The following is a 57,671-nucleotide window of genomic DNA, read 5'->3' as shown; positions in this document are numbered from 1 at the left end:
ACTCTTATTTCATATTCCCAATTCTAATCTCAATGTCCTGAACTCCAAACCAGGCGGTCAGATTGATTTCTTTCCCACACTGCTTAATCTCATCGGGATCGTAGAAAAGAGCGGAATACTGTTCGGTCGAGATCTTCTTAATTCGTCGTCGGGATTTGCCGCATTCACTCATTATGTTCCCGAAGGCTCATTCATCGACAATAACAGGATTTTCATAATGTCCAGCGACGGAATTCTCGATAACAGTGAAGCAATTGAGAGAAGAACGGGTAAAATGATCACCCCGTACAGCTGCCTGGACGGTTACAAAGATTCTATACAGCAGATACAGGCTTCGAAATATTTGATACTAAATAACTCTATTTCAAATCTAATGGGTGTTAGCAACGAAAGAGATAATTGATTCTGAAAGGTTAAACCCAAGTAATCTTTACATTCAGGTTATGTAGCCAGATATTCCAGCACTAGGTCAGCTTCAAAACAATTCTCATCAGAATTCAATATGCTCCGTGCAGGTTTTCTCTGGTCATTCTATCCTGACTTTCCTTTCGAGTCTGACTATTCCTTGAGACCAGTTCCTACAAGGCTTTTCACAAAGAGATTCTGCAAAAGAAAGAAGACTACAAGGGTCGGAATCACCGCTACCATCGTACCGGCCATAATGATTCCCCAGTTGTTCGCCGACTCAGCATCGATAAGCATCTTGACTCCGATCTGCACTGTTTTCATCTTGTCTTCCATCGTAACTATCAGCGGCCAGAGATAAATGTTCCATGAATAAACAAAGTTTATGATCGCGGAGCCTGCAATAATCGATTTTGAAAGAGGCAAGAGGATTTTTAGAAAGTATTTGATTGGTCCGGCTCCATCAATTCTTGCCGCATCCTCAAGAGAAAGGGGGATAGTCATGAATTGCTGTCTCATTAAGAAAGTGTTTGTTGCACTCGCCATGAAAGGTATGGTGAGGGCCCAGTATGTATTCACCCATCCAAATTTATTCATTAAGGAGAACAAGGGGACGATCATTATCGTCTCCGCAGGCAAGAATAGAGTTGCAAAGAGAAACCCGAAGGCGAGCCCTCTTCCTGCAAATCTGAAGTTCGAAAAGGCATATCCCGCAAGTGTTCCAGTAACGAGTTTCCCAAGAGTAATCGCAAGCGATACAATTGCACTGTTCAGAAGTAAACGCGCAAAAGGAACTGTCTTGAAAGCATCGAAGTAATTCTGGATGTGAAAGGCCGTAGGGAAAAACTTCGGTGGAAATGAAAAGACGCTTTGAGGCGGCTGAAGGCTCATGGTTATGGCCAAAATAACGGGCATAATGAATATGAAAGATACTGTGATCAATATTATCTCTATGATTATTGTATTAACTAACTTCCTAGTGGACTTCTTCATGACTACACCTCATTGATAGTGAACTCGTCTTTCCGCAACGGTGAAGTAGACTATTGTGACTACGACCATTATCATGAACATTATTACGCTTTGCGCCGAGGCGGGTCCTCTTTTCTGATAAGTGAATGCGTCAAGATAAAGCCTATATATCATATTTGTCGTGTAACCTCCAGGACCGCCCTTCGTCATTACATCGACTATTGCAAACGACGTGAACATCGTGCTGACAATGTTCATAATGACCAAATAGAATGTTATTGGTGAAACTAAAGGAAATATGATTCTCCAGGTCTTTTTCATGACCCCTGCTCCATCAAGAGTCGCTGCTTCAAGAAGGTCTCCCGAGACGTTCTGAATACTTGCAATATAGAAGATCATATTGAAAGGCAAGATCTTCCACACTGTCGCAAAGATCAACGCGTAGAACGCGTAAGGCTTTGACGTTAACCATTCAACCTGAAGTCCGAATAGTTTCATGAATACATAGTTTACGTGGCCAACAACCGGGTTCAAAAGGAAGGTCCAAAGGGTGCCGGCTATCGCCGGCGAAATAGCATAGGGCGCGAAGAGAAAGGTCCTGTAAAGTTTCGTTCCTGGAACGTTCTGAGTGAGGAGCATAGCGATTATGAAACCAAGGAAAATTGATAATGTAACAGAAAGCCCGACATAGATGACAGTTAGTTTCACTGAGGAAATGTACTGCTCATTGTTGAAAAGGTTTATGTAATTCTGGATTCCCACAAATGTCGTTTTGTTACCAAAAGTAGATACCCTGTAGAGACTCATTCTAAATGCTTCTACTGCGGGATAATAAATGAATAAAACGATAATCAGAAAGGTAGGTACCAGCAGAAGGTATGGTAACCACTTTCGCATTCTACACCTCCAGCATCAAGCGGAGCGGGCTGATCGCCCGCTCCGACCAATAAAAGAGCATTAGTAATTGGCTTCGTTATAGTCGCGAATTGCTTGAGTTGCTCCATCTTCAGCGTACTTCAGCGCCTCGGAAGGAGTCATTTCTTTAGCGATCATCTTTTCAATCGCGGTTGTTACCACGGTTCTTATCTCAGGGAATGCTCCAGTTATTGCTCCGTTAGTGTTGTAACTCTGGACTGAAAGCAAAAGTTGTAAAAGCGCTGTCAGGTGATCGGGGTAATCACCGTAATACCCGCTGGCAACGAGTTTCTCAACGGAATCCTTTCTAACCGGGAAGTATCCAGTAGCTTTGTGCCATTCAATCTGCTGCTCGGTGCTAGCCATGAACTTGATAAACTCCCAGGCAGCCTTGGTTTCTTCGTCTGGATGGCCATCGATCAGCCACAGACTTCCACCGCCTATGATAGCTCCTCCAGCTTTCGAATCAGAGGGTCTTGGCAAAAAGACACTACCAAGCTCAAAACCATTCGTCTCGGCGGATTCCATCATCAGGGCAACATCCGAAGTGGAAGTCATCAACATTGCCGCTTTTTGCGAAATAAACAGGTTTCTTGCAGCGGTCCAGTCTTCAAACTTCGTGTTTATCATTGTACCTTCCTGCGACATGGTATTCCACCACTCGAAGATCGCCAGACCTTCAGGAGTATTGAAGACTGCCTTCGTGGGTCTTCCGGTTCTGCCATTGTTCTGATCAATTAGCGGGGCGTCCTGTGCCGCCAGTAGTTGCTCAAAGAACCATGAATTAAGAGATACGGTAAATCCTGCCTGCTCCACGTTTCCAGCCGAGTCCTTTATGGTCAGCTTCCTGGCCACTTCGATGAAATCTTCAAAAGTAGTCGGAGGATCATGCGGATCTAGACCGGCCTTTTCAAAGAGCGACTTGTTGTAGAAAACGATTGCGTTTGATGAATTGAACGGCATCGAATAGAGTTTGCCATTTACCCGGTAATAGTTGAGAACCTGTGGCATGAACTTTCCGATATCAAATGTCGGGTCGGCCTCCATCATCTCTTCAATGGGGATTGCAACTTCGCCGTCGATCATCATCTGAGTTCCGATTTCGAATACCTGAACCACGTGAGGAGCTGTCCCAGCCTGCACAGCTGCGATCATTTTGTTAAGAGTATCTCTGTAGCTTCCGGTGTACTGAACTTCGACTTCAATGTCGGGGTGTAACTCCATGAACGCATCTGCCTGCGACTGCAGGAAATCGATTCTCCACCCACCCATTGCATGCCAGAACTGGATAGTAGTTGCTGAGAGAATAAGTGAGAACATCAAAACGACCGAAACAAGAAGAAACTTTTTCAAAAGAATCACCTCCATAAATTGGGATAGAATCTAGAGCTGAAGCAACTTCTCAGTTACACAAAGAAAAAAACCGCCCCCGAAAAAGGTAGGCAGTTTTCTCTTCGTCAGTACCACCGTATTTTCATTGTACAATAAAGCTTACAAAAAACAAAACAAATAGTCATACTAATTATTCTTTGTTCCTTACGCGATAATCGAGAAGGAGCTCGTCAATCTCTTCAATCTTTCCGCTTTCTGCCTTCCAGAAGTCCTGTGACATTGTCTTGTTCAACTCTTCAACAGACCTTCCCTGTTGCTCAACCCAAGTATAGTACTTTAGGTTGTGCCATCTCAATCTATTATCCATAGTCCCCTCGAATATCCAGTCTGTCTTTGCACCAAGAACATATGATTCAAATCTGTGCCTGGCTTCATCCCTGGTGAGTTCACCATAGGTTTTGGACATGTTTTCCATCACAGAGTGGTAGCGGTCGATGTTATCAGTCGCAATAGTCACGATGTTGTCTTTGTTGCTCATTTTGTAGTACTTCGCCATCTTTATCGCACCGACAATGTTCGCTACTCCTGAAATACCAAAAATGTCGGCCATTGTATCGACATCATCTGCTTTAAGAAACTCTTTCAGGAACTTCTTACCTTCTTCGTCCGTCATTACCTGAAGAAGTTTCTTACACTCGATATCGTCAAGCGCAACAACTGCATCGTTGTTCATTACATTGTGAATCCATGTGACGTGTTTATCCCCGATCCCCTGAATGTCGTGACCTCCATAACCGTTAAGTGATAGAGTCGGACATTGCACAGGTTCTCCAGCAACGATTTTAACTTCGGGATACACTTCCTTTATTCTGTCCCCACATGCAATAGTTCCTGCCGAACCCACCGTTGCCACTACTGCCGAAACTCTTCCGTTGCCAAGCCCGAGTTCGTCCATCATTTCCAGAATCGTATTTCCAGTTACGTAGTAATGAAATCTATAATTACCGAGCTCATCGAACTGATTGAGCACCCGTACTTTTTCCGGATTAGCCGCTTTAAGTTCCTTCGCCTTATCGTAGATTTCTTTCACGTTTGACTCGCACCCTGGAGTTGCGAATACTCTAGCTCCGTACTCTTTAATGATGTTGAATCTCTCCGCCGACATTTCTTCGGGAAGAATAACCACAGAGTCAAACTTCATTCTACAGCCGACCCATGCACCACCGATTCCATAGTTGCCAGTAGATGGCCAAACCAGAGTATGGTAAGTAGGATCCACTTCTCCTCTCAACACTTTTTCCATCAAAATCGAATACGTTGCTCCTACCTTGTGACTTCCAGTTGGGAAGTCTTTCCCATACAGTACAACGATATTCGCATCTACTCCAGTGAACTCCTTTGGAAGAACAAAATAGTAGATCCTGTTATCGATATCTCTCCAGGAAATGTTGTAAAGGTTTATCGGATCCAGGGGATCTTCCTTTCTCATCTTCCATGCAATCTCTCTGGTTTTTCTATCGATCTTCTCTGGATGCAACATTTCCTCGAATGTTGGACCGAGTACGAACTTACCCATGCTAATCCTCCTTGTTTACCAACAACTATTCTTGTAAAGACGACCCATTTTCTAAGAGCTGAAGCACATATTCTGGGGTAACCGGAATCCTTCTAACACGCTTTCCTATTGCCATAGAAATAGCATTGGCAACTGCGCCGGGTACCGGCATCAGCGAAGGCTCTCCTATCCCCTTCGCACCGTAAGGACCTTCTGGAAAGGGATCCTCCACAACATCAATGACCAGTTCTTTTGGAAGTTCGTGGACAGTCGGAATAATGTAAGTGTTGAAATTATCGGAGATGATCTTTCCGTCCTTTTGCTTCATGTCCTCGAATATTGCGTATCCCATCCCCTGCGCAAAACCGCCTTGAATTTGGCCAACCACTCCTTCAGGATTGACCGATCTACCGACGTCATGGGCTGTGAAAGCTTTGATAACTTTGCTGTAGCCTGTCGCCAGATCGACCTCGACCTGAACGACCTGGCTTGCATATGAGTAGGTGACGTACGCCTCCCCGATTCCGTTGTCCATATCGAATTTCAGTTTAGGCGTCTCATACCAGCCTGTTTCGAAAAGTTTCACATTTTTCTTGTAGGCATGTTCGACTACTTCATCGAATGACAACTTATTTTCATTTTCGCCATAAACACAACCATCTTCAAATCTCACAGATGAGAGTCGGCAACCAGTGAGTTCACAGAACACAGAGGCCAATCTCTCCCGCAGAGAAGCACAGGCGCTTTTCACCGCGTTTCCGGAGTAAATGGTAGTTCTCGATGCTACTGTAGGCCCGCTGTCCGGAACGAAGGCGGTATCAGGTTGATGAACAACAATCTTGTCCATACTCTGCCCCAGTTCTTCCGCCGCGATAATTGAGATCACCGTCTTGGCTCCCTGACCCATTTCCGTCCCACCAATTCTCACTTCGACAGAACCATCCCTGTCTATCAGCACGTGTGCGCCGGATTTGTCGAGAGCCTGACCTCCTGCACCGAGGCTGACCCCATAGAAGATGTGAGAGAGACCAACCCCTCTTTTGACTTCTTCACTAGACTTATTGAATTCCTCCGTCTCTTTCACAAGTTCCTTCCATTTCGAAGCCTTCTTAACTCTTGAAAGCGTCTCCGGAGCACCAACGCTATTAACTAACAGATGATCGGTAGAGGTCCTAGAACCCGGTCTAAGAGTGTTAATTTCTCTGAACTCCATTGGGTCGAATCCCATCTGGACAGCAATATCATCCAACATGCTCTCAACCGCAAAGAGAACTTGAGGAGAACCGAAACCTCTGAAGGCTCCCGGAGGAACTTTGTTTGTATACACTGCGTACACATCGACGTCAACATTTTCTATTTCGTAAGCTCCGGCCGCATGAACAAGCGTTCTGAAGATAACTATCGGAGTAAGGGTTGCATACGCTCCCATATCCATGTATGCCTCTATCGTCATCGCTTTGATTTTCTTTCCTTCAAGGGCAACTTTGTAGTGAGATTTTATGGGATGACGCTTCGAAGTTGTCTGGATGTCTATTTCTCTTGAATAAATCAGTTTCGCCGGCCTTCGAAGGTTATTGGCTACTATGGCTGCATATGAAGCGACATAAGAAGGAATGTCCTCTTTTCCTCCAAATGCACCGCCGGTTTCGGTTTGGATAACTCTTACTCGGCTCATAGGAATGCCCAGGACATTCGACACGGCCCCTTGCACATAGTAAGGACATTGCATTGTTCCGTAAACAGTGAACCCGTAGTCAATGTCGGGCACCACTATTACTCCCTGGGTCTCCATATAAGCCTGCTCCTGATAATGGGCGTAGAAATCTCCTTCGAATATATGTTCTGAATTCTCAAAGTACTTCGAGGCATTCCCTTTACGTATTCTTCTTGAAACGCCTACGTTGGACTTACCATGAATAACGATTTCATCCTTAATTGCCTCTTCTATTGTTAGAACCGGCTTAAGCTCTTCGATCTCAACATTCACAAGATCGGCAGCTTCTTCGGCTATCTTCTTGCTGCTTGCAGCGACTACAGCCACTACATCACCGTAGAATCTAACTCTTTCGCCCTCTTTGACTAGACAAGGCATGTCTTTTATCACATCGCCAAGCTGGTTCTCTCCGGGAACGTCTCTCCAGGTGAAAACACCCTCGACACCGGGAATCTTTTTTGCGGAAGAAGCATCAATACTCTTCAGAACTCCGTGTGCTTTCTTTGCAATAACAAGAGCGCAGTTTACCTGTCTATCAAAAGACACATCTGCTGCGAACTTTGCTCTGCCACTCACCTTCTCGCGAGCGTCGACTCTGTTGATTTTTTTGCCGACCACCTTCTCGTGTCTTTCAGGCATCTTCACCCTCCTCAACGAATAGCGTGACGAAATCATTTTTTTCAACGTCGACAAGGCCGAGATTCGTCAGCTTCAGCTTGGGGATAACTGAAAGCTGCACAAAAGAAAGCGTCATGAAGAGATCGGGTAAAGTGCTACCCATAATCTTTGTAGCTTCTTTCAATTCTGTTAATCTTTCTGCGACTTCCCTACTGGTAAGATCCGACATCAGGCCTGCAATTTTCAAAGGAAGCTCGGATGTTATCTTACCGTCAACGACGGAAACCAACCCTCCACCCATTTCTATCACTCTGTTTGCCGCACAGACCATATCGGAATCATTCACTCCCAATACACCAAGATTGTGCGAATCATGTCCAACAGAAGTTGCTACTGCCCCCTTCTTTAGCCCGGAGCCCTTTGCAAACGCAACTGACATAGACTTACCTTCGCAATAGCGACAGACGGAGGCCAGTTTCAAGACGTCACTATCGACATCGCTGACAACACATCCATTCTCAATTTTTGCGTCAGCTATTGTGCCACCGGTGAGTACCTCGCTTCCAAGAAGCTCTATTACTCTGATTTTTCTTCCCTCAGCCTTAACTCTTAAGTCATCCTCACAAATCTTCTGGCACTTGAATGTATTCGTCCTTTCCTGTGGAAAACTCTTTGAGATGACATCAGTGACCAGTCTTCCATCTCTTGCTACTATTCTAGAATCTTTGAAAACGATTCTCGGATTGAAGGACTCTAGATTGTCCACTACTACGAGGTCGGCCTTGTACCCGGGAGCAATAGCACCCATCGATCTCAAATTGTAATGTCTTGCAGTGTTTATCGTGGCTGCTCTTATGGCGATTATTGGATCTATACCGTGCTCTATGGCCTTCCGAATATTGTAGTCTATATGGCCCTCTCTGATAATGTCGTCGGGATGCTTGTCGTCGGTACAAAATGATACGAAGGGATAAGTCTTCTCGTTTATTAGAGGGAGAAGAGCAACGAGATTTCGCTCTACACTTCCCTCTCTGATAAGTATCTGCATACCTCTGGAAAGTTTTTCTCTCGCTTCCTCAACGTAGGTGCACTCATGTTCCGACCTTACAAAAGCACATATGTAGGCATTTAGAGGCTTACCCAAAACTCCAGGAATGTGACCGTCTATCTTTTTGTACTTGTGTCGAATCAACTCAATCTTCGCTATTGAATCCCGATCACCGTTTATGACATCCGGGAAGTTCATCACTTCACCCAGTCCAAGAACTCTGTTCTGGAATTTCTCCACAAAACCTATCATATCCATTACGCTGATCCTTGCCCCCGACGTTTCCATGGCTGATGCGGGGACGGCGGAGGGGATCATGATGTAGAGATTCACAGGAACTCCCTCTGTGGACTTGATCATGTATTCTATCCCGGAAAGACCCATTACATTTGCAATTTCATGAGGATCGGCTATCGCTGTGGTTGTGCCTCTTGCTAGGATTGTCTTCGAAAACTCGACCGGTGAAACCATGGATGATTCGATGTGAAGGTGAGCATCGATAAGACCTGGGACCACATAAGAACCTTCAAGATCTATGACCTCGAGTCCATCTTCGTAGTCACCGATTCCAGCAATGCGCTTCTTGAAAAGAGCTAGGTTTGCCTCTTCTATCTCCCCGCTGAAAACGTTCACGATCTTGCAGTTCTTAAGAAGAACATCTGCCGGTCTGTCGCCACGTGCGACCGGTATTATGTCGATGATATTCGTTCCAATCGCCCCCCTTCAAGGACTTTTAAGCTACGAAAGCAAGACCCCCGAGGTGCAGGGGTCTTGTAATCACTCGAAAATGCTTGTTGCGCTTCTCATGTTGACTTCTTGCGAAAGCTTATCCATGAATTCCTGCAAAGCAATTGAACCCAGATCCTTCTCACTTCTCAGCCTTACCGATATGGTCCCGTCTTCTTTCTCTCTGTCTCCAACGATGATCATATAAGGTACTTTCATCAGCTGAGCCTCACGGATCTTGTAGTTAGTTGACTTCTGGCGATCATCGACTTCAACCCTGAAACCTCTGGACTTTAATTCGGCCGCAACCGATTCCGCATATTCTGCATGCCTGTCGGCTATTGGGATCACTGAAACCTGGGTAGGAGCAAGCCAAGCGGGAAAAGCTCCGGCAAAATGCTCAATCAAAATACCCATGAACCTCTCAACGGAGCCGAATATCGCCCTGTGAATCATGACGGGCTGATACTCTTCGTTATCGGGTCCAACATACTTGATCCCAAAACGCTCGGGCATCATGAAATCAAGCTGAATTGTAGCACACTGCCATTCCCTACCAAGCGAATCCTTTATATGATAATCGATCTTAGGACCATAGAAAGCTCCATCACCTTCATTTACCTTAAACTCCATTTTCTTTGCTAAAAGTGAATCTTCAAGTGCCTTTGTGGCGATATCCCACAGCTCGACTTCGCCCATGTAATCTTCGGGTCTCGTCGAAAGCTCTGCTCTATACTCGAAGTTGAATGGGGAGTATATTTTCTGAACGAAATCGATTACTCCCATTATCTCCTGTTGAATCTGCTCACGTGTACAGAATATGTGAGCATCATCCTGAACAAATCCTCTGACTCTGAACAACCCGTGCAAGACACCGGATCTCTCATATCTATGTACCTTTCCGAATTCAAACAGTTTCATCGGAAGATCACGATAGCTTACCGATGAGGACTTGTATACGATTATGTGCCCGGGGCAATTCATTGGTTTGACAGCGAACTGCTGATCTTCTTTCTCCGTGAAATACATGTTGTCCCTGTAATGATCCCAGTGACCAGATGTTCTCCAAAGCGCATCAGACATAATCTGAGGGGTGCTAACTTCCCTGTAACCATCTTCAACATGCTTCTCTCTCGAAAACTGAAGCAGTTGATTAAGCATCTCCGTTCCTTTAGGCAAAAAAACAGGCATACCCGGAGCATATTCGTAATTGATTGTGAAGAGACCAAGCGCCGGGCCAAGCTTCCTGTGATCTCTCTTCTTCGCCTCTTCTATCATCCTCAGATAGTCTTCGAGATCACTCTTTTTTGCGAAGGCAGTGCCGTAAACCCTCTGAAGCATCTTGTTGTTCTCGTCGCCCCTCCAGTACGCACCGGAAACGGATGTAAGCTTGAAATACTTTACCTTACCAGTCGAAGAAACGTGAGGACCCCTGCAGAGGTCAACAAATTCGCCCTGTTTGTAGAAAGTAACCTTTTCAGCACCGGTGTCCTTAACCAGATCCTCGATCAGCTGGACTTTATAAGGCTGATCTTCTCTCTTCATAAGTTCAATGGCTTCTGATACAGGCAGTTCGAATCTCTCAACCGGGAGATCTTCCTTAATTATCTTGCTCATCTCCGATTCAATCTTCGGTAAATCCTCTTCTGTGATTCTCGTCTCGCCAAGATCTATGTCGTAATAAAACCCATTTTCTATGGTTGGCCCGATTGCTAGCTTGACTTTCTCCTTGCCATACAATCTCATTATCGCCTGGGCTAGTATATGGGACATAGTGTGTCTGAAGAAACGAGATGACTCGGGATCTTTGTCCAAGACAAGCTTGACCGAAGCGTCTTTTTCGATAGGCCGTTCAAGATCCCAAAGTTCTTCGTCGACAATCGCTCCAAAAGCACGTCTTGCAAGTCCCTCGGAAATACCCTTTGCAATCTCCGCCGGTGTTATCCCTGATTCGTATTCCTTTATCGAACCATCGGGCAGTTTTATCGAAATTGCCATTTTATCCTCCTGATTACGGTATAATCGCTACAGCCTCGATTTCTACCGGCGCGTTTTTTGGCAGGTTGGAGACCTCTACTACGGCTCTGGCAGGTTTGTGACCCTTAAAGTAAGTAGCGTAGATCTCATTTAGAATCGAAAACTTACCCATATCCCTTACGTAAACGTTGACCTTTACGATATTATCTGGGCTCGACCCGCCGGCGGCGACTACCGAGAATAAGTTATCAAGTGACTGTTTACAAGCTTCTTCAAAATCCGTCACCATTTCGCCAGTCAACGGGTTGAGGGGAATCTGTCCAGAAACAAAGAGAAAACCTCCCGCCGCAACTGCCTGAGAATAAGGACCAACTGCTGCCGGCGCCTTGTCAGTATTGATAACCCTCAACACAGTAACACCTCCCATTTCCGTTAATTATATCACTTGAGAATGGATGAAGTCGCGCGATATGCACTTAACGGAAATCGTTTATCGAGAAGAAAACATGTAGAATCTATAAGTGTATGGTGGAAGAAATACTTGCAAGAAGGGCATTAACAAAGTCTAATATTCCATTAACAGATTTCACTATCAATCCTTACGTTGGATGCAGCGTCGGATGCATATACTGCTTTGCAAAATTCATAGGCTCTTTCAAGGACTACGGAGGAGTATGGGGAAGAGATGTGAGAGTCAGAAAAAACCTCACATCTCTTCTGAAAAGAGAAATTATCAGACATCCCAAGCGGCCAGTTTTTCTCAGTACAACCTGCGATCCTTATCAGCAACTCGAAAAGAGATACGAAATCACAAGAGCAATACTGAGAATTCTCGTCTCTCACAGGGTTCCCGTCTACTTGATGACGAAATCCGCTTTGATAAGGAGAGACCTCGACTTGCTCCAGACCGCGGAAGGCGAAGCGAAAGTTTTAGTAACGATAACAACGGATAGAGAAGATGTGAGGAAGGTTCTTGAACCGGGTTCTTCTTCCTTTGAAGAGAGACTCGAGACAATCGATCTCTTAAGAGATAACGGAATTCAGACGGGAGCCTTTGTAGGACCTGTTCTTCCTATGAACGCGACAAGAGTTGCACTTGAACTATCAAAAAGAGTCGAAGAAGTCCATCTGGATCCTCTGAACTACTCCTTTCAGGTAAAGAATATCTTCTTGAAATTCGGCTGGCAATCCTGGCTTGAGAAATATACATTTCAAGAGGTTGAAAAAGAATTCAGAAAACACCTTCACCTGATCTAGCTAGAAAACAAATCCTGCCGCTATGTAAGGGAAGAAACTCATCGATTCGAGAGAAGGTGTGAAATCGAGATTTACTCCACCTTCAAGAAAGAGGCCAGAATCCGATAGGCCTAAACCAGCTCTAACTCTCGCTGGGACGTCCCATCCTTCGATACTTCCTCCGACTAGATCTATTAAACCCTTTAACTGAACTCCCAAACCGGCCTTCATGTAAAGAACGGTTATCGGAAGTTTCAGGTTCAAGCCTGCATAACTTAACATGGGATCGGCAAGCTCAAGTCTTCTTTCTGAAGGCCAAATCTGCGCAATCGGCAGATCGATAGATAACGGACCAACACTGGCTAGAAGAGAAAGCCGCGCACAACTTAGGCTCGTCTCATCTGACTGGGTTATATCAGCACCCACGCCCAGATCGATTTCCACGGCAACCAATAGAGAAAATGTGATGACGAAAAGGAAAAGACAAACCATTTGAACTGCTCTCACAAACAACACCCCCAGAAACCTTCAGTGCAAAGCCCAGTTTCGAAAACAATTATAACCCATGGATGCAAAGGCAAAGAAAGAAGTCGGTCTCTCCAATGGTAATAACATCAAGGATAATCGTCATTGAACACAGTGGCTCACACATGACCCGTAAGCAAAACAGTCTGTGCAAATAACGTTCCACACTTGTCCTGAAGAATGCCTTATTGTTGCGAGAAGTCAAAGTAGAGAAAGATAATCTAGAATAATTCAATTCATTTGATCCTCAAGGGCTATGATCGAGTTAAGATATCGACTCAAGGAATGCTATACTTTGCATAATGTATAACGCATCACGTTAATCGTTTATTAATCTTTCTTCTAAAAGAACGGGGCGGAATTATTACTGTCCCGCACATGGAGGTGTTTTGGATGAGGCTAAACAGGTTACTCGTAGTCGCGATTGTCTTGCTAATCGGGGTTGCGGCGCTGGGTTCAACGATTAAGGTTGCTCTTGTGGCGCCATTCACAGGACTGGGTTCTATTCTTGGTGACTACATCAAAATGGGCGCGCAGTTGGCACTCGAAGAGATCAATGCCGCTGGAGGAATCAATGGCGACATGCTCGAAATGGTTGTGTATGACGATGCGGCAAATCCGAGCACGGCCGCAAATGTTATCAGGAGAGCACTTTTCCAGGATAAGGTAGTGGCTGTCTTTGGACCGAACATGAGCAGTTCAGTCATTGGTGTTCATCAACTAGCACAGCAGGCGAAGGTTCCAATGCTTGTCGGAGCGACTTCCCCTTCATTCAGATATTCGGTGATTCCCAACGACTTTCTCTTCAGACTCAGAGCCGACGACAAAGTCAAAGTCATTCAGCTCGTAAAATATGCAGTAGAAGAGTTGGGCATTGAGAAGCCCGGAGTTATCTATGGCTCGACTGACTATTGTCTCGCTGCTCTCGATGTTGCTAAAGAGGAGTTCCCCAAGTATGGAATCGAAATAGTCGCAATGGAGCAGATCAAGGAAGGCGACAAGGATGCAACTGGTCAGCTTCTGAAACTAAAGAACGCCGGGTTCGATGGATTGATAGGACTTACACACGAATCTGAGGCTGCTGTAACAGTAAATCAACTCAGACAGTTGCAGATCGATGTCCCCATAATTGGGTTCTCTGCATGGGGCGTTCCTGCGTTCACAGATCTAGCACCGGAAGCAGCGATTGGTGTATACTCCGTTCAGGGATTCAATCCAATAGATCCCGATCCTGCAGTTCAAGCATTTGTTGAAGCCTATAAGGCCAGATGGGATGGCAAGGAACCAAGCGACCCTGGACAGGCTTACTATGACGGAATGTACCTTCTGGCAGATGCACTCAAGAATGTTGGAACAGACGGTACTAAGCTTGCTGAATACCTTGCGAATGAAGCGAACATCGTTGGTGTTCAGGGCGAACTCAAGTGCGACGAACACCACAACTTCACAAACGTCTGTCTAATCTCCCAGTTCGACGGAAAAGACTGGCAGATAATCACTAAGTTGTACTAAGCCTCTTTGCGGGAGGGGGCGTCCTGCCTACCTCCCGTTTACTTCCCTATAAGGAGTGTGAGTGATGCTTCAAGACATTCTCCAAAACATAGTTTCGGGGGCTTCGATCGGTGCCACATATGGACTCGTAGGACTCGGCGTGGTTTTCCTCTGGCTGACGATCTCAAGAATAAACTTCGCCAACATCTCGTCAGCGATGTTGGGAGCCTATCTGTTCTACAGTTTCTACACTCAGCTGAACCTGGGTTTTTTCATCTCTTTCGTTTTGTCTATTGCCATCATAGGGCTATATGGACTGGGGCTCAGAATATTCATTTATGAGCCAATCAGAAAGAGGGGCGGTGGGCGTCTCGAATTCGTCGTTGCCACACTTATGCTGTGCACTTTTTGGCTCAACTTTATAATTGTCACTTATGGGGCTCTACCAAAACCCTTCCCGCCGGTATTCGGAGGAAGCAACGACTTCATTTCACTCGGTGGCATAAGAATTCCCTCTCTCTACTTGAACATCTATCTTGTAATTGCAATTCTTATGGTTTTCATCTATTTTATACTTAACAAAACGCTTATTGGAAAATCATTCCGTGCAGCTGCTCAAAATAGAGAAGCGGCAGCTCTCATGGGAATCGACGTGAAGGTAACGACCTCTCTCTCCTTCATTCTGGCGACAGTCGTCGTGGGAATTGCCGGAATACTCCTTGCGCCTATTTACTTTGTCTCTCTTGAACTTGGAGGAGGTTCTATAGGGGTCAAAGGTTTTGCGTCGGCAGTACTGGGCGGATTGACAAACCCTTATGGAACGATACTCGGAGGAATATCTCTTGGTTTACTCGAAAACTTCTCGACCCTCTATATCTCTTCAACATATAGAGACGTAATTTCCTTCTCGGTTCTTGTAGCCGTTCTGATACTGAAACCTTCCGGGATATTCAACTGGAAGAGAAAGAAGATATAGGGGGCACAAGATGAAGAAGACGATTTTCGTAATAGGAGCAATTCTACTAATAATACTGTTCCCACTTTTTGTGAAGAACTCGTACCATCTTTACCTTATGAACAGAGCGTTAATTCATGCGATTCTTGCCACTGGATTAGTTTTTCTCACAGGGTTCGCTGGTCAAATCTCACTGGGGCAGGCCGGTTTCTATGCCATTGGTGCCTACTCCTCCGCTTATTTCACGGTCAAGCTTGGGATGCCGATCGTTGTTGGCATAATTGCCGGTATAGTGATTAGCGTTATTGCTGGATTCCTGTTGAGTATTCCATCATTCAAACTCAAGGCCTTTTTCTTATCTCTTGTAACCATTGCATTTGGCCAGATAGTCTGGATGCTGGTAATAAACTTAACGCCAATCACAGGTGGTCCTTACGGATTCTTTGGAATTCCATTCTATTCGTTTGGGGGCGTGATGCTATCCTTTGGGCAGGTCTTTTGGCTATTTGGAGGGTTATTGCTCCTTTCAGTTTTCATTATGTTCCGCATAAAACACTCGCACTTTGGTAGAGCTATGCTGGCTATGAATGATGATGACGTTGCTACCGAGACTTGTGGAATATCTACGAAAAAGCTCAAGATCGCAGCTTTTGGCTTTTCTGCAGGATTAGCAGGACTGGCGGGAGCACTGTATGCTCATCTAGCCGGTTTTCTCTCACCCGAACCATTCACCTTTTTTGAATCCTCAAATTTCGTCGCCATGGCCGTCGTGGGCGGTCTTAGACATATGAGTGGTGGAGTTGTTGGCGGAATAGGTCTTACGCTTCTTCCCGAGTTTCTGAGATTTGGAGGCTGGGAAAATTACTATCTAATGGTCACTTCTCTAATAGTGATTGTCATCGTAATATTTATGCCTATGGGACTTGGCCCTATCCTAGAAAGCTTATTCAGAAAGGTTTTCAGGGTAAAGAGAAACAACACAAAGACGTTGTAAGGTGGGGTGAAAATGGACATTCTCAGAACTGAAAATATGACCAAGAGATTCGGAGGAGTTGTGGCTAACAATGATCTGTCAATAGGGATTCCCGAAGGCGAGATCACAGCCTTAATCGGTCCCAACGGCTCGGGCAAAACAACGTTCATTAATGTTGTAACGGGAGTACACCCTATCACAAGTGGAAAGGTATATTTCAAGGATCAGGACATAACGGGGATGGAAATAAACAGGATTAGCAGGTTGGGTATTGCAAGAACCTTCCAGAAGATTCGACTCTTCGAGAATCTCTCAGTGATTGAGAACGTACTTGTCGCCAGAAAGTCTTTCTATAAATCCGGCCCTTTGAGCGTAGTTCTAGGAACTCCGAGTTTCAGAAAGGAAGAAAAAGAGAACAGAGAAAAGGCCATGGAACTTTTGGAGCTCGTGGGTCTTGAGGATAATGCTTATGATTCCCCGAAGGGTATGGCATATGGATTACGGCGTTGTCTAGAGATTGCAAGAGCTTTAGCTCTGGAACCTCAGCTGATTTTCCTCGACGAGCCTGCTGCAGGAATGACTAGAGATGAGTTCAAAGTGATAATGAACCTGATGATGATTCTCAAAGAGAAAGGTATAACGATTCTGCTCGTGGAACACACTATGGACTTCATCAAGGCTGTGGCTGACTGGGTATATGTTCTGAACTTTGGCCAGATAATCGCCAAAGGTACGTTTGATGTAATAGAAAAAGATCCGCTTGTTCTCAAAGCTTATCTGGGGGAGGATTGATTATGACTTTGCTTGAAACGAGAGACCTATCTGTCTCCTACAATGAAGTTCCTGCTCTCAGAAGAGTATCTATAAAGGTGATGAAAGGAGAAGTTGTTTCCGTGCTAGGCCCAAACGGAGCGGGAAAGACAACTCTCTTGAAGAGCATCTCTGGACTGGTCGGTTCTGAACCCGGCAGCAAAATTCTGCTGAACGGCGAGGAGATCCAGCATCTTGCTCCCCACAAGATTACTAGACTTGGAGTTATTCACGTTCCGGAAGGAAGACAGGTTTTCGCGGAGCTCTCCGTGCAAGAGAACCTAGAAGTCGCCGCCACCAGAATCGGGCTTTCTAAGGCTCGCCCAAACATTGAGAGAGTTTACGAACTCTTTTCCGAGCTCAAATCTAGAAAGAACCAGATGGCAGGTACTCTTTCCGGAGGAGAGCAGCAAATGCTTGCTATAGGAAGAGCGATCGTGTCCGATCCGGTAATTATGATGATCGACGAACCATCGATGGGTCTCGCGCCGGTAATCGTCAAAAGAATATTCGAGACCCTGAAGAAATTTGTCAAGGATACTGGCCTTACGATGCTGATAGTCGAACAGAACGCAAAGCTTTCACTTCCAATGAGCGACAGAGTCTACATAGTTTCTCAAGGTCAAATAAAACTTGAAGGCTCGGTTGACGAAGTGAAAAGCGACGAGCGAATCCGCGAAATGTACTTTGGTGGCAAGTAAGATGGAGTTTTCCTTAGATTACAGAGAAGGGAGAAGAGTCAAGTTGGAAGTGCCCGCGGGTCAAGTAATACTTCCCGCGATTTCCGCTGAGCCGGCTGAAGCCGGAAGCTCCTTAACCGAATCGATTTCAATGCCGATCGGCACTGCACCACTTACTAGTCTCGCGGAGTCAGCAAAAAGTATCGTGTTTATTGTGGAAGACCACACGAGGCATTCACCCGTACTGGAAACTCTGGACCTTCTAAGAAAACTCTTCGAAAGTCGCGGAATTTCGTGGGACAAAGTTTCTCTCCTTATCGCTACCGGAACCCACAGGCAGATGAAACCCGAAGAGCTTCAAGAAAAGTTCGGAGTATTCTCTTCAGATACAAGAATCGTTCAGCATAAAGCCGAAGAGACTGCCAAGATGAAAGATTTCGGGGAGTTTCTTGAGGTACCGATTCAAGTAAATGAAGCTATAGAGGCCGACCTCACAGTTGGAATAGGTTCCATTGTTCCTCACAGATTCTCCGGTTGGTCGGGAGGGGCAAAGATAGTCCTTCCGGGAGTCGCCTCATATGAAAGTGTCTTCAAATCTCACAGAATGGCAATATTGAAAAGCAAGGCAGACGTGGGAGTATTTGAAAATGAATTCAGAGAGCTGATAGACGAAACCGGAAGTCGAGTGGGGCTTGATTTCATTATAAATTTCTACTACGATATTAACGGATCAACTGCCGGGACCGTTGCGGGGAACCACGTGCTAGCCCTCAGAAAAGGGGTAGAGCTCGCGAGAAAGCAGCTTCTTCGGCAGTATCGCGAAAGGACAGATGTTACGGTCATTTCTTCCTTTCCTTCTGTAACTGATTTCTGGCAATGCGGCAAGGCTCTGTACACGTCGGACTTGATTACCAAAGATGGTGGGGATATCGTTATGGTTTCTTCACTTGACGAGGGTTTTGGAGACCATCCACTTTTCGCTTCTCTCTTAAAACTTGAGGAAAATGAAATTCTAGAGAAACTCGATATGATAACCACCGAAGATCCCCTCGCTTATGTAGCGGCTTACGCCGTAAGAAAAGTACTGCAGAAGAAGAAGGTTCACATTGTCAGCGACACAAAGTTTGCTGAGGAATTTGATGAGCTAGGATTACGTGTCAATCCAGATATTCAATCTGTAGTTGACCGATTGATTTGTCCTGGTAAGAGTGTTTCTGTCCTTCAGAACTCACTCGTGCTGCCAGAGATAACTACTGAGGAGGTATAGCATGAAACCAAAAGACCTTGAGTACATGAAATTGAACGGAACGCCATACTTCGACGATTCCCGTTGGGTCTGCCCTCTAAACTACGAAAACAAAATAAGGGGAAAAGACGCAAAAGACAGTATCTACATACACGATGTCACTCTCAGAGACGGTGAACAGACCTGTGGCCTTACATGGAACGAGGATCAGAGGGTAAGAATAGGGGTTGCACTTAACGAACTAGGTGTCAAATCCATAGAGGTGGGAATGCCGATTGTATCGGATGAGAACAAGAGAGCAATAAGAAGGCTAGTCGATATGAAGCTCGACTCAGAGATCGTTCCCTTTGCAAGGTCTTTGAAAAAAGACATAGACGAGTCTCTTGATTGTGGCGCTACCCGGGTGGTTATTGAGCACGCAGTTAATCCTTATGACAATGAACTCGTGTATGGAGTCTCCCCCGAAAAGCTCGTGGACAGAGTAGTTTCGGCAATACTTTACGCAAAGGAACAGGGCATGAAGCCTACTTTCATGGGATGGGATGCAACAAGATCTTCATTCGACTACGTTCTTAAGATATTCACAGAAGTGGCTAAGCAGGCGAAGCCGGAAAGTATGGTCTTCGTAGACAGTTTTGGTGTCGCCTCGCCATTTGCAATCGAATTCATCTTCACTGAACTTAGAAAGGCTATTCCCAACATTCCCTTTGAATTCCACGTACACAACGAATTTGGCCTTGCAATGGGATCTGTTTTCGCCGCAGTGAGGGCAGGCGTATCGGGCATTCATAGCTCAATAAACGGCCTTGGCGAAAGAACCGGAAACGTGGCCACCGAGGAAGTGGCTGCCGGTCTTAAGCTGCTAATGGGCATAGATACCGGTATTGATCTCTCGAAAATCGGCTACACTTCAAGACTGGTTGAGGACATCTCGAAAATTCAGGTCGCAAACAACAAACCCGTCGTAGGCAAGCGCCTTTTCTGGGTTGAATCAGGCATTGTAGTCGATGCAATAGACAAGTTGAATAAAGCAGGAATAAACGCAGCAATGACTCCGTACCTCCCTTCGCTGGTCGGTATGGGAGAAATACAGGTCAAACTTGGTGCCTTCAGCGGCCAGGCAAGCATAAAATACTGGCTGAAGAGACTCGGAATAGAGGCTAATGAAGATCAAATTGAAGAGCTGACGGAAATCGTTCGAAAAGAAGGCCGCATTAGAAACACAGTTCTTGAGATCGATGAATTCAAGAGGATAGTGGGAGACTTCATGAAATGAGCCTGATTCTAGTAATAAATCCGGGATCCACATCAACAAAGGTTGCGGTCTTCAGGGATACTGAAGAAGTATTCAAAAAGACTATTCCACTTGATGACGACATGCTTGATCTTCCTCTCTTTCCCGATCAGTATACAATAAGGAAGCGACAGATTGTAAAGGAACTTGATTTAAACGGGGTGAGACCTTCCGATTTAGCCGCCGTCGCAGCACGGGGCGGTCGGCTGAAACCTCTCGAGTCAGGCGTATATAGGGTTAATAAAGAGATGGTTGATGATGCCAGGCGCGGACTCCAGGGAATGCACCCGGCAAACACAGCAGTAGTCATAGCATCAGAAATGGCCGAGGAGTTTGGAATCCAGGCGTTCACTGTCGACCCGATAAGTGTTGATGAACTGGCCGAGTGGGCGAGATACACGGGAATAAACGAAATAAGAAGAAATTCACTTTCGCACGCGCTGAACATGAAGGCTGTCGCGAGAAAAGCAGCGACAAAACTGGGCAAGAATTATGAAGATGCCAAGCTTATAGTTGCTCATCTTGGAGGCGGATCCTCGGTGAGCGCTCATTCGAATGGGAGGATGGTAGATCTCTATAATAGCGATAAAGAGGGACCCTTTTCTGTGGAAAGAGCCGGCGCATTGCCCTCCCATGAACTGGCGGAGTTTGCTCGAGAGCGGGACGACTATCTGGACTACCTAACTCACCGGGGAGGACTATTCTCTCACTATGGAATGCGCGACGTCGAAAGTATAGCAAGAAGGGTAATGAAAGAAGAAATCGACAGTGCCCCTCTCGAAGCATATATCTATAATATCGCCAAGTATTCTTACAGCCTTTTAGCAGTTTTTGATGGATTTCCAGATGCTCTTGCCTTGACAGGCGGCGTGGTGAAATGTGATTACGTAAGGGAGAGGCTTCTTTCCAAACTCAAGGGGTTCAGAGTTCTTCTCTTCCCTGGCGAATACGAGATGGAAAGCCTTGCCGAAGGAGCCCACAGAGTTATTAGCGGATCTGAAGATGCCCTGGATTACTGAGGTGAAAGAGATGGTTAGTTCCCTTTCCGTTTTTACGCGTAAAGTAAAAGATCTAGACAAAAAAATAAGGATACTCTGCGTTCAACCACATGATAAATCAACCATTGAAGCAATAAGGTCGATCGCCGAATCGAACAGCAAGATCGAAGTGACTATGTACGGTAGTTTCGAAAAGATAAGTGAGATTACACCAGCAGAATTCTTGAAGGAGGTTCAAATAGTTGAAGGTGAGATGGAAGAGGAAAACGTCTCACGAGCGGCAGCCTCGGTAAATGGGAAAACGCCAGCCGTCTTGATGAAGGGAAACATCAATACGGCGGTGTTTCTAAGAACTTTATTCAGGAGCGAAAATGTAAAGATTGCCGGTAGGTTGATAAGCCATGTATCCTGTATGGAGATTCCGGACCACCCAAAACTACTCTTCATAACGGATGGAACGGTAAACGTAGCTCCTGATCTGAGAGAAAAAGCTGAGATACTTCGAAACGCGGCAGGTTTTGCGAGATCGATAGGCCTGAAGTGTCCTAAGATTGCAGTGATTGGTATCAACGAGAGAATATCGGTAACTAATAGAGATCTCATTGAAGCGGCCGTACTTTCGAAAATGGCCGAGAGGGGCGAGTTTGGAGAATGTCTTGTGGACGGACCAATGCCTCTCGATACGGCTCTGAAAAAGGAGGCGGCCCTAAATAAGGGGATCCAGTCGGAAGTGGGAGGGGATGCCGATATTCTAGTCTGTTCAAATCTCGAATCGGCGGCAAATCTTATAAAGGGACTTGCCCATCTGGGCAAGTCGAGAACTGCTGGTCTACTTATTGGAACGGGATTTCCAGTCGTTCTCACTTCGAGAAGCGACGACGAATTTGCGAAAATGGCGTCTCTTTCTATAGCAATTGTCAGCGCAGCGGGATGAGGTGAGCTTTGTGGCAGTGAGTTTTATGGTAGCCAATGACGATATTCCGGCCGGCGCAAAGGTTACCGGCCTGACGGGGAGGCTTGAAGAAACGATTCCGGCGTTAGTCGAAGCCGGGTTCAGATTCTTTGAACTTATGATTGCCGATCCAGGCAAAGTAGAGATAGAGAAGGTCAAACGTCTGGAGAGGGAGCACTCCGCAAAATGTATATTTCTTTGCACCGGGGAAATGGCAGGAACGGCCGGTCTCTATCTGAATCATATCGATATCAATGAGAGAAGAAGAGCTGTCAATTCATTCATGTCGGCGGCGAGAAAGGCTTATGAACTGGGCGTAGATCTAAATATCGGGAGACTGAGAGGTGTTATATGGTCGGATGGCCTTCAGAAGTCCCTAGACCGGCTGGCCGAGTCTCTTACAGAGATCGATACTTTCGTTAAGAATGAACTCGAAGGGCTTTCAGTTCTAATTGAACCTCTCCGGAAGGTGGTCTGCCCGATTCTGAACAACTGTCAAGAAGCCGCCGATTTCTTCGAGACGAGAGGGCTTAGCAGTTATGGTATTCTCGTCGATTCAGACCATTTTAATGAAGAGGTGGACTCTTCATTTGTGAGCTCTAATATTGGATTAGTGAAACACGTCCACCTTGCCGATTCCAATCACAAACCTCTTGGCCAAGGAACGATAGATTTTCACAAATTCCTCAACTTGTTGACACAGTCCGGATATAGAAGAAACTTCAGTGTAGAGGTCTTCTGTGATGAAGATCAGATCGAAACCCTGAATGACACCAGAATCTTTTTGAGAGAGTTGTCTCTTCTCAAGGAGGGATCGTTTTGAATAGATCGGCAGACACAAACCATTTTCATGGAATCCAATACCAACTTTACAGATCGATCAGAAACAGCATAGTAGAGCTGGAAATTCCCCCAGGTTCGAGGCTTACGATAGATCGGCTGAAGAGAATCTACGGGGTTTCTTCAACTCCAGTCAGGGGGGCTCTCCACAAACTAAAGGAAGACGGTTTGGTAGCACCTGGAATTGCAAAGAGTTTCTACGTTAAGGAGATTCTTGAAGAGGATGTGAGGAAGCTCTTCCCAATAAGATTTGTGCTGGAGAAGCTTGCGTTGAGTGAATCGATCTTTCGCATCGATAGGGAAACGATATCTAACCTAATAGTGAGAATGCGGAAGCATCTTGCGGAACCGGAAGAGACAAAGAATAACGTCCCATATGACATAGATTATAGGTTGCACAGAGAGATTTTGAGCAACTGCAACAATGAATACCTGATTGAAATGATGTCCAAAATCTCGATTCTCATTACGAGAATGCGTAACGTTATAAAGTACTATCTTCTTGAACAGCAGAAGGATTGGATCATCTGCGAAATGGAGGAACACTTCAAGATCGCTCAAGGAATTCTCGAGGGAGACCTGGAAAAGGCCTCGAACGCACTGGAAACTCATCTGATACATTCAATGGGTATGATTTGTTCTATTCTAGGATCAAACAACGTTGAATATACTGCTAGAGGAAGCTTTGTTGAATTGGAGGATTAACGATGAAACAGGCCATCATGCTATCCGTTAACGACAATGTCGCTACGGTGCTCGAGAAAGTCGCTAAAGGCGAAGAGATCGAGATGAAGGGCACCTCTCAAGTGGGAACGATAGTTGCAAAGGAGGAAATTCCTTTCGGGCACAAAATAGCCGTTAGAGACATCAGAAAGAAAGAGAGAATAATCAAATACGACAACAAAATAGGTGTAGCAACTGCAGATATAGCTACTGGTCAGCATGTTCACATCCAGAATGTTGCTAGTGAAAGAACCGAGATCAAAGAGGGAGGTGAACGGGCTTAAGCCGAAACCATGGAGACTTTCAAGGGGTACCTAAGAAGTGATGGAAGTGCAGGGGTCAGGAACCACGTTTTAGTTCTGCCAAGTGTTCTCTGCTCGGCAAATGTTGCAAGAAGAATTTCGTCCGCGGTTCCCGGATCGGTTGTGGCAAGCCATAACCAAGGCTGCGCACAACTTGGCGACGATTTCAAACAGACCAGAAGGACATTGATAAATACTGCTCTGAACCCGAACATAGCCGCCGTTCTCGTAGTTGGGCTAGGATGTGAGAGAGTCTCTCCTCACGAGCTTAGAGACATAATTCAAGATCATGGTAAACCTGCCGAGGTAATCATGATCCAGGACTATGGAACCGTTGAAGCAATAGAAAGAGGAATAGCGATTGTAAAGGATATGGTGAAGGAAGCTTCCAAAATCGAACGCAAAGAAGTTTCACTGTCATCGCTTGTATTGGGAATGGAATGCGGGGGGTCTGACTTCTCGTCAGGTCTTTCTGCCAATCCGGTAGTAGGTCAGGTAGCCGACTTTTTGGCGAAAAAGAAAGGAAGGGTAATACTATCTGAAACCACTGAACTGGTAGGCGCGGAGCACTTGCTCTTCGAAAGAATGTCTGATGAGTCCATGAAGCAGCGGTTCACCAAAATGCTCCAGAGAATGATTGACGAAAGTCTCAAGAACAGTCGCGATGTAGTTGACAAAGAGAACGTTCCTAACAACATCTCTCCCGGAAATGTCAGGGGAGGTTTGACTACTCTCGAAGAAAAGTCTCTCGGAGCCATGATAAAGGGAGGTAAAGTCCCCATTGTTGGTGTAAAAGAGTATGGTGAGGTAATTGATGCTGAACCCGGTCTTTATCTTATGGATACTCCAGGATATGACGTTGAATCCGTTACTGGTATGGTGGCGGGCGGAGCAACAGTCGTGCTCTTCACAACAGGGCAGGGGACCCCTACCGGCCACGCGATAGCCCCGGTCATAAAGATTACTGGAAACCGTCAGACTGCAAAAAAGATGAGTGACAATATCGACTTCGACTGCAGCGCGATCATCTATGGGGAAGAGACTCTGGAAGAGAGTGGAAGGAAGTTGTTCGATCTTGTATTAAGGATTGCAAACGGTGAACTGACAAAAGCAGAGGTTCTGGGGCAGGATGATTACTCGATCTGGAATGTGGGAATCAAATTATGAAATTGAGCGATAAAGAACTCGAAAAGCTTCTGCTAGAGCTTTGCAGCGCAAATACAACAAATCCTCCTGGAAACGAAGATCGAGCCGTTGAGATTCTTCAGAGAGTGCTTGTAGACAGGAACGTTCATATTGAGATACAGAAAGTCGCAGAGAATCGCTCAAATCTTGTCGCAAGACTTCAAAGAGACCCGGCCTTACCTTACCTTCTCCTGTCAGGTCACATGGACGTAGTACCGGCTGGATCAAACTGGGACTCGGATCCCTTCAAACCGAAACTTGTGGACGGCAAGTTGTTTGCGAGGGGTTCAGCAGACATGAAGGGCGGGTTAAGCGCCCTAACTGCAGCTCTAATAGATCTTTCGGAAGACAGCGATTTTTCTTGGAATGTTGCGCTCATTGCGACCTGTGATGAAGAAGTCGGCTGCTCAGGGATACGCCATTTTCTCGAGCATCAAACCTTTGACGTTTCAGGCGTAATCATTGGTGAGCCTACCTCCTTGAGACTTGCGACAGGTGAAAAAGGGGCGATATGGCTTAAACTGAAATTCAGAGGCAAATCAGCGCACGGTTCGCAACCGCAAAACGGAATCAACGCAGTTACAAAGCTTTTCAGTGCCTACACTGAGCTTTCTCAGGTTCTCGGGAAAATAGAAGGGCTTACTGAGAGCCTGAACATCATTCGAGGTGGATCGAAAGAAAATACCGTTCCCGATGAGGCCGAATGTGTTATCGACATTCGTTTTGCAGAGAACACAGATTCTGCAGAAATCATCGCTCTGGTAGATTCCGTTCTAAGCAAATACAATCAATCAGAGAGAATTATATTGCTCAACAGGGAGTCTTTCTCCTCTTCCGGCAATCTCACCGAATCTGTTAAAGAAGTGCTTAAAGAGAAGGCTATGAACGCAGAAGAGCTCACGATGACCTATTTTACTGATGGCGCCTTTACTGCATCGCAAGGGATTGAGACGGTAATACTAGGTCCCGGAAGTCCCTCAATGGCACACAGGTCGAACGAATATGTGGAACTTGAAGAAGTTCATATGGCCCGTAGGCTGTATTCAAAAATAGCAAGGAACTACTTTGAAAGGACTAGATAATTATGGGTAAACCCGTAGCATATGAAAACCTCAGGAGGCTCTGCGAAGAGATTCTTCTTTCCGAGAATTTCGGCATAGAGGCCGCTCATGAAATAGTGGACGTTTTGTTGGAAGCTGATTTGCGTGGCATTCCTTCACACGGTGTCGCAAGACTTGGTAGATACATAAAGGAAAGAGATAGCGGAAATATTCTGCTAGATTCCAAGCCATCGATAGTACATGATACTCCGGTTTCGGCCACAGTTGACGGTAATGGCGGTCCAGGACAATGTGTTTCCAACTACGCGATGGATCTTGCAATAAGAAAAGGGAAAGAATCGATGATTGGTCTTGTTTCAGTTAGAAACTCGAATCACTATGGCATCTCAGCCTATTATTCCGAAAAAGCGCTTTCAAAAAAGATGATAGGAATAGCGATGACCAACAGCTACCCTCTCGTAGTTCCGACCTTCGGGAAGGAGGCCGTTCTAGGCACAAATCCCTTTTCAGTAGCAATTCCTGGGCTGAAAAAGAATTTTATACTGGATATGGCTACTAGCGTTGTGACCAGGGGAAAATTAGAGGTTTACGATAGGCTTGGAAGAGATATTCCAAATGGCTGGGCAGTGGATGAAACAGGTAGAAACACAACCTCTCCCAGAAGGGTTTTGAACAACTTCAACAGTCGAAACCCCGGAGGTATTCTTCCTTTGGGAGGATCCGAAGAGGATTTTGGTGGTCACAAGGGCTATGGTATGGCCCTTCTCGTCGATCTCTTGTCTGCCGGTCTCTCTTTGGGTAGATGGAGTGCCGAAACTTATTCCGGCTCTCAAGCAGGTGTCTCTCACTTCTTCGGATGCTTCAGCCTGGAGCTCTTTGGTGATCGATCTTCCCTTATAGAACATCTCGAACACATAGTGGATGGGGTCGTTTCAAGCAAGAAGGCCGACGGTCATAACAAAATCTACTACCACGGAGAGAAAGAGGCTATGGCAAGAGAGAGAGCTGTGACTTCGGGCATAGATTTAGACCAGAAGACAAGGGACTCACTTGTCTCACTTGCGAAAAAACACTCTCTATCTATTCCCGTTGAGTTACTGGACTAGAACGAGATTTCAGAGCTGCTTAAATTCTAGAACACCAATACAAATACTAGCAAGGGTCTGAACGGAAGACGCTTGGTGAGACTGTAAGCGGAGATTATTCCGGCGAAATCGGCTATCAGGTCTCCGTACTCCGCCGTACCTTTCCCGGAAAACCAATCCCAGATTTCCTTTCCCACCCCGAGAGAGGCGGAGAAAACAAAACCGCCTATGTCACCCAAGAAGTAACTTGAAAGGCCATAGGCGGAATAACTTACAGAATAATGAATAAATTTGTCGTAACCCGTTACCGCTAAAGAAACGATAGAAAAAAGTAGAACAAAGACGACCAAAATAAACTCTCTCAAATAAGTATCTTTAGCCCCTGATCAGAACTCGTATAGCACTCCAAGTCCTACTGAGAAGAACTCGGGAAGTGGCCAGTAATCTCCACCCGGGAAATCACCTTCCTGTCGGGTCTGGTAATCCTTCACTCTATAGCCCCTTGCAAATCCGTTTAGGATGACCTTATCCGAAATCGGTGTCATAACCTGGAATCCGCCACCGATTGCAAGATGCGGCGCTCCGAGATCAAGAATTCCGATCTCCCAACTCTGTTCTCCGAAGTTGGAATCCTGGACGGAACCCACACTTACAAGCAACCTCGCCTTGAGATTGAGTGTCTCGAAGATCTGGAAATAAATGTCGGCGTTGAAAAGCCCTATCTTATTGCTTGGATACCTGATTGCAGCCTGAGCACTCAGCATGGCCCCAATCTTATCAGTAAACGGAAGCTGAAGAGAGAGATCAAAGGCACCGGCACCCCATCTCTCGGGCTGATAAACTGGATTAGTTGCATTAATCCCAAAAGCACCACCTATAAGCGCTTTAGGCGTAGAGAAACCCAGTGAGACCGCAAAAAGGAGCAAAGCTACTAAAGCGACTTTCTTCATAAATACACCTCCCCTTAATTATTGCAAAGCTATTGGCGTTATTCGCAGTATAAGACAGATTGATTATACCACAACACTACTGAGGTTCAAAGCCATTATTACTGCTCTATTCGGAAGAAAAAAGACGTACAGAGACGTTCATCCATCACAGATCTGCCTGCTGCCTCATTCTTCTCTCGACATCTCTCTTTGCTATATCTTCTCTCTTATCGAATAGCCTCTTTCCCTTTGCAAGACAGATTTCGACCTTTGCCTTCCCTTTATCATTGAAGTATATTTTCAAAGGGATAATGGTAAGTCCCTTTTCCTTTGTCTTTTGGTCCAGCCTAAGAATTTCCTTTCTGTGCATCAGTAACCTTCTCTTTCTGCGCGGTTCATGATTCCAGACATTGCCGTGAGTGTATAGACTAATATTGCAGTCAACCAGAAATATCTCGCCGCTTTCGATCTTGCAGTACGCATCAATGAGAGATGCTCCACCTAGACGCAGCGATTTCACTTCGGTTCCTACGAGCTCAATTCCCGCCTCATACGAATCCATAAGGTGATACTGGAAACGCGCCTTCTTATTAGTAACAACCGTCTTCATAAGTACCCCTCCGTTCTTGCTGAACGGAATTTATTTTAGCATGAGGGCCCGACAATTTTAAAAAAGGGATCTTCAGAAGATCCCTTTATATGGTCCACTCTGTTTTTCAAGAGAAAACCATGCCCAAGAGATTCTAACCTCTTTTCTCGTTTCAAATTGAAAGACTTCAAGTCAATTGTGAAAACAGTTGTCACACTGGAAGTCAGACCTTGTCAACCAGGAGGATCGCCGGTCTTCTCACCGTCGAGCCGTCGAATTCGTACTTCAGTTCTGGCCAGGAACTGGTCTGGGGGAACGAAATATTGCTGTCTCCAAAATCTCCAATCAATACCGTGTCTTCGGACTTAGTTCCCCTTATTGTGGGATTCCATGCGACGGCATTTCCCCTCTTGAGAATAAAATCGCTCTTGAGATTGCCGTGCACTTCTCTCGGCAGATAGCCAGCTACTCCACCCTGATGATGAAGCTTCCATTCCCCTCCCCTGCCAACGTGTTCGTAGGCCTCCACAAGCTTCTCAAAGACATTGGAAAGCCTCTCTCCCGGCTTTGAGGAATCGATTGCAACAGCATCCACAAAACAGTTCCGCTCGTGCTGAAGGCTGATCTCCTCCACAGGCTCGAACATGAACGATCTGCTGGACGAAACAATTAGCCCGCGCCTTCTGGCACAGATGCTTACAAATCCTCTCCTATCAAGTTTGACGTTTCGAGATAGGTTGTGCCTGTAACTTAGAGAACTGTCCTCGGAAAAGACAAGTGTCAGTATTGGTTCGATATCTCTCTTTGACATGGCTTCATAGAATAGACCTTGAACTTCGAGCTCGGTCATATTCCTCTTCAAACCCGGAATAATTGAAGAAAAGATATCATCACAATCTCTTCCGAGAGCTCTGTAGGTTTCTATCTCATAAACACTGAGGACTGTGCGCATTTCTGTTAGGTCAACGTATTCGCTGTCATACCTTCCGGTATCGGAGAGAAGCTTTCCTTTTAGCAGGTTGTCGATTAACCTCTTTTCACCATAAGTCTCAAACCAGTTGTACTCAAGAAATCCAAACTCACCCAGAAGCTCCTCGTGAAATTCGACTTCCTGTATCCTTTGCTTTTCAATATTGTTCGTGATAATGTAAACCCTGTCAAGTGTTACCAGAACCGATGCCTCGCCTTCCGTAGAATTTAGAGTAATATGACTCCTGGCTCCAAAAGTTACCCAAGAAAAATTGCAGCACTTGCTTATCAGAAAAGCACCGGCTCCTCTGGAAGATATCTCTTCCCTAAGACCATCAATTCTCCTTCTGAACTCTTCTATCAGCATTGAAACCTCCCTCCCGAACTCAGACTGCAACAGAGATCATTTCCAGTCTCTCAGCCTCTCAGGTTCTATTACTCTTGTTTGAGTTCCCCTGCGTGGTCTCTCCATGTACTCCTCAACTCTTTCCTTCCATCGCTTGTAATGATCTGTCCTCTTGTGATTTGCAGCTGCTTCCTCGGATTCATAGGCTTCATAGAGAAAAAATGGGATGGATCTGCTTTATCCTGAAGGAAGTCGAATCTCAAATTACCCGGCTCACTTACAGACTTCTTGTGATTTTCACGAGTGGCTTCTATGAATTTATCTAAAAACTCACTCTTGACTTGAATATCAACTACTGTAACTATCATCAGTACTCCCCTCCGATCAGCTTCGAAGATATCTCGTTGTGTCTCTTTATCAAACCTGGAAGTTCACTATCGATTACCCTTCCGTTCTGGACACGGATCTTCCCGTTTATCATGACCATGTCACTTTTGTGCGGATCACAGAGAACGAGAGATGCAACAGGATCGGAGAGTCCCCCTGACATAGACAGAGTATCAAGTCTAAAGGCAGCAAGGTCCGCCGATTTTCCAACCTCGACCGATCCTATGAAATCATCCATTCTCAATACCCGGGCCCCTCCAAGAGTCGCAAATTCAAGAACATCTCTGGGAGTGAGAGCATCGGCACCTTTCAAAACCCTTTGAAGCATCAGAGCATTTCGTATCTCCAAAAGCATGTTTCCTGTATCGTTCGATGAGCTTCCGTCGACGGCAAGGCCGATTCTCATTCCTGCTTCCTTCATTTCTTTTACACGGGCGATTCCCGATCCAAGTCTCATGTTTGAGGAAGGGCAGTGAGCCATGCCGCAGTCATGCCCGGCAAGCTTCTTGATGTCTTCATCGCTCAGCCATACGAGATGGGCGAACCAGCTTCGCTCGTTAAGCCAGCCGACCTTTTCCATGAAATCAACCGGTCTCAGTCCCTTCTTCTCGATACAGAAATCGTCTTCGTCCCTCGTTTCGGCGAGATGTGTGTGAAGAAGCACGTCGTACTGCCCGGCGAGTTCGGCCGTCCTGACCATCGACTCTTCAGTCACCGAGAAGGGAGAGCATGGCGCCAGAGCTATCCGCAGCATCGAGTGTTTCTCTCTGTCGTGATACTTTTCTATAAGTCTTACGGAGTCCTCTATTATCTCTCTCTCACTCTGAACGACCGTATCGGGGGGTAAGCCTCCGTCTTTTCTGGAGAGAGACATCGAGCCCCTGGTGGGGTGAAATCTCACCCCGGTACTGCGCGCCGCCTCAATTTCGCTGTCGATGAACTCACTTCTTCCCTTCGGGTGAAGGTACAACATGTCGGTTGTAGTTGTAACCCCAGACATCATCATTTCGTAAATTGCCACTTTGCTGCTCACGTATATCGCTTCATTATCGAGGTTCTTCCACCGCTCATATAGGAAGACAAGCCAGTCAAACAATTTCGCCGATGCGACTTCCTTTACGCTGCGGAATAGCGACTGATAGAAATGATGATGAGTGTTGACAAAGCCGGGAGTGATGATTCGTCCGGCCAGGTCGATCTCCACGTCGCCCGGAGGAGGAGTTCCCTTGCCGACATCGATTATTATTCCATCTTCGACGACCACATAAGCGTCTTTAAGCTCCTCTCTCTTTTCATTCATTGTCACAAGATAGTCTATGTTCTTGAGTACTGTTTTCAAACACTGCACCTCCGATTCAAACAGATTCGCCTTTATCCCTGCCGTTCAGTCTTATTACCTTCTGCGCCATTTCAGAGAAGACGTCATCGTGAGTAACTATTATTGACTGATCGAGCTCGCCGAAGAGCTCTCTGAGAGAATGGGCAAGCAACTCTTTCCTCTCCTTGTCGAGATTCGATGTCGGCTCATCGAAGACGGCGAACCTCGCCCCGCTAAGTACCCCCGTCATCGCAGCTCTCAAACAAAGAGAGACCAACACTTGCTCTCCTCCAGATAGATTCGAGAAACTTCTGACGCTACCGTCGCCGTATTCGGATGCTTTGACTGAGACTTCGTAGTCTTCGTTCCATCTTATTGACTCTTCGGTGCCTGATATTCGCTGATAGTCTAGGGTCGCCTTTTGCTCTATCGCATCACGAAATCCGGCGGTTATTCTCTCTCCGGTAAGATTGAGATTATCTCTAATCATCTCTGAGAGTTTGATTTTCCTGGAAGTCTTTTCACCGGCTCTCTTCTTGAGCTTCTTCTTTTCTTCCATCTCTGCGAAGTTCTTCAGCTCTGCCCGTAGAGAAACTATATCTCTGCCAATGGATATTGTTTCGTCTCGTTTGAGAGCATAACTTTCTTCGGCCTTTTTCTCGCCTGCCTTCAACTCTTCGAGACGGTCGTAATCGAAGCTTTTCTCAAGAGCAATAATTTCTTTTCTGAGGCCGGTCACTCCTGCCGCCTTCTTTCTGCATCTTTCGAGCGAGGCCCGGCAGAGACTTGAGTACTCCTCGAGATAGCCAGCAAGATTCACATACTTGTTGAATCCTTCATAATCGCTTCTGTTAATAACCATCGCTCTGCGAATCTCTTCGATCTCCGCTCTCAATCCGGGAAGCTTTCGGAGTTCCTCCGCAAATTCCTTAACGATGCTTTTCTGAGCATCGCTTTCGCTCGACCGGGAAGTGACTTCTTCTTCCGTCTTCTTCTTCAGTTCGTTGAGAGATTTGATCCTGCTCTTTATTTCTTCCAGACGCGAATCCCTTTCTTCAATCTGATTCTTGAGCGTGGAAATGTGTTTCTTTTGGAGCTCGAGCTCGGTGGAGGTATTTCGAATATCTTCCTCTACGCTCTCGCTCATCTCGTCTATCTCTCCTGATACTCCGGAAATCGTCGAAAGCTGGAGAAGGAAGCTATTTACTCTCTCCGTAAGGTCAAGCTTCTCTTTTTCTAGATTAGACTTTTCCTTTAGTTTTCTATCGGTCTCTTCTATTGTGTTGAGGATAAGAGCCCTCTCTTCCGCCAGTTTGCCAAGTCTCGCCGGGCTTTCCTTCACCTCTGCAATCTTTTTCGACAGCTCTCTTTCACCCGAAGCAAGCTGGTTTATAAGGCCTTCGATGTATCCTTCATAATCTCTTCTATTTTCGATGTTCTTGCATTTCTCATCCAGAAGCGGGCAGATGCCTACAGCGAGAGAGCCTCTGTATTCTACAAGCGCCTTTCTACGGGAAGCCATGCTGACAATGTCCTCGTTCAGCTGTTCCAAGAGAAGGACTTCCTGCTTCACTCTTTCTATGATTTCGTCGATTTTCGTCAGCCTTTCATTAAGTTCCTCAGAACCCTCCGGTTTTCCAAGGCTCCTTAAGAGATCTTCAAGAGCGGCCAACCTACGCTCGGGCTTCCTGTATTCTTCGATGATCACCTTAAACGCCTCTTTCCTTGAAATACTAAGGTTGTGGGTCTCTCTCTTCTTGCCGCCCTCGCGTTCCGCCTCTTCCATCTTAACTCTTAGCTCTTCTCGTTCCTTCTTCAGTTCTTCGAATTGCTTCTCGCTCTCTTCAAGTCTTTCCTCTGAATTCGAGAGCGCTCCGCTTAATCGGGCAACTTCTGTCTGAAGTTCAGCAATTCTCTTTTCAATAGCCGCTGAACGCTCGCCAAGGCCTTCCAATCTCCTTTTTTCGGCGCTCAGAACATTTTCTTTCTCTAGCAGTCTCTCATAGAGATCGTGACCTTCCCTGCTTCTGTCAACGATTTCTTTGGCCTCAACCGCCCTCTCTTTTTGCCTCAGGTTGCCTTTCAGCGAGGCGGCTTCGTCCCTCAATGACTTCATTTGCTGCTCAAACTGGGCTCTCTTCGAAGAGAGCTCTCTTCCTATTTCCTCGAGGCGCAGTCTCTCCGCTTTGACTTTATTTAGGGCATCTTCCAGAGACTTCAGTTCCTCTTTTGCCCTGGAAAGATCCCCCGAGAGAGTCTTCACCCTCTCTTCAACTTCTGCCTTTCTCTCCAATTGCTGCTCCATGAATGCTATCTCTCTCTCGATAGCTTCATTCTCATTCCTCAGGTCGGTGAGATAACTCCGCATGAAATCCGTTGAGATCTTCCTGTAAAGGTCGACCTGGAAGACCCTGTTGAAATAGTCCCTTCTTGCAGCAGGACTGCCGAGAAATTGATCGGCGATCCTGTTCTGAAAAGCTACTATCACGTTCTCGAATGTCTTCGAGATGTCCCCCTGAAGACCGCAGATGATTCTGATCTTCTCAATTACGTTCTCCTTCCCGCGGGCAATGAGAAGGTCTCCCTGATGCAGCTCGTGACTTGAACCCGTGCCGAAAACTTTCTCGACCCTGTACTCCAGACCGTCGTCGGCAAGAAAAGTCACGGTTATTCTCGACCTTCTCTCGTTCCACTTGATTGCGTCTTCCTGTTTGTCACGCAGTCCTCCTCCGAAGAGGGCCAGCCCGATAGCTTCGATGATCGATGATTTCCCAGAGCCGTTTCTTCCAAGGATGAGGTTTATTCCCTTCTCGAAGGTTTCCGAATATCTTGAGTGACTTCGGAAGTTCTCGAGATCTATCGAAGTGACTCTCAAGAGTCACCACCAACTATGGCTTCAAGAAGGGCATCTACAGATTCTTTGAACAGGTCATACCTCCCGTCTTCCTGGGACTGCTTCATCTTTTCTATTGCTCCCACAAGGTCCTCGCCTTTTGCTCCGAGTTCCTTCCACTCCCTGGAGCCGAGTATGACTTCTCGTTCAATGTCCCTCGCGCTCATCAGTCTGTAGTCGTCGAGAGTAATTTCTCTATCCGTTCTCCTGACTCTAACAAAGGCCTTAAGGGCTCCGGAAGACTCTATCTCTCTCTCCAAACGCACGGGATCTACGTAGAACTCTCCGCTTCCCGTTACCGTTACCAGTACTATGGCTCCTCTATGAATCTCGTGTTCATCGACAAACCCGTCTAGGTTGTCGCCTTCTCCGGGAAAAACTGCGAACTCCTGTCTTTCCCTCCTATGGGAGTCGTGAAAATCGGCTCTTCCGATCTCGGTATCGAATACGTAAAATCCCTTTCTATCTCTCTCCCAGACGTCCCAGTATTCGAGTGATCCGGGCACGAAGAAGAACGGCTCTTCTACAGGAAAGGCGAGTTGAGAATGCAAATGCCCACCCCCGGCATAGATCACCTTCGACCTGAGAATCTTCAATACTTCGGGCGACACAAGGCCTGGAATGAAGTTGTCGTTCCCGGGCGCGGTATGAATGAGAACAATATTGTCTTTGCCTTCAAGAAAAGAAGAAGCCCTGAGGATCATCTCCTCGGCCATGAAGCCGGGATAGCCAAGTCCAAACACCTTGAACCCTTCGATACTGACGTACGGAAAGACAATATCATTTTCTCCCTGAACCGGGCAGAGCAGTTCTAGATACTCTGTCTCTTGTAGAAATCTCAGCCAGGACTCGTTTGCGCTGAAACTTTTGTCGTGGTTCCCCTCTATAGCCAATACCCTGATCCCGCTTTCTTTCAGTCTGGAGAGGATGCTCTGTGTTCTTGCAAGAGTATCGGGATTTATGTCTCTCTTGTCAAAGAGATCACCCGTTATGAAGAAGGCCTCCGGCTTGTTCTGTAAGGCCCACTCAACGACGTATTCAAAGGCTGAAAAATAGTCTTCATACCTTGCAGACGAATACGGGCTGTTAGGGGAACCGATAGGTCTTCTCCCCAGATGAATATCTGAACAGTGAAGGAATCTCAATTCGATGGACTCACTTTCTGAATTCCAGAGGCGTTGCGGCGCCGGAAACATCTCTTATAAGTCTCAGGTCACCGGTCGTGATTGCGAAGAGCTCAGTCGTGTTGCATACGGTCCCACCGAACAGGTGACCTCCAACTGCACTTCTTGAGGGACCGGAAAGCGTTACATGAAGATGTGGAAAGGGTTTACCTCCCTTGAGAGAGACATTACCCGATATGTGGAGAAGTTCATGAGGAACTGTGACAAGTTCCTTCTCGTATTGTTTAGAAACCGAGTTGAACCAACCGATCGTGAAGTCTCTCAACATACCGATTCCGCTAACGACTATAAGCGAATGGAGCCCATTATCGGAAAGCGTCCGAACGAAAGTGTCTATGAAGTCCTCACCATCTTCGAATCGAAAGAGCAGTACACTCTCATCTCTTCCAAAAATCATCGAATCACCACCTATATTACGATTTTACTACATCTTTTTCATCTTACCGAACTCACAATCGATGAACCGCACATGGACTTCCCTCGGAGGCTTAAAAATGTCTCTCCTTCGTCACTCCCGATGATAGAATTGAAAAGTATTGTTTTCGCCTGGAGGTCCAATTATGTCTGGTCAGTTGCTTTTCTTCATCGTTCTCTTTTTCTGGGTTGGATTCGATATCTATCTCTTCTTCCTTCACAACAGGAAGATCAGCGAGAGACTCCAGGAGAAGCGATCAAAATACATCATGCTTGCCTTTGTTCTTTCGGGCATGTTCGGTGCGATTGCAGTCGATGGCCGTTCGAAGGAGGTCTTTCTCATGACTTTCCTTCCTCATAGATGGATAGGAGTGGGAATGATGATCTTCGCCGTCGTTATCCGTTTCTTCGTAGTGAGACAACTGGGTCCCGCCTTCGCAATTGATGTGGGCGCGCTTCCAGATCAGAAACTGAGAACCGACAGGTTCTACAAGGTCATTCGTCATCCGGCCTATGCAGCCGAGATCGTAGGTTTTCTGGGGCTTTCTCTGGTCTTCAACTATCCGTTGAGTTCAATCCTTGCTTTTGTCCTTCCAACAACCGGAATTCTTTACAGAATCTCTGTAGAGGAGAGGAATCTGAAAGTTATATTTGGAGAAGAATACAGAGATTACTGCAAAAAGACCTGGCGTTTGATTCCCTATCTGTTCTGAACCAATCGGGAGGTGAAAGAATTGAAGTCTTACAGAAAGGAGCTTTTCTTCAACACAAAGATGAGACGAGAGATAATCAATATCACAGACGATGTGGAAGGCGCGCTTTTGGAAAGCGGGATCCGAGAGGGACTTGTGCTGGTAAATGCGATGCATATTACGGCAAGCGTGTTTATAAACGACAATGAGTCGGGACTCCATCAGGATTTCGAAAGGTGGCTCGAAAGACTCGCCCCGGAAAAACCATATTCTCAGTACGAGCACAACGGATTCGAGGATAATGCAGATGCTCATCTGAAGAGAACGGTAATGGGTAGAGAAGTTGTCATAGCAGTAACTGAAGGAAAGCTTGACTTTGGACCATGGGAGCAGGTTTTCTACTACGAACTGGATGGCAAAAGGCGAAAGAGAGTTCTGATAAAAATAATCGGTGAATAAGAGCTCAGGTTCAACGGTTTTTGGAGGCATTATCAGATAAACCGGCTTAAACATCTCCAGAGAGCTTCAAGTTCTTCTGTTTGGCTTTGCGAGTCTCCAACATGGATGTTATGTTAGTAATAACATTATTATGGAGGTGCTATCGATGAGCATCGGAGAGGCATCACTAGATTCTCGTTCTTTTAAGTTTTCGAACGAGGGTTCGGTAGATGTTACATCTTTTGCAAAGCAAGTGGGGATAAAGCTGCCCGTCGTGATTTCCAAGAACGTTTGGAATGAAATGGTGAAAACTGACGAAAACGCAAGAATGTATGGCCAGAACGAAGAGAAACGTCTGGAAAGTCTTCTTTCAACATTGAGGATGGAGTTGCTGAAGGGAAAAGCCAAGGATCTCTCATTCACTTTCTTTATATGCAAGGATCCGAAGACAACCAGTTGCAGGCTTTTGAAAGCCTGTTATAAGGATAAGGATAATGGGGAGCGCTACTTGAAGATTTGTACCTATGACGAGGCCAGTTGATTCAAGATAGATAATGAGCTATATTTTACATTAGCGACTTGCTTTGGAAAGAGCCGATAGGCTATAATGAGCTAAATAATCGCGAGGTTTTCCTATGACTGAAGAGACTTTTAGAGAGAAAAACAGAATAGCTATGATGATGTACGGCAACGCCCTTGTTTCTTCGGGTGCTTAGCTGTACCTGAGAAAATAGAAGCAGGGCGTCTCAAAGGAGACGCCCTTTTTTTATATTCAGGAGGGATTTGAATGAAGAGACTGTTTGTGTTACTGGTTCTACTGGGAGTAGTGTTTGCGTTCGGTACGACGAAGATCAGGATAGGTGCTTCACCCGTCCCCCACGCGGAGATCCTTGAGGCTATAAAAGCCGACCTCGCTGAAAAAGGGTTCGATCTCGAGATAGTTGTGTTCAACGACTACGTGCTTCCGAACATTGCCCTTTCAACCGGCGAGCTTGATGCCAATTATTTCCAGCATCTTCCTTACCTTGTGTCCTTCACTTCTCAGAGGGGAATAAAGGGACTGGTTTCTGCTAAGGCTATTCACGTCGAACCGATGGGGTTCTTCTTGAAGAAACCTCTTTCGGAGCTGGTTCCGGGCGACAAGATCGCCCTTCCAAATGATCCAACTAATGAAGGCCGCGCACTTATTCTTCTCCACAACAACGGACTTATACAGCTCAAAGATCCTACGAAACTGGAGTCGACAGTTCTAGACATAAAAGAGAATCCAAAGCAGCTAACTTTCGTAGAGATCGAGGCTGGATTCATTCCCAGAGTCTACACAGACGACAAAACGGTTGTCGGAGCCGTTATCAACACGAACTACGCCCTTACTATCAACCTCAACGCAGTTACGGACGCGGAATTCATTGAAGGAGCCGAATCTCCTTATGCAAACATAATAGCCATTCGTGAAGTCGACAAAGACGAAGCGTGGCTGAAGGCACTAATCGACGCCCTGACAACGGAAAAGGTCAGAGACTTCATTAATGAAAAGTACGATGGTGCCGTAGTACCGGTCTTTTGAGGCGCAGTGTTTTGATTCTAAGGGTCGAAAAGCTAAATCTATCTTTTGAAGACAAATCGGGAAAGAGAAAGATCCTCGATGATGTGAGTTTGTCGGTCGAAGAGGAAGAAATAGTGGGAATCGTGGGGTTGTCCGGAGCAGGGAAAACTTCTCTGCTCCGAACCCTCAACCTCCTGCAGCCTGTCGATAGCGGTTCGATATTCTTCGACGGTCTTGACATCGTTGGACTCAAAGAGAGCGAAGTGCGAAATGTAAGAAAGAAGATTGGCGTAGTCTTTCAGAGCTTCAATCTTTATCGGTACAGGACTTTATATCAGAACATTGCCTTTCCTCTGAAGATTCAAGGTGTCTCAAAGAAAGAGATAGAAGAGAGAGTAATGAATATAGCTACAGAGCTTGGCCTGGAACACAGACTGAGAGCCTATCCTTCGCAGTTATCTGGGGGCGAACAGCAGAGAGCCGCAATCGCTCGCGCTCTCGTTATGGATCCAAAGATGATTCTTCTCGATGAGCCCACCTCGGCTCTCGATCCAAAGACGACCGGCAGACTTCTAGATCTCGTCGTAAGTCTCAATGAAAAACACGGCATCACTTTTATCGTTGTTACTCATGATATGGATGTTATCAAGAGAACTTGCGACAGAGTTGCATATCTGCAGAATGGAAAGCTGGACTTCTTCGGACCAACCCATGAGTTCTTCGTCAAGATAGAAAACAATGAAGTGAGTGACTTCGGTAAGCCCCTGGAACTAGAGAAAACTTTACTTTCGGCTAACAAGAAGATCCTTAGAGTTCTTTTCTGGGGTACACGGACCCATGAACCCGTTCTCTGGAAAATCGCAAAAGAGAACGATGTGATGATAAATATCCTCTACGGAAAGATAGAAGAATTCAAGAACGGTCCCTTTGGAACTCTAATAATCGGTGTCGAGGGCGAGAAACAGGATCTCTTCGTCGAAAAGCTAAGGGAATCCGTATTCTTCCTTGAGGAGGTATGCTGATGCTATCTCAGATTTTTAACGCAACTCTTGAAACTCTTTACATGCTACTTCTCTCGGGATTTCTCGCTACTTTTCTTGGCATTCCCCTCGGGGTGGGATTGTACCTGTGTTCGAGGTCTCGTGGGCTTAAAGGGCTTTACGCTTTGTTAGATCTCTTGGTGAACATTTTTAGATCGATTCCGTTCATTATTCTTGTTTTGCTTTTGATTCCCGTTACTAAACGAGTCATGGGAACGATAATCGGGCCGAACGCAGCAATATTCAATCTGACGATTGCTGCTATCCCATTCATGGCAAGGCTTTCCGAGAATTCCTTCAACGGCGTTCCCTCTGGAATCATCGATTCATCGAACTCGATGGGACTCAATAGATGGCAGATGGTCACAAGGGTTTTGATTCCGGAAACGCTGCCCGATCAAATTGGAAACGTAACCGTACTGCTGATCAATCTCGTCACCTACACGGCAATAGCGGGGGCCGTAGGCGCCGGTGGGCTGGGTCAGCTGGCAATCAACTACGGTTACTACAGGTTTCAGTGGGACGTGGTTCTTTACGCCGTTATCGTTCTCGTGGCAATCAGCCAGCTTCTTCAGTTCACTGGAGGCAAGCTGGCAAAAAGATTACGAAAATAACTCTGGTTCAAATATTTCAGAAGATTTCTAGATTAAAATTGCATCTTTCGTGCTCAGGCCAGGATGTTGTAAACTGGTATCGGGCGAAGAAACTGCTCGAAAACAGAAGTCTACTGAAAAGAGTACAACAATGAAGGGACTACCGATCGACATCGATACGCGAGTCAATTTGATGGAGATTGACCGTCTAGAGTGCGATGTTAGCGTATCACGATACAGATACCGGAATTGCCGCCTTCTGTGAAGGAGACTCCTTCCCTGACGAGTTGGCAAACTGTGAAGCTGAAAGAGAAGAGATAACTGAAGACGTCTCGAAATACGCGTGGATGCGAATCGAAGACCCTTATACTTAATTACGACTAGTTTTGTGGCGATAAATCGGAGAAATTTGAGGCCATACCGTGGATAACTTCAAGAGAAAAATACAAACTCATCGAAGGATTCGTTTACACAAGAGCAGAGGACAGCATCCGGGATGAAGCGAGTTACGAGATTTCCGGAGGAGACTTATTTTCGAAATTCCGCATATTTTTCGAACATCACAGCGATCACAAAAACGCTCGGTTTAAATTTCAGAGCGAAATCTTGAGAAGGATTGCGTTTGAGTGGCCAAATTGCTTTGGAATAGATCCGACTGATCGTTCTGGACTGTAACCGCGGTTAGCCGTCATCTATATCGTAAAGAGACTTGATATGAATGGAAGACTTGACCGAGTGTTGCTCATATCGATTTACAGGAGGGACAGAGCGTGAAAAACGGTGGATTGTCGCTGGAAAAGGGTAGTTCAAAACAGCTGACTATTAGAAGCCTTGTAATCGGAGGGTTTGGTTCGGTAGTAATCACGACCAGTTCCATGTATGTCGCCTTGAGGATGGGTGCCCTTCCCTGGCCAACAATATTCGTTGCGGTAATGTCCCTCGCAATATTGAAGGCGCTTGGAAGAACCAATCTGAACGAGATAAACGTTACGCACACCGCAATGTCGTCGGGAGCAATGGTAGCTGGTGGTCTGGCTTTTACGATTCCCGGAATCTGGATCCTTGAGGAGACGTCTGAAGTGGGTTTTCTTTCGTTGTTGATCGTCACCTTATCCGGAACTGTTTTGGGTGTCGTATTCACTTCGCTTATCCGACAGCATTTCGTGGAGAAAGAGAAGCTGCCTTTTCCCATGGGTGTGGCATCATATGAAACGGTCGTTGCCGGTGACGAGGGAGGAAGGAAAGCAAAGTATCTCTTCTCCACAATGGGAATTGCTGCAGTCTTCGTCGCTATAAGAGACGGGTTGGGCTGGATCCCGGCTGCCTGGTCTTCTGCATGGCTCTATTCGAAAAACATCTTCTTCGGCACATGGATCTCGCCCATGGCAGTTGGAATTGGTTATATAATCGGTCCCCTATTTACCGGTGTTTGGTTTCTCGGAGCGGTTCTTAGCTACTTCTTAATTATCCCCGTAGGAGTCGCTCTTGGCTGGTTTGAAGATGTCGCTACTGCCGCTGCGTTCAAAGACAGCCTAGGAATAGGGCTAATGGTTGGAACTGGACTGGGAATTCTTATAAAGGGAATCCTCCCTCGAGCAAAGGAGATATATGGGAAATCGCAGAAGCGTGAAAAGGGAAGGTTAGGAAGGCAACTGATACTCGCTCCTATCTTTTTTGCCGTGGTTGCCGTATTTCTGACAACATTGACGGAAATGACGCTAATTCCATCTCTCCTTACGATTGTTGGAGTTTGGCTTACAACGGCAATGGCCGCTTCGATTACTGGGCAGTCTGGTATCAATCCGATGGAGGTCTTCGGAATAATAATTCTCTTAGGGGTAAAGGTAGTGTCAGATATCGGCACCATTGAGGCCTTCCTCGTCGCCGGAGTTGTCGCAGTGGCTTGCGGACTCGCGGGAGATGTACTCAACGATTTCAAGTCCGGCTACCTCTTGAAAACTGATCCCAAAGCTCAGATTATAGCCGAGACGGTCGGTGGAGTAATCGGTGCAGTTGTGTCGGTTGTTGTCCTGTTTATTATGTTCAGGGCCTATGGTACAATGGGCCCAGGAACGGAGCTTCCCGCACCACAAGCGTATGCCGTTTCCACAATGGTCGGTGGTCTTCCCAATACTCCGGCTTTCTTCTTCGGTCTTATGATTGGAATACTGATTTATCTGATTGGACTCCCCGGGATGACCCTGGGAATTGGAATGTATCTTCCCATGGAGATATCGTCTGCCGCTTTTTTGGGAGGCATGATAAGTCTTATCTCCGTAAAGCTCAATCCGAAGTCGAAAGAGAACGGTCTGGTCATATCGTCTGGTCTTCTTGGAGGAGAAGGGATTACAGGGGTGGTTCTTGCGATTATCAGAGTGCTTACAGGAAGTTGACATTTTCGTCGATATGTTTGAGGAGTTGTTTTGAAGAGCTCTCATGTTTTACTCACAGTCCCTTATAGCCGAGCCAACATTTCTTTGAAGTGGTTGCTACTCGGCGCAATGATCGGGGTGTTAGGTTTTTTTCTGGTTGGTCAGTCAAGACAAAGAATAGAGTCCCCGTATTACGCGGATCAGTTTGCCGCGGCTCGCCTAATGGCTTCATCAATAGAAGAACTTTCCAGATTTCGTGAATCACTTGGTATAGAAATCGATCCCTCAGTCGACCCTAACTTGACAGGCCTTATAGGTCCCGAATTTACCGAAATTACAACTACTCTCGGCAATCTTCAGGCTAAGAGAACTTCAACGAACCCAGATTTTGCGGCGCTTATGGTTAAGTTCTTCAAACAACTGAATCTTGAGAAAGGTGATCCGGTAGCTATCGGTGCAAGCGGCTCCTTTCCGTCTCTTCTACTTGCGACGCTTTGTGCCTGTGAGACATTGGAGCTCCAACCGTTTGTGATCTACTCGATAGGTGCCTCTGAACACGGTGCAACTCACCCGGAGTTCACATTCGTCCATATGCTGAATCGCCTCGTAGAAGTCGGCCTGCTCAGAGATAGTCTCGTTGCCGTCTCACTTGGAGGCAACTACGATACAGCGAGCGGGATGTTTTTTCCGGGCGCGCGCGAACTAATGACCGATATCGCTCTGTCTTCCGGCAAGACTTTCATCTACGAAGAATCTCTTCAAGAAAGCATAGACAAACGTCTGGAGATCTATATCCAGGAGGCCGAAGGGCTTCCTTCTGTTTTCGTAAACGTGGGTGGTGCAGCGCCGAATTTCGGCAATTCACTTATTGCGACAAGTCTCGATAACGGTTTGCTTACAGCGTTCAGTTCGATACCAGAGGGCGATGAAAGAGGACTGATCTTTGAGTTTGCCGAACTCGGAGTACCGGTGATCCATCTCCTAAATATCAGAGATCTTGCTCTGGATAACGGAATTCCCATTGATCCAGTCCCATTTCCCGAACCAGGAGAAAGCGGCGTCTTTTTTGTTGATAGTTTCTCTTTGCCTCTAATAATCGTCTTTCTGAGCCTGATGGTTCTCTGTATCGTTGTGGGACGGGTGATTCATCAATGAACAACATAATTCTTGCAGGAACTGCACTTTTGATTCTTCTTTCAGCCCTGTTGGCTGAAAACATAATATCTAGAAAGCGTAGGGCGCGGCTCAAGTTCGTCGTTCAGGTAAACGGAACTAGAGGGAAGAGTGAAACCGTGCGGTTAATCCATGGCGCGCTAAAAGCCAACGGGTTTAGGGTTCTTGGAAAGACCACAGGGACTGTGCCTCTGTGGATTACTCCAGAGGGGAAACACGTAGAGATAATTCGCCATGGCCCCGCAAACATACAGGAGCAGTTTCTCGCGCTCAGAAAATCCCGGCGCGACAAATGTGACGCACTCGTTGTCGAATGCATGGCCATAAAACCCGAGATGCAGCTGGCAAGCGGAAGAATACTCGATGCAGACATCACGGTAATAACTAACACGTTCCCAGATCACATCGAAGAGATAGGAAGCACTGAAGAAGAAACGGCCAGTGTTCTTTCTTTATCAATTGCGCCGGGAAAGGCCTGTATCGTAGGAAGTGTGTCGCCCGAAGCCTATGAAAAAGTTAGGAAGACCTGCGAGAAAATCGAAACAAAATTGATTGTTGCGGCTACGTCAACAGAATACCTCTCTGGGTTCAAATTCATACCCCATGACGAAAATCTGTCGATCACAATCAAAGCTGCAGAGCTTCTCGGGCTTGACAGATCGCTGGCTATCGAGGGAATGAAAGAGGTTCTGCCCGATGTGGGAACCTTCCGGTACTTGAAGCTCGGAGGTAAAATGGGAAATGCCATTCTTGCAAACGCCTTTGCTGCAAACGATCTACACTCTACTTCTCTTCTTCTGGAAAAAGTGATGCGAGACTTTCCAGAGAAAGAGATTATCGGGTTCTTCAATTCTAGAGATGATAGGCCCGATAGGGCTGCAATTTTCGAAACGATGATCAGGAGTTTCGATAGAACAATAGTTAAAGGACCCCTTCCAAGAAGGATTTTAAACAGCAAGAACGTAGAGAAACTAGATGATCCGAGTCAACTGGATTCGCTTTTAGACGGAAGCGAGCTTGTGTTTGGATTCGGTAATATTCGCGGCCTGGTAAACTGGCTGAACGGTCTGGAGGAGATTTAATGAGTCCGGCTTTGTTTTCGATTGGAATAGTTATAAGTACTGCATTCTGGTGGGTGACGGGATTGTCTGCAGGTGGACTTGTGACTCCAGTCTATCTTTTCATTTTTATGGAACAACCGTTGAGGCTTCTATACACCTGGGCGGTCGGCCTTGTTACATTTCTCATCCTGAATCTTCTCCAGAGATATCTGATTCTCTACGGCAGAAAGAGGATGGCTCTTGGCATTGTTCTAGGTGTTTTCGTCAAACTCTCTCTGGATACCTTTCTGATGCCCAATCTTCCAGTCGAGCTGTTTTCAACCGTAATCGGCACGATTGTTCCGGGGCTCATCGCTAATGACTTCTACAGGCAAGGAATTATAAAGACTTCTCTTTCACTGGCCTTCGTAACACTGCTCCTTTGGCTGATCGATACATTGATAAGGACAGTAATGGTTATCTAGCAGTCATAGTTATCCGAAGATAACGAGCCTAATAATCAGAAACAAACTCGAGATTGCCAGAGAGATAACGGAAGAGGGGAATCCGATCTTCATGAAATCGAGAAAACTGTGCGTATTTCCGTACTCTTTGTTGACCATCTCAAAGCACATCACATTTGCAAGATGGCCGGTTACTGTTCCATTCCCACCGAGGTTTGCTCCCAAAGCAAGTGCAATCCAGAGATCATATTGAAGCGGATAGTGAACAGAGAGTTCAGCAACAATCGGAATGAATATCGTGACCACGGGAATGGCGCCAGTCACCATTGCGATCATTCCACTGACCCAGAGTATAAGCATAGAAAGAACTGCGGGGTTGCTGGAAAGACCTAACGCAAGATCGGAAAGTTCACTTGTTATTCCCGTGCTTTCAAGAGAATATGCAAGTGAAAAGAGCCCGATGAAGAAGAGAATGGCGTTCCAGTCGACTTCATTTGCCACCGATTCAAAGTCCTTTCCGGTATACAAAAGCAGAAATGCAGCTCCCAAAACCGCAAATAGTGACATTTCGATATCTACAATGCTATGAACTGCAAATCCAATGACAACAACTATCAATGTGCCCAGACTGACATACATCAACTTTCTGTTGGTTATTACTCCGTCCAGCTTAAGTCCTTGAATCTCATCTTTCTTGTCCGAAATAGATGAGAGACCCCTTAGAATTTTGAATCGCGAGATTAGCATTAGAACTATATATGTCAGTACAAGCGGAATAAACACAAGACTGGTGAAGGTCAAGAATGGAATCTTCGATGCGTTACCTATGATAATGTTTGGAGGGTCGCCAACAAGGGTCATACACCCCCCGATATTTGAAGCGAGAATCATAACAGCCGTGAATCCAAAAGGATTGAATCCTGCAGTATCTGCGACAAAGAAAATGATGGGCATGAACATGATCATCGTAGTCACATTGTCCAAAACCATTGAAAAGGCCGCTATAAGAGCGGAAAATAGCACCGATAGTAAAAGGATGTTACCTTTTGTCGCCTTCAAAGTCCTGACTGCCACATACTGAAAGAATCCCGTCGATTTAATTACAGCAACAATAACCATCATTCCTATTAGAAGAAATATGGCGTTGAAGTCCACGAACTGGGAAATTGTTTCGATTCTCATACTCTCGGAGACCTTGAGGGCCACAAGCATCATACCTGCGGTAAAGGCGATCAGTACCCTCCGTCTCTTTGAAAGTACAATAAGTATGAAAGTCAATATGAAATAAACTACAATGAAGATCCTGTCCATAAGTCCCATTGTATCTCAAAAAACTCAACAAATAAAGGGGCGTGCAACCTTTGGTTGGCCCGACGATGAAGATATTATGGCACTTTCCCTAGGTCTTGAAGAAAGATATCTCTAATATGAATGACATGATTCGCTCGACTTGTATTCAGTGCTGTGGATAATCACGATCGACGCTGAGCGGAAAATGATTCGATCGCCAACTCGAAGTTTACACTGCGAAACTGGAATCTAAGAGGGACCCAAAAGAACCTTCGTTTCGAGAGATGAATGAGTTATGATTGATACAAGATATTCGCTAAATGACGCTTACAAGCAATGAGGTGTTGTTTTGGAAGCAATTACGATCTGCCCCACATCTCGCTCTTCCTTGTTTTGGGCGGTTTTTATTCCGGAGTGGATGGGTCTTTTCGGTTCAGCAGCCCAGTAATCGGTAGAAATGGAGAGATTTTCGTGAACACTATGGACACAACATTCTCGTTCACCTCAAGTCTAGAATCCCACAGAACACTCTTCTCTTTGAAGTCAGTCAGCGGTGAATGGTTCAGCAGTGACGCATCCATTAACAGTGAGGGTGACCAACATATTGGAACTACTTCGAGAAGACAAATGAAACTTTCGAGTGAAGGTGTACTTCATGGGTCATTTGGAGGAACAGAGGAAGCGGGAGCCACCACAGTCAGGGTAAGTCCCTCTTTCGATGCCTTTGGCAACGTGTATTTTGGAATATATGTCGGTGTTCTCTACTGCATCTCTTCAGGCGGGAAGGAACTCTGGAACTTCGAAACCGGACGAGAGATCTGGTCGAGGTCTTTAGTCGGAATAGACAAAACAGTCTTTTTTTGCACAATGACAACCGGGGGGAGTGATTCAAACTACATCTTTGCACTTAAGGGTCGGGAGTTTCTCTGGAGAAATGAGACTGAGACTATATCTTCCGGCTTCTATTCCAGTCCGGCAATAGGTGAAGAGCGGACCGTTTACAGTACATACCATGATGGTCACCTTTATGTCTTTGATCCGGTAGACGGTTCCGAGAAGTGGAACCTTCAGATAGCAGAAAATCCTGAAAATTCAGCGATTGCGGCTAGTCCGGTAGTTGGAGATAAGGGGTTGATCTTCGCCCGTGCGTTCTATGGACAGTGGTAGGCAATATCCAGTGAAGGATCTTTGATATGGAGCACGGAGCTTGAAGATGAAATAGTGGCGACTCCGATTTCTTCTTCCAATGGTAATATTTATGTGATCGTACGTGGCGAGGCAAAGATCTTCCAACTGAACTCTTTTGGGCAGATTGAGTCATCCGAATACATAGGAAAAGACAGCCTGGGTTCACCTGTAACGAGTGAGGAAGGCGTACCGTATTATGCCGTTACTTCGAACGATATTGGTGGTAGGAGTAGACTGGGCGCGCTGAAGACGGGCTCTTCCCCTTCGGGTTCTTGGCCGCAATACGGATGCGATCAAAGCAGATCCGGAAGAAAAGTAGGTGTGTGATCCGATGAAGAGAAGACTCCCTGGAGACAAGCTAATCTGGAGAGCGCTGAGACCGATTCTCAGGGTCCCCTTCATTAAGAGATACAATCTCTATGGAATAGGCATGGAAAAGTTGCCCAGACCTCCGTTTATTCTGATTGGCAATCATGCTTACTTCATCGACGCCGTTTTGATCGAGGCCCTTACGAGCTTCCCAATAGTATGGGCTGTGGCCGCTGGAAATTTCGACAACCCTTTTTCGGGACCGATTTTGAGGGCGGCGGGAGCAATTCAGAAAAGGAAGGGTGTCCCCGATATCCCCGCCATGAGAAAGATGATTGAGGTCGTGAGCAACGGTGGAGTTCTTGGCCTGATGCCGGAGGGTTCTGTAACGTGGGATGGCGAGTTTGGCGAGGTTCCGCCTGGAACAGACAGGTTCTTGGAGAGGCTCGATGTACCGGTTGTCGCAGCTAGAATGAGTGGGGCATACCTTACAAAGCCAAGGTGGGCGGATCATCATAGATGGGGAAGGATAGAAGTGGAGTTCAAGTCCTTTGCCGGGAAAGAAGCGCTAGATTTCCTTTCTGAAGCTTCTGACTGGAGATGGCAGGAAGAGAAGAAGGTTATGTTCAAGGGCAGGAACAAAGCAGAAGGGATAGAGAAGATCATCTGGTTCTGCGAAAAGTGTGGTGAATTTCAGACGGTCAAAGCCTCAGGAGATTCAGCGATCTGTGATAAATGCGGAACATCCTTGACTGTAGACGATTATGGACTTGTCTCGGGAAGGACAGTTCCAGAGATCATCGGGATCCAGCGAGAAATTCTCGCTGAACATATTGCCCTAAACGGAGGAATCGAAGTGGGCGAGGGGACTGTTACGGAGATGGAAATTGGCAGTGGCGCCAAAACCAGTTATGCAGGAAGAGTCTCCATGAACAGCAGAGAATTGCGGATAGGAGAGAGAAGTTATCTTCTTCCCAAGATTAGAGGCCTCTCGAATTTCTTGAAGAGAATAACCGAATTCAATTACGAGCATTCCATCGTGAGACTGATGACCGGGAGCTCTTCGCTACTTCTCTTCTGGGCACACAGGTATTTCTCCCATCCACATGGTTCCTGAGTCTCGAACTCTAAACTACCACTGAAACCGTCCCTTCCTCACGATTATCTCTCTTTGAATTAGACTCGATTGCTCTCGAAAGCCGGCTTATTCCCTCTTCGATTTGATCATGCGGAACCCCCAGAGGATTGAGGCGCACGAAACTCCTGCCACTCGAATCGAACGTGAAGAGACTCCCGGGAGCGACGGCAACACCCTGTTCAATTCCTTCTTCCGCAAGCTTCCAGCCGTCCATAGAACCCGGCAGTTCTAGCCAGAAAAAGTTGCCCCCCTGAGCCTCGTTCACTCTTATGTAACCAGGAAGATGTCTGTAACAAGCTCTTTTCGTAGTCTCCCTTTTCTTGAGGCACAGTTCTAGATATCTTTTCAGGAAAGCGTCATACTCTCCTGTTGAAAGCATCTTGGCTGCAACGAGCTGGCTGAAATTCGGGACTCCAAGTGAGATCATTCTTACGGGCTCGATCAGCCTTTCGATCAATGCTTCATCGGCGATTATCCAGCCTATCCTGAGCCCTGGCGCGTAGGCCTTAGAAATGCCGCCGATCTCGATAACACAGTTATGGGTGTCGTAGTACTTGAGTGATTTGGGTGCAGGAAGATCATACTGGATTTCGGAAAACACAGTGTCGTCGATTATGGGAACCGAATACTGCTCTGAGAGTTTGACGAGGGCTTCCTTTTTCCTTTCGGGCATGTTTGCCCCTGTCGGGTTGTGCGAGCAGCTCATAGTGTATATGAATTTTACCCGGCTTCTATTTAACACGTTCTCCAGTGTAGAAAGATTCAAACCCTCCGAGTTCCTCTCTACAGGGATAACTCTGTGCTGAAACATTCTCGAGATGTTGATTACGTTAACGTAGGTCGGGTTTTCGATGACTATCGTCTCTCCCGGTCTCGCTAGAGCCGAGAATAACAAATAGATAGCTTCTTCGGTGCCCACAGTGATCAGCATGTTCCTCGAGTTTATGTGAAGTCCAGAGCTGTTCATTCTCAGGCAAAGATACTTGATGAGTTCCGGGTGGCCCCTTAGCGAAGGATAATTCAGTGTAGTGATCAGTTCCTCATCGGTTAGGTTTCCAAGTATCTCCTTCATCAGATCAACCTGATCGGCGCCTACGTGAGGCACACCTGTATCTAGACGTATGCAACCATCCGACAGACTTTTGAGAAGGTTTACCCATCTTGCCGAACCGGCCGGAAGGGTAGCCCATGAGTTGAGTTGTTCTCCCCAGGAAATCATGTCGAATTCCTTTTTTTGCGGATGGGCCGAAATTACGTATGTTCCACTGCCCGTTTTCGAAACCAGAAGTCCGTCCAGCTTCAGTTCATTGTAAGCCTTTACAACAACACTTCTGTTCAGCCTCAGCAGCTTCGAAAGCTCCCGTTCGGAAGGGAGTCGTGTCCCCTCAGGTATCTCCCTTCTTATTACTGCCGTTCTCAGTTGATCAACTAACTGCTTGAAAAAAGGGACTTCGGAGTTCCTGTCGATCACAATTTTCAACCCAATCATATAGTCCGCCTCCTATAAACGGATTATATGCCATAACTTCGATAGCACCATACCAGTTAAGAATAATTGGAGCGAACCAGAATGAATCCGTCAATGAGTGCTTGTATTATTGAGAATCCTAGGGAGATCGCTTTCGAGACACTTGGAGTGAATGGATCGTTCCATTTCTTCTTATGCGGTTTCTCTTTAGGAGGAATTACAACTATAGTCGATTTGATCGCAGATACTTCGTTACAATCAACGAATTATCCGATAAGACAATGCAGAAAGGATGACATATATGGAGGCAATTGTTAAACGGGTAAGAACAAGAGAGACAAGAAAACATGGAGGGGCTTTCACTATCCGATAAATCTTCAGACTGCCTTTTTGGAACGCGTTAGAACCAGTCCGGACTTTTCCTTTATTCGATGGTTGTTCAGGTAAATCCATCTGAAAACCGTCGATGCAAAATTCGCTTCGTCAGAAAGTCCGTTTGCCGAAAAATAGTGTATCTGAATTATTGAGATAGCAGCAAGAAGATAACCCAAGCTCTCCCGTTCGTCAAAAGAAAGAGTGTTCTCAAGGCAATAGCCTTCAAGCAAGTGAGGAAGCAGGTAGAGGAAGAGTGAAGGTGAACCCATTCTTGAAAACTCTGCAAAGACACTGTGAATAAGATAAGCGAGATCCAGCGCTTTCACTTCTCTGGTCGCGCAATCAAAGTCTATTATCCCAGAAACCTTTCCTTCGTGCACTATTATGTTGCCTGGATGATAGTCGCCATGGATTATCTGGACCGGAAGCTTGTAATAGAGCTTGTAGAAATCTGTGAAAAACTCTTCTATCATTTCCATATCTGATCTTGAAAAGAAAGATCCGGTCGAGTTGAAATACCTAATTGCAGAGGTGAGGGATTTCAGCAGATTAGTTCTTTCGAAGAAACTCCCTTCTGCTTCTTTAAGAACTCTGTGAAGCCTCCCGGTGAAGATTCCTAGCTCCTCCGCCATTTCGGGCGTGGCATTGGAAATGTTGGAATCGGCCTTTTCGCCTTCTATGTATGGAAACAGCGAATATACATATTTCCCTATCTTCACCTCGAACTCACCACTTCCCGAGGGAATAGGCGCAGATACGGGAAGCCCACTCTGGACAAGGTATTTAAGAAGCTCAGTCTGGCAAGATCTAGAAGGAAGAGATGCGACCCTCCTCTTCAATACGTAAAAAATACTGCCAGACCTCACAATGAAAGCTCTAGCGTTAGTCTTTTTTTCAAGTACGATTTTCCTCTTTAGCCCCCAGAACCTGGAAATCCGGGAGAAGGGAATACTCGACATGTTATCACCCCGGATATAAACATTGAGATTATACAACATTTCTGGTTGATTCTTCAGTCAGGATGTTGCTCCGGTTTCACCCTTACTGATCTCTTCCTTATTTTGTGAGCGATAATCGTAGCCGCCACAAGAAAAAAAGTTACAACGCCGGCCCAGAAGAAAGCGCTGCCTCCACCGGCCTTGTCGGCAATCGAACCCACAAACATGTTCCCGATAGGTGTTGACCCTGCGAAGACGAGCGAATATACGCTCATAACTCTTCCCCTAAACTCATTATCGGAATTTATTTGCATAAGACTGTTAGCAGTTGTTGTAAAGAAGATATTCGCAAATCCCATCAAGCCAATCAGCAAAGCCGAAAAGGCATAGGATCTGTTGAATGCCATAATCATAAAAAGCGATGATGTGATGAACGGAACGACAAAGAGTCGAACTCTATTCGGCCCTCTTGAACTGCTGCTTGCAACAATTAGCGCACCAAGCATGGATCCTACTCCCAGAGCGGACATCAAAAGACCATATCCTTGCGCGTCAAGACCAAGCTGATTTCTCGCGAAAACAGGGATTAGGACGCTGTAATTCATGCCAAAGGTACTCACAATAGCCAGAATGAGGGTTGTCGTAGTCAGTATCGGCTTACTAAACAGGTAAACTAGCCCTTCCTTGATATCCGGTATCACGGTTCCCTTTGGTCGCTTCTTTATTACAGGTTCAACGTCTATCTTCAATAATCCAAAGATCACAGCCAGGAAAGTCACACCGTTAACCAGAAAACACCAGCCTGCTCCAACCAGAGCCATAACGACCCCGGCAACCGCCGGGCCCACTACTCTTCCCAGATTCATTACTGTTGAGTTCAACGCGACTGCGTTCAGCACAACATCACGTCCCACAAGTTCAATCATGAAAGACTGTCTTGCAGGAATATCAAGTGTCTTTACCATCCCTAGGCCAAGAGCGAGAAGAAATATATGCCAGTACTGAACCGAATCTGTGAATACAAGAATTGCAAGAATCAAGGCCAGAATCATGGAGATCGTCTGAGTCAGCAGAACGATACTTCTTTTGGGAAATCGGTCGACGAAGACTCCTGCAGGTAGCGAAAATAGAAGCACAGGAGTAAACTGAGCAACTCCGAGGAGTCCCAGCAAAAACGGCGAATCGGTAATTGTCAGAACAAGCCATGACTGAGCAGCTGTCTGCATCCATGTTCCCATAACAGATATGAGTTGACCGATCCAGAAGTATCTGAAATTTTTAACTTTTAAGGCCGGAAAGGCTCTCCCCATTCTAGAGTGGAGCAAGCATAGTAAACTGTTAGCCAAACGAATCATCTCCGCGACTATTGTACTACATTTTCTGGGGTTATAATTGAATTGAAACGGTCGCAGCCAATGTGAACGAATGGATGTTCCAAGATTAGATCAAATGTATTCTAGACAGTAGAGCCCTAAGGTTCTTTCAAACCACCAGAAAGCATGGAAGGAGGCAGATTCAATGGATGATTTCAAACCACGCGTTCTTCGAAGAGCTGAGATGGAAAAAGAACTCGAAAAGCTCCTGAATGTAGAGGCGGAAATAAGATCAGACTCTTATCTTCTCACATTCTACTTCCCTATGGAAAACATGACAAGAGCCGATGCCGAAAGACATGTTAAGTCATTCATCCTTGAGCATTTGAGAAAGGACGAGAAGTTATCTGGAATGGGAAAGATCAATCAAAGAATTGTTGAAGCCGTTCTTACTGGTTTGGGAAATACAAAAGAACTTCGAAGAGGATTGGCGATTTTCGTTGAATTCCGCATGGGAGAAGACGTAAAAGCCGATGAGGTGATAGAAGGCTTGAGCATCATCCCTCTTTCACAGGTACCGGAGAAAGAGATATACATAGGCAAGACTTTTGATCTTGATCAGTTGATCTGGCTTTCAAGTTCGTCCATAGACGCCCTGATCGTATCGTTGGAGAGAGAGAAGTCATCTTTCTATGCGATGGATGGCAACAAGCTTTCGTTAATAAAGAGTATTGAAAATGAATTCATTAGGAAAAAGGAACAGGAGTATATGGAGGAATACTCTCCCTCACCTTCCTCAGGAGCGATGTACCACGGCAACGCTTCGGAGAAAGTCGGCAGGGCAAAAGAAGAAGAGAACCGAAGATTTCTTCAGAAGATTGCCTCACTGATAAAGAACGACGAAGATCTTCCAAAAGATGTTAACTATCTAGTCATCTATTACTCTTCTTCCTTTAACGAGACTATGGAGAAGTTCAAAAACGAAGCGAGGCAATTATTGCCTTATGCACACCCTGTCTTCGTCCAGAAAACCCTTAATCAAGAGAGGCAGCTACAGGAAGATGCCTCGAAGCTTATAGAGAGCGTGAGCAGAAAGATCCGAAGGGAATTTCTTCACAACGCGAAAGAGAATTTCGAGAAATACGTTGAAGGATGGACAGAAGTCTCTAAAGCAGCAAATGATAGAAGGATCGATACCCTTTTCATTAACCCAACTGAGAGAAAGAGGGGTTACGTGCTTGGGAGAGAGCTCGTATATACACATGCAGTCAAAGACAGCAGAGAGGTTAGAAACGTAGGTCCGTGGATCGTAAGGAGTGTCGTAAACAACGACGGCAAAGTAGTGGTGGTAGATAAGGAACTACTTGATTGCGAAATTGCCGCAAGGCTGAGATATTGATTTGAACCTACAGGAGGTGTGATAGTGAAACGAATTGCAGTATTTGTTTTGATTCTGGGAATGGCCTCGGCACTGGTTGCCACTCATTTCTCCGTTGGTATGGGGTTTGTTCTCAACCAAAACAGACAGACGAAGGAATTTGATCTCCAGTTTTTCGGGAGGACTCAGGTAGGCTGGATGTTGTTTAGCAAACCCGTCTTAGGCATTATTGCAGATGTTCCGGTCTTCGGATTCGGCTTTGAGGAAATGGAATTCTATTCTCTTGACCCCACGCAATCACTCATAGGACTTTATGCCGAACTGGGACTCGAAGATCTCGCGTCTTCTCTTCCGCCTGTCTTCTTCAAGGTAACGGCGATGACTGAACTGTCTAGCATCCTTGCAGCTCGAGACATAAAGTATCTTCCGCTAGTCTCCCACATCGGAGCAGGCTTCGACATGAGCGACTTCAGTCTCGAGCTGGCAACTTCAATCATAAATGTGGGATTCAACCTTGGAGATCAGCTGGCAAGACACTCGACGTTCTTTCCTCACTTTCATCTGGCAGGAAGATACAATTTTGATTTCTAGTGTAGACGGGCTAAATGGCCCGTCTTCGTTCTCTTCGAACTGGAAAATCGCGGGTCTGAAGCTGCAATTAGCACGAAGAGCATTCTCGAAATATACTTAAGGGTGCGTCCTTGATAGATCAGATCGTAATGTGGAAAAACGCCGCCAGGATAAGTTATTGGGGACAAAAGGTGAAACAATCTTTCTCCCTTGACTCTGTTCCGAGATTCTTCCATGCCTTCATGGTGCCTTCGACGACTTCAGGAAGAGTAGTCCGGGGGGTTAAAGTCAGTATTCATGCCTTTCCCCTGCGGCATCATGAGCCATGCGCTACACCCGCATCCCGATCTTTTCTCATTTGAAACGCACACCATGAAGCCTGCCTGATATCTTTCAGTCCGGGGCTTTCACAAAGCACCTAGCGGTGCTTGACCAATTATCCTTCTATTCATCTTTTATCAGCTGAAGCGAGTAAAGCTTTTTGTATTCGGAACTGGTCTTCAACAGCTCGTTGTGAGTTCCACTTGCAACAATAACCCCATTACTGATTAGCGCCACTCTGTCGCTCAGTAGGACCGTTGATAATCTATGAGCAACCATCAGCACGATTATGCCTTCAGATCTCAGACCCAAAAGAGTATTCTGAATTATTTCTTCAGTCTTTGAATCGATATTTGCCGTGATCTCATCAAGAATCAGCAGTCGTGGATTCGAGACAAGTGCTCTGGCCAGCGCGACCAACTGTCTCTCACCGCCAGAAAGCTGAATGTCTGCAACTAATGTGTCGAGTCCATTCTCGAATCTTCTCAGCAATACGTCCAGGTTTGTTCTTTCGAAGATGTTTTCCAAACTGGCTTTAGAAATCGATCTACCCAGGGTAATGTTTTCCAGGAGAGTACATTTTTCAAATAAAGTTGGTGTCTGCTCCACAAAGCCTATATAGGGTCTGAGTAATGCAGAATTCGATACCGGATCGCCATTTATGTAAATGGTTCCCGACTGGGGTTTTTGAAGTCCCATAAGAATATTCAGAGTAGTGGTTTTGCCGGCGCCGCTCTCGCCTACCAGCGTCGTGATTTCCCCTTTCCTCAATTCAAGAGATAGACCTTTTAGAATTTGCTTGTTGCCATAGCCAAACGCAATGTTCTCTAAAGAAATGCTCCGTACATCTTCTAACTTAGGACTACTGTTGCTCCTTTCTTCTTCAGGAGCTTCCAGCACCTCGATTGTTCTTAGGAGTCCTCCCCAGCTTTGCCTTAGAAGAATGTTCACCTGCATGAGCAGCTGAATAGGGTTGAATAATGATTGAACGTAAGCCCAGAAAGTCATCAGAATTCCTACGGTAATCTCACCCTTCATTACCAGGTAACCACCATAGGCAAGCAGTGAAAAGGAAATAAGTCCGTTTATCGACGTCTTGAGTGTACCGGCGATTTTTATTGACTTTATGAACCTCTTGCCCGCATAAATATGGTCTCCTTGAAAACGATCGAAGAAATTCATGACCCAGGCAAATGGCATAGCGATTCTGATCAGTTTCATATTATCGATTATGTTACTTGTGACTCCTGCCAGTTCGCCGAATTTTTCCCTCTCCACCTTGCTCCTTTTCTCCACCATAATATTGAAGAACATTATCACAAGAAAGGAAAACACGATGAAGCCTAGGGGCAAAAGAGTCAATTTCCAGTTAAAAGCA

At 46.0% G+C, this 57,671-nt stretch carries 54 protein-coding genes and 2 pseudogenes (2 of these 56 running past the window's edge); 33 read left to right on the top strand and 23 right to left on the bottom strand.

All coding sequences use genetic code 11. From position 1 onward, the window contains the following. Positions 1 to 403, top strand: the 3' portion of a protein-coding gene (locus THEBA_RS13505; protein ID WP_014731994.1) for an LTA synthase family protein. It extends 1,436 nt beyond the left edge of the window; the window shows 403 of its 1,839 coding nt (coding positions 1,437–1,839); its start codon lies off the left edge, out of view; its stop codon occupies positions 401 to 403. Positions 404 to 558: 155 nt separating this feature from the next. Here THEBA_RS13505 and THEBA_RS13500 read toward each other — a convergent pair whose 3' ends face one another. From THEBA_RS13500 to THEBA_RS13465, 8 genes are all read right to left on the bottom strand, one after another. Then, the gene (locus THEBA_RS13500; protein WP_006487334.1) at positions 559 to 1,398 is read right to left on the bottom strand and encodes a carbohydrate ABC transporter permease; all 840 of its coding nucleotides are present in this window, start codon (positions 1,396 to 1,398) and stop codon (positions 559 to 561) included. Between the two features lie 9 nt (positions 1,399 to 1,407). After that, positions 1,408 to 2,274 (bottom strand): carbohydrate ABC transporter permease, encoded by an 867-nt coding sequence (locus THEBA_RS13495; RefSeq protein WP_014731993.1) that lies wholly within the window; start codon positions 2,272 to 2,274, stop codon positions 1,408 to 1,410. Positions 2,275 to 2,334: 60 nt separating this feature from the next. Next, on the bottom strand, positions 2,335 to 3,645 hold the full coding sequence (locus tag THEBA_RS13490; RefSeq protein ID WP_014731992.1) for an ABC transporter substrate-binding protein: 1,311 nt from the start codon (positions 3,643 to 3,645) through the stop codon (positions 2,335 to 2,337). A 169-nt stretch (positions 3,646 to 3,814) separates the two neighbouring features. Beyond that, entirely contained in the window at positions 3,815 to 5,200 is a 1,386-nt protein-coding gene (locus tag THEBA_RS13485; RefSeq protein WP_014731991.1) for a PLP-dependent cysteine synthase family protein, read from the bottom strand. Positions 5,201 to 5,225: 25 nt separating this feature from the next. Further along, on the bottom strand, positions 5,226 to 7,532 hold the full coding sequence (locus THEBA_RS13480; RefSeq protein ID WP_014731990.1) for a xanthine dehydrogenase family protein molybdopterin-binding subunit: 2,307 nt from the start codon (positions 7,530 to 7,532) through the stop codon (positions 5,226 to 5,228). Beyond that, complete coding sequence (gene ade, locus THEBA_RS13475) at positions 7,525 to 9,273, bottom strand: adenine deaminase (RefSeq protein WP_014731989.1); 1,749 nt, start codon at positions 9,271 to 9,273, stop codon at positions 7,525 to 7,527. Before ade ends, THEBA_RS13480 begins: the two co-directional genes overlap by 8 nt. A 63-nt stretch (positions 9,274 to 9,336) precedes the next feature. Further along, a complete protein-coding gene (gene thrS, locus THEBA_RS13470) occupies positions 9,337 to 11,283 on the bottom strand; it encodes a threonine--tRNA ligase (protein WP_014731988.1) in 1,947 nt (648 codons plus the stop codon). Between the two features lie 13 nt (positions 11,284 to 11,296). Beyond that, positions 11,297 to 11,674 carry a RidA family protein gene (locus THEBA_RS13465; protein ID WP_006487325.1) on the bottom strand — a complete coding sequence of 126 codons (378 nt, stop codon included), beginning with the start codon at positions 11,672 to 11,674 and terminating at the stop codon, positions 11,297 to 11,299. Positions 11,675 to 11,787: 113 nt separating this feature from the next. Between THEBA_RS13465 and THEBA_RS13460 the strand changes: the two genes are divergently transcribed. Then, entirely contained in the window at positions 11,788 to 12,519 is a 732-nt protein-coding gene (locus THEBA_RS13460; protein WP_014731987.1) for an SPL family radical SAM protein, read from the top strand. Here THEBA_RS13460 and THEBA_RS13455 read toward each other — a convergent pair whose 3' ends face one another. Beyond that, on the bottom strand, positions 12,520 to 13,005 hold the full coding sequence (locus tag THEBA_RS13455; protein ID WP_014731986.1) for a hypothetical protein: 486 nt from the start codon (positions 13,003 to 13,005) through the stop codon (positions 12,520 to 12,522). A 411-nt stretch (positions 13,006 to 13,416) separates the two neighbouring features. Between THEBA_RS13455 and THEBA_RS13450 the strand changes: the two genes are divergently transcribed. The 15 genes from THEBA_RS13450 to THEBA_RS13380 all read left to right on the top strand — a co-directional run bounded on the left by THEBA_RS13450 (position 13,417) and on the right by THEBA_RS13380 (position 27,639). Next, on the top strand, positions 13,417 to 14,535 hold the full coding sequence (locus THEBA_RS13450; RefSeq protein WP_014731985.1) for an ABC transporter substrate-binding protein: 1,119 nt from the start codon (positions 13,417 to 13,419) through the stop codon (positions 14,533 to 14,535). A 64-nt stretch (positions 14,536 to 14,599) separates the two neighbouring features. Next, positions 14,600 to 15,490, top strand: coding sequence for a branched-chain amino acid ABC transporter permease (locus THEBA_RS13445; RefSeq protein WP_014731984.1), 891 nt, complete (start codon positions 14,600 to 14,602; stop codon positions 15,488 to 15,490). 10 nt (positions 15,491 to 15,500) lie between these two features. Next, a complete protein-coding gene (locus THEBA_RS13440) occupies positions 15,501 to 16,463 on the top strand; it encodes a branched-chain amino acid ABC transporter permease (protein WP_014731983.1) in 963 nt (320 codons plus the stop codon). Positions 16,464 to 16,475: 12 nt separating this feature from the next. Beyond that, on the top strand, positions 16,476 to 17,234 hold the full coding sequence (locus tag THEBA_RS13435; protein WP_014731982.1) for an ABC transporter ATP-binding protein: 759 nt from the start codon (positions 16,476 to 16,478) through the stop codon (positions 17,232 to 17,234). Between the two features lie 2 nt (positions 17,235 to 17,236). Next, positions 17,237 to 17,953, top strand: coding sequence for an ABC transporter ATP-binding protein (locus THEBA_RS13430; RefSeq protein ID WP_014731981.1), 717 nt, complete (start codon positions 17,237 to 17,239; stop codon positions 17,951 to 17,953). Position 17,954: 1 nt separating this feature from the next. After that, positions 17,955 to 19,199, top strand: a complete 1,245-nt coding sequence (locus tag THEBA_RS13425; protein WP_014731980.1) for a nickel-dependent lactate racemase family protein — start codon at positions 17,955 to 17,957, stop codon at positions 19,197 to 19,199. A gap of 1 nt (position 19,200) precedes the next feature. Beyond that, entirely contained in the window at positions 19,201 to 20,454 is a 1,254-nt protein-coding gene (locus tag THEBA_RS13420) for a LeuA family protein (protein ID WP_014731979.1), read from the top strand. Beyond that, positions 20,451 to 21,491, top strand: a complete 1,041-nt coding sequence (gene buk, locus THEBA_RS13415; protein ID WP_014731978.1) for a butyrate kinase — start codon at positions 20,451 to 20,453, stop codon at positions 21,489 to 21,491. The genes THEBA_RS13420 and buk overlap by 4 nt, the downstream gene beginning before the upstream one ends. Positions 21,492 to 21,501: 10 nt before the next feature. Then, positions 21,502 to 22,404, top strand: coding sequence for a phosphate acyltransferase (locus THEBA_RS13410; protein ID WP_014731977.1), 903 nt, complete (start codon positions 21,502 to 21,504; stop codon positions 22,402 to 22,404). Between the two features lie 10 nt (positions 22,405 to 22,414). Beyond that, entirely contained in the window at positions 22,415 to 23,245 is an 831-nt protein-coding gene (locus THEBA_RS13405) for a sugar phosphate isomerase/epimerase family protein (protein ID WP_014731976.1), read from the top strand. After that, positions 23,242 to 23,967 carry a GntR family transcriptional regulator gene (locus tag THEBA_RS13400; protein WP_014731975.1) on the top strand — a complete coding sequence of 242 codons (726 nt, stop codon included), beginning with the start codon at positions 23,242 to 23,244 and terminating at the stop codon, positions 23,965 to 23,967. The genes THEBA_RS13405 and THEBA_RS13400 overlap by 4 nt, the downstream gene beginning before the upstream one ends. A gap of 2 nt (positions 23,968 to 23,969) precedes the next feature. Further along, positions 23,970 to 24,269, top strand: coding sequence for a UxaA family hydrolase (locus tag THEBA_RS13395; protein ID WP_014731974.1), 300 nt, complete (start codon positions 23,970 to 23,972; stop codon positions 24,267 to 24,269). A gap of 9 nt (positions 24,270 to 24,278) precedes the next feature. Then, positions 24,279 to 25,454 carry a UxaA family hydrolase gene (locus THEBA_RS13390; protein WP_014731973.1) on the top strand — a complete coding sequence of 392 codons (1,176 nt, stop codon included), beginning with the start codon at positions 24,279 to 24,281 and terminating at the stop codon, positions 25,452 to 25,454. Next, positions 25,451 to 26,554, top strand: a complete 1,104-nt coding sequence (locus tag THEBA_RS13385) for a M20 family metallopeptidase (protein ID WP_014731972.1) — start codon at positions 25,451 to 25,453, stop codon at positions 26,552 to 26,554. Before THEBA_RS13390 ends, THEBA_RS13385 begins: the two co-directional genes overlap by 4 nt. 2 nt (positions 26,555 to 26,556) lie before the next feature. Further along, complete coding sequence (locus THEBA_RS13380; RefSeq protein ID WP_014731971.1) at positions 26,557 to 27,639, top strand: Ldh family oxidoreductase; 1,083 nt, start codon at positions 26,557 to 26,559, stop codon at positions 27,637 to 27,639. Positions 27,640 to 27,665: 26 nt separating this feature from the next. On the opposite strand, the gene THEBA_RS13375 is transcribed toward THEBA_RS13380, so the two are convergent. The 9 genes and pseudogenes from THEBA_RS13375 to THEBA_RS13335 form a co-directional block, all read right to left on the bottom strand. Further along, on the bottom strand, positions 27,666 to 27,968 hold the full coding sequence (locus tag THEBA_RS13375) for a hypothetical protein (protein ID WP_014731970.1): 303 nt from the start codon (positions 27,966 to 27,968) through the stop codon (positions 27,666 to 27,668). A 36-nt stretch (positions 27,969 to 28,004) separates the two neighbouring features. Further along, complete coding sequence (locus tag THEBA_RS13370; RefSeq protein WP_006487289.1) at positions 28,005 to 28,568, bottom strand: hypothetical protein; 564 nt, start codon at positions 28,566 to 28,568, stop codon at positions 28,005 to 28,007. 145 nt (positions 28,569 to 28,713) lie between these two features. Further along, complete coding sequence (gene smpB, locus THEBA_RS13365; RefSeq protein ID WP_014731969.1) at positions 28,714 to 29,157, bottom strand: SsrA-binding protein; 444 nt, start codon at positions 29,155 to 29,157, stop codon at positions 28,714 to 28,716. A gap of 202 nt (positions 29,158 to 29,359) precedes the next feature. Next, a complete protein-coding gene (locus tag THEBA_RS13360; protein WP_014731968.1) occupies positions 29,360 to 30,472 on the bottom strand; it encodes a M24 family metallopeptidase in 1,113 nt (370 codons plus the stop codon). Positions 30,473 to 30,508: 36 nt separating this feature from the next. Then, positions 30,509 to 30,819, bottom strand: a pseudogene (locus THEBA_RS13355) (antibiotic biosynthesis monooxygenase). Then, on the bottom strand, positions 30,819 to 32,177 hold the full coding sequence (locus tag THEBA_RS13350) for an 8-oxoguanine deaminase (protein WP_014731966.1): 1,359 nt from the start codon (positions 32,175 to 32,177) through the stop codon (positions 30,819 to 30,821). The pseudogene THEBA_RS13355 and the gene THEBA_RS13350 overlap by 1 nt, the downstream one beginning before the upstream one ends. Positions 32,178 to 32,193: 16 nt before the next feature. Further along, positions 32,194 to 35,031, bottom strand: a complete 2,838-nt coding sequence (locus tag THEBA_RS13345) for an AAA family ATPase (protein WP_014731965.1) — start codon at positions 35,029 to 35,031, stop codon at positions 32,194 to 32,196. Next, on the bottom strand, positions 35,028 to 36,194 hold the full coding sequence (locus tag THEBA_RS13340) for a metallophosphoesterase family protein (RefSeq protein ID WP_014731964.1): 1,167 nt from the start codon (positions 36,192 to 36,194) through the stop codon (positions 35,028 to 35,030). The genes THEBA_RS13345 and THEBA_RS13340 overlap by 4 nt, the downstream gene beginning before the upstream one ends. A 10-nt stretch (positions 36,195 to 36,204) precedes the next feature. Beyond that, positions 36,205 to 36,630, bottom strand: coding sequence for a PPC domain-containing DNA-binding protein (locus THEBA_RS13335; protein ID WP_014731963.1), 426 nt, complete (start codon positions 36,628 to 36,630; stop codon positions 36,205 to 36,207). Between the two features lie 163 nt (positions 36,631 to 36,793). Between THEBA_RS13335 and THEBA_RS13330 the strand changes: the two genes are divergently transcribed. From THEBA_RS13330 to THEBA_RS13285, 11 genes and pseudogenes are all read left to right on the top strand, one after another. After that, positions 36,794 to 37,360 carry a methyltransferase family protein gene (locus THEBA_RS13330; protein ID WP_014731962.1) on the top strand — a complete coding sequence of 189 codons (567 nt, stop codon included), beginning with the start codon at positions 36,794 to 36,796 and terminating at the stop codon, positions 37,358 to 37,360. A 21-nt stretch (positions 37,361 to 37,381) separates the two neighbouring features. Beyond that, positions 37,382 to 37,798, top strand: coding sequence for a secondary thiamine-phosphate synthase enzyme YjbQ (locus THEBA_RS13325; RefSeq protein WP_006487278.1), 417 nt, complete (start codon positions 37,382 to 37,384; stop codon positions 37,796 to 37,798). 145 nt (positions 37,799 to 37,943) lie between these two features. Further along, positions 37,944 to 38,318 carry a hypothetical protein gene (locus THEBA_RS13320; protein ID WP_006487277.1) on the top strand — a complete coding sequence of 125 codons (375 nt, stop codon included), beginning with the start codon at positions 37,944 to 37,946 and terminating at the stop codon, positions 38,316 to 38,318. A 246-nt stretch (positions 38,319 to 38,564) separates the two neighbouring features. Further along, entirely contained in the window at positions 38,565 to 39,344 is a 780-nt protein-coding gene (locus THEBA_RS13315; RefSeq protein ID WP_014731961.1) for a MetQ/NlpA family ABC transporter substrate-binding protein, read from the top strand. An 11-nt stretch (positions 39,345 to 39,355) separates the two neighbouring features. Further along, entirely contained in the window at positions 39,356 to 40,345 is a 990-nt protein-coding gene (locus THEBA_RS13310) for a methionine ABC transporter ATP-binding protein (RefSeq protein WP_014731960.1), read from the top strand. Next, positions 40,345 to 40,977 (top strand): methionine ABC transporter permease, encoded by a 633-nt coding sequence (locus THEBA_RS13305; RefSeq protein ID WP_014731959.1) that lies wholly within the window; start codon positions 40,345 to 40,347, stop codon positions 40,975 to 40,977. The genes THEBA_RS13310 and THEBA_RS13305 overlap by 1 nt, the downstream gene beginning before the upstream one ends. 387 nt (positions 40,978 to 41,364) lie before the next feature. Beyond that, positions 41,365 to 41,631 (top strand): annotated as a pseudogene (locus THEBA_RS15030) (hypothetical protein); the annotation flags it as partial. Between the two features lie 95 nt (positions 41,632 to 41,726). Beyond that, the gene (locus tag THEBA_RS13300) at positions 41,727 to 43,349 is read left to right on the top strand and encodes an OPT/YSL family transporter (RefSeq protein WP_014731958.1); all 1,623 of its coding nucleotides are present in this window, start codon (positions 41,727 to 41,729) and stop codon (positions 43,347 to 43,349) included. Positions 43,350 to 43,379: 30 nt separating this feature from the next. Next, on the top strand, positions 43,380 to 44,483 hold the full coding sequence (pgsW, locus tag THEBA_RS13295; RefSeq protein ID WP_006487267.1) for a poly-gamma-glutamate system protein: 1,104 nt from the start codon (positions 43,380 to 43,382) through the stop codon (positions 44,481 to 44,483). After that, a complete protein-coding gene (pgsB, locus tag THEBA_RS13290; protein WP_006487265.1) occupies positions 44,480 to 45,583 on the top strand; it encodes a poly-gamma-glutamate synthase PgsB in 1,104 nt (367 codons plus the stop codon). The genes pgsW and pgsB overlap by 4 nt, the downstream gene beginning before the upstream one ends. Next, positions 45,583 to 46,026, top strand: a complete 444-nt coding sequence (locus tag THEBA_RS13285; protein WP_006487263.1) for a poly-gamma-glutamate biosynthesis protein PgsC/CapC — start codon at positions 45,583 to 45,585, stop codon at positions 46,024 to 46,026. The genes pgsB and THEBA_RS13285 overlap by 1 nt, the downstream gene beginning before the upstream one ends. 9 nt (positions 46,027 to 46,035) lie before the next feature. On the opposite strand, the gene THEBA_RS13280 is transcribed toward THEBA_RS13285, so the two are convergent. Further along, entirely contained in the window at positions 46,036 to 47,325 is a 1,290-nt protein-coding gene (locus THEBA_RS13280; protein WP_006487262.1) for an ArsB/NhaD family transporter, read from the bottom strand. A 306-nt stretch (positions 47,326 to 47,631) separates the two neighbouring features. On the opposite strand from THEBA_RS13280, the gene THEBA_RS13275 reads away from it, so the two are divergent. From THEBA_RS13275 to THEBA_RS13265, 3 genes are read left to right on the top strand one after another with little or no spacing between them, the layout of a single operon-like run. Beyond that, complete coding sequence (locus tag THEBA_RS13275; protein ID WP_081484655.1) at positions 47,632 to 48,462, top strand: outer membrane protein assembly factor BamB family protein; 831 nt, start codon at positions 47,632 to 47,634, stop codon at positions 48,460 to 48,462. A 21-nt stretch (positions 48,463 to 48,483) separates the two neighbouring features. Next, positions 48,484 to 48,810: a hypothetical protein gene (locus tag THEBA_RS13270; protein WP_006487257.1), complete on the top strand. Its 327-nt coding sequence runs from the start codon at positions 48,484 to 48,486 to the stop codon at positions 48,808 to 48,810. Positions 48,811 to 48,814: 4 nt separating this feature from the next. Next, positions 48,815 to 49,909 carry a lysophospholipid acyltransferase family protein gene (locus THEBA_RS13265; protein WP_006487256.1) on the top strand — a complete coding sequence of 365 codons (1,095 nt, stop codon included), beginning with the start codon at positions 48,815 to 48,817 and terminating at the stop codon, positions 49,907 to 49,909. 10 nt (positions 49,910 to 49,919) lie between these two features. Here the strand turns inward: THEBA_RS13265 and THEBA_RS13260 are convergent, their stop codons facing one another. The 3 genes from THEBA_RS13260 to THEBA_RS13250 form a co-directional block, all read right to left on the bottom strand. Then, positions 49,920 to 51,419: an aminotransferase-like domain-containing protein gene (locus tag THEBA_RS13260; RefSeq protein ID WP_006487255.1), complete on the bottom strand. Its 1,500-nt coding sequence runs from the start codon at positions 51,417 to 51,419 to the stop codon at positions 49,920 to 49,922. A 356-nt stretch (positions 51,420 to 51,775) separates the two neighbouring features. Next, on the bottom strand, positions 51,776 to 52,732 hold the full coding sequence (locus THEBA_RS13255; RefSeq protein ID WP_257212120.1) for a phosphotransferase enzyme family protein: 957 nt from the start codon (positions 52,730 to 52,732) through the stop codon (positions 51,776 to 51,778). 53 nt (positions 52,733 to 52,785) lie between these two features. Further along, positions 52,786 to 54,066, bottom strand: a complete 1,281-nt coding sequence (locus THEBA_RS13250; RefSeq protein ID WP_236609172.1) for an MFS transporter — start codon at positions 54,064 to 54,066, stop codon at positions 52,786 to 52,788. Between the two features lie 163 nt (positions 54,067 to 54,229). On the opposite strand from THEBA_RS13250, the gene THEBA_RS13245 reads away from it, so the two are divergent. Together THEBA_RS13245 and THEBA_RS13240 are read left to right on the top strand one after the other, a co-directional pair. After that, a complete protein-coding gene (locus THEBA_RS13245) occupies positions 54,230 to 55,423 on the top strand; it encodes a hypothetical protein (protein WP_014731955.1) in 1,194 nt (397 codons plus the stop codon). A 24-nt stretch (positions 55,424 to 55,447) separates the two neighbouring features. Beyond that, positions 55,448 to 55,993, top strand: a complete 546-nt coding sequence (locus tag THEBA_RS13240) for a hypothetical protein (RefSeq protein ID WP_014731954.1) — start codon at positions 55,448 to 55,450, stop codon at positions 55,991 to 55,993. Between the two features lie 423 nt (positions 55,994 to 56,416). On the opposite strand, the gene THEBA_RS13235 is transcribed toward THEBA_RS13240, so the two are convergent. Then, positions 56,417 to 57,671 carry the 3' portion of an ABC transporter ATP-binding protein gene (locus THEBA_RS13235; RefSeq protein WP_006487248.1) on the bottom strand. It continues 470 nt past the right edge of the window, so only the last 1,255 of its 1,725 coding nucleotides appear in the window; the start codon falls outside the window, past its right edge; the stop codon is at positions 56,417 to 56,419.

Source organism: Mesotoga prima MesG1.Ag.4.2 (assembly GCF_000147715.2).
GTDB lineage: Bacteria > Thermotogota > Thermotogae > Petrotogales > Kosmotogaceae > Mesotoga > Mesotoga prima.
The sequence above is the reverse complement of the archived record's forward strand: the minus strand, read 5'-3'. Positions and strand labels throughout refer to the sequence as shown.

Excerpts from the sequence above, each read along its gene's own strand:
- THEBA_RS13480 (WP_014731990.1), bottom strand. The coding sequence starts at position 7,532 with ATGCCTGAAAGACACGAGAAGGTGGTCGGCAAAAAAATCAACAGAGTC.
- THEBA_RS13425 (WP_014731980.1), top strand. The coding sequence starts at position 17,955 with ATGGAGTTTTCCTTAGATTACAGAGAAGGGAGAAGAGTCAAGTTGGAA.
- THEBA_RS13245 (WP_014731955.1), top strand. The coding sequence starts at position 54,230 with ATGGATGATTTCAAACCACGCGTTCTTCGAAGAGCTGAGATGGAAAAA.
- THEBA_RS13305 (WP_014731959.1), top strand. The coding sequence starts at position 40,345 with ATGCTATCTCAGATTTTTAACGCAACTCTTGAAACTCTTTACATGCTA.
- pgsB (WP_006487265.1), top strand. The coding sequence starts at position 44,480 with ATGAACAACATAATTCTTGCAGGAACTGCACTTTTGATTCTTCTTTCA.
- THEBA_RS13275 (WP_081484655.1), top strand. The coding sequence starts at position 47,632 with ATGAGGTGTTGTTTTGGAAGCAATTACGATCTGCCCCACATCTCGCTC.
- THEBA_RS13500 (WP_006487334.1), bottom strand. The coding sequence starts at position 1,398 with ATGAAGAAGTCCACTAGGAAGTTAGTTAATACAATAATCATAGAGATA.
- THEBA_RS13265 (WP_006487256.1), top strand. The coding sequence starts at position 48,815 with ATGAAGAGAAGACTCCCTGGAGACAAGCTAATCTGGAGAGCGCTGAGA.
- THEBA_RS13450 (WP_014731985.1), top strand. The coding sequence starts at position 13,417 with ATGAGGCTAAACAGGTTACTCGTAGTCGCGATTGTCTTGCTAATCGGG.
- THEBA_RS13440 (WP_014731983.1), top strand. The coding sequence starts at position 15,501 with ATGAAGAAGACGATTTTCGTAATAGGAGCAATTCTACTAATAATACTG.
- smpB (WP_014731969.1), bottom strand. The coding sequence starts at position 29,157 with ATGAAGACGGTTGTTACTAATAAGAAGGCGCGTTTCCAGTATCACCTT.
- THEBA_RS13390 (WP_014731973.1), top strand. The coding sequence starts at position 24,279 with ATGGAGACTTTCAAGGGGTACCTAAGAAGTGATGGAAGTGCAGGGGTC.
- THEBA_RS13485 (WP_014731991.1), bottom strand. The coding sequence starts at position 5,200 with ATGGGTAAGTTCGTACTCGGTCCAACATTCGAGGAAATGTTGCATCCA.
- THEBA_RS13255 (WP_257212120.1), bottom strand. The coding sequence starts at position 52,732 with ATGTCGAGTATTCCCTTCTCCCGGATTTCCAGGTTCTGGGGGCTAAAG.
- THEBA_RS13430 (WP_014731981.1), top strand. The coding sequence starts at position 17,237 with ATGACTTTGCTTGAAACGAGAGACCTATCTGTCTCCTACAATGAAGTT.
- THEBA_RS13260 (WP_006487255.1), bottom strand. The coding sequence starts at position 51,419 with ATGATTGGGTTGAAAATTGTGATCGACAGGAACTCCGAAGTCCCTTTT.
- THEBA_RS13335 (WP_014731963.1), bottom strand. The coding sequence starts at position 36,630 with ATGATTTTTGGAAGAGATGAGAGTGTACTGCTCTTTCGATTCGAAGAT.
- THEBA_RS13385 (WP_014731972.1), top strand. The coding sequence starts at position 25,451 with ATGAAATTGAGCGATAAAGAACTCGAAAAGCTTCTGCTAGAGCTTTGC.
- THEBA_RS13460 (WP_014731987.1), top strand. The coding sequence starts at position 11,788 with ATGGTGGAAGAAATACTTGCAAGAAGGGCATTAACAAAGTCTAATATT.
- THEBA_RS13370 (WP_006487289.1), bottom strand. The coding sequence starts at position 28,568 with ATGAAGAAAGTCGCTTTAGTAGCTTTGCTCCTTTTTGCGGTCTCACTG.
- THEBA_RS13285 (WP_006487263.1), top strand. The coding sequence starts at position 45,583 with ATGAGTCCGGCTTTGTTTTCGATTGGAATAGTTATAAGTACTGCATTC.
- buk (WP_014731978.1), top strand. The coding sequence starts at position 20,451 with ATGAGCCTGATTCTAGTAATAAATCCGGGATCCACATCAACAAAGGTT.
- THEBA_RS13330 (WP_014731962.1), top strand. The coding sequence starts at position 36,794 with ATGTCTGGTCAGTTGCTTTTCTTCATCGTTCTCTTTTTCTGGGTTGGA.
- THEBA_RS13360 (WP_014731968.1), bottom strand. The coding sequence starts at position 30,472 with ATGCTGATAGAAGAGTTCAGAAGGAGAATTGATGGTCTTAGGGAAGAG.
- THEBA_RS13250 (WP_236609172.1), bottom strand. The coding sequence starts at position 54,066 with ATGATTCGTTTGGCTAACAGTTTACTATGCTTGCTCCACTCTAGAATG.
- thrS (WP_014731988.1), bottom strand. The coding sequence starts at position 11,283 with ATGGCAATTTCGATAAAACTGCCCGATGGTTCGATAAAGGAATACGAA.
- THEBA_RS13420 (WP_014731979.1), top strand. The coding sequence starts at position 19,201 with ATGAAACCAAAAGACCTTGAGTACATGAAATTGAACGGAACGCCATAC.
- THEBA_RS13495 (WP_014731993.1), bottom strand. The coding sequence starts at position 2,274 with ATGCGAAAGTGGTTACCATACCTTCTGCTGGTACCTACCTTTCTGATT.
- THEBA_RS13410 (WP_014731977.1), top strand. The coding sequence starts at position 21,502 with ATGGTTAGTTCCCTTTCCGTTTTTACGCGTAAAGTAAAAGATCTAGAC.
- THEBA_RS13395 (WP_014731974.1), top strand. The coding sequence starts at position 23,970 with ATGAAACAGGCCATCATGCTATCCGTTAACGACAATGTCGCTACGGTG.
- THEBA_RS13380 (WP_014731971.1), top strand. The coding sequence starts at position 26,557 with ATGGGTAAACCCGTAGCATATGAAAACCTCAGGAGGCTCTGCGAAGAG.
- THEBA_RS13445 (WP_014731984.1), top strand. The coding sequence starts at position 14,600 with ATGCTTCAAGACATTCTCCAAAACATAGTTTCGGGGGCTTCGATCGGT.
- THEBA_RS13315 (WP_014731961.1), top strand. The coding sequence starts at position 38,565 with ATGAAGAGACTGTTTGTGTTACTGGTTCTACTGGGAGTAGTGTTTGCG.
- THEBA_RS13320 (WP_006487277.1), top strand. The coding sequence starts at position 37,944 with ATGAGCATCGGAGAGGCATCACTAGATTCTCGTTCTTTTAAGTTTTCG.
- THEBA_RS13435 (WP_014731982.1), top strand. The coding sequence starts at position 16,476 with ATGGACATTCTCAGAACTGAAAATATGACCAAGAGATTCGGAGGAGTT.
- THEBA_RS13280 (WP_006487262.1), bottom strand. The coding sequence starts at position 47,325 with ATGGGACTTATGGACAGGATCTTCATTGTAGTTTATTTCATATTGACT.